Here is a 55,944-nt window from a genome sequence, read left to right on the forward strand (position 1 = left end):
ACATCGCGGCCGAACTTGTCGGTGCCGAGGAAATGCACCGGCTGGCCGTCCATCGAGGCGAAGAAATGCCGGTTCGCCGGTATTAGTCCGAAGAGCTTGTAAGGCGCGCCCTCGGTAAAGAAGCCGAGCAGCCTTGGATGGTCGTAGTCGGGGCCGACCACGGGCTGGAAGGTGACCGGATCGAGGTCGGCCGAATCGGCCAGCGCATAGACCCGCGGCCGCGCGACGAAATTGCCGTCCTTATCGTGGAAGGAGGGCAGTTGCGGCGGCGCGAAGCCGACATCGGTCGCCTTCGGGTCCATCGGCGCCAGGAACTCGGCGAACACGGCCATGACCAGCAGCAGCACCACGAGCCAAAGCCCGGCCATGCCGGTCCAGGAGCGCTTCAGCCGGCGCCAGACCAGCGCGATATAGCTTTCATTGCCGCGCGCCGGTTTGGCGACGATGGGCCCTTCGGCGGGCAGCGGCGGCGGTGATGGATCGCGGGCCAGCATCTAGCTCTCTCCGTATTGGCGGATGCGCGGGTCGAGCAGGACGAGCAGCATGTCGGCGATGATGTTGCCGACGATCAGCGTCGCCGCCAGCACCATCATGAAGGTGGCGGTGACGTAGACATCGCCGACCGCCATCGAGCCGACAACCGCCGGGCCGACGGTCGGCAGCGCGAAGATGATTGCCGTCTCGATCTCGCCGGTGAGCATGTAGGGCAACACCACACCCTGATACATGACGAGCGGATGCAGCGCATTGGGCACGGCATGGCGCATGACGACGGCGCTGCCGGTCAGGCCCTTGGCTCTCGCGGTCTCGACATATTGCGCGTTGAGCGTGTCGAGCAGATTGCCGCGCATGACCCGCATATTGTAGGCGAGGCCGCCGAAAGTGGCGATCGCGACCACCGGCCAGACATGCTTGACCAGGTCGACGAACTTCGCCCACGACCATGGCGCACCGCCATATTGCGGCGAGAAGAATGAGCCGATCTCCGACACGTTGAACTGGAAGACCAGCAGATAGACGATGATCAGCGCCATCAGGAAGCGCGGCACCGTCATGCCGAGGAAGGCGATGGCCGAAAGCGTCGAGTCGATCCAGGTGTATTGCCTTGTCGCCGCCCATATGCCGAAGGTGATGCCCAGCACCGAGGCGAGCAAATGGCAGACCAGCGCCAGGAGCAGCGTGCGCGGCAGGCGCTCGCCCACGACATCGGCGACCGGCTTGTTGTAGTAGAGGCTGTAGCCGAAATCGCCGCGAGTGATGATTCCGCCGATCCAGTTGAGATACTGGACGGGCAGCGGCTTATCGAGGCCGTGTTCGACGCGGTAGGCCTGGGCCTGCGCATCGGCCTCGGCGAAGGAGGCACCGCCCTGGTTGATCAGCTGCGAACGGATGTAGTCGGCATAGTCACCAGGTGGTGCCTGGATGATGGCGAAGGTGACGAGGCTCAGGATTGCGAGGACCGGTATTGCCGACGCTATGCGCATAGCCAAGAATCGCAGCATGGACGGTCGGCTTCCTCATTTCGCCGGACGCTCCCATCGAGGGTCGTTCGGAGGGTTGGTTTGCCCTGGCCGCGCCAGCGGCGCGGCCAGGTCTCTTTTGGTCAGGGGAGGTAAACTTACATCGGACCCTTGTCTCCGGGCTTGCCCGGGAGCTCCTGTGGGAACAATTCGTATTTCGCCTGCTTGTCGGCCGCGACGAAGACGCGTTCGCGGACGATCGAATCCTCGGCCCAGTTGAACATGAAGATCGGCGTGCCCTGCGGAATGTTCGAGAAACGCTTGTTGACGATCAGCGCGCCGGGATATTCCGTCAGGCCGACATTGTAGACATGTTCCGTCGAGATCTTCTGGAACTCTTTCATCAGGCTGGCGCGTTTGTCGTTGTCTTCCGACGCGACGAACTTGTTGACGATGTCGACCAGGTCTTTTTCGAAAGGCATCAGGTCGACCTCGCCGCTTTCCGGCGCGCGGTGGTTCCAACTGGTCTTCGGACCGACAGGCGCGAGCTGCTCGGTGTTCTGCACGACCGAGGTCAGTTCCTGGTCGTTGCGCCGGATCAGCCAGTCGAAGCGGCCGGAGTATTGCGAGGCATCGCGCTGGGTGCCGTTGAGGCCGTTGAGCACGACCCTCAAGCCCAGCTTTTCCATCTGGGCGACAACACCTTCGGCGAGGCTTTTGTCTGTGCCGTAGTCGTTGTTGACCAGCATCACGATCTCGACGTTCTTGCCGCCGGCGGTGCCGGCCGGGAAGTTCACGAAACCGTCGCCGTCGGTATCCTTGAGGCCGGCCTTTGCGAGTTCGGCCTTGGCGCCAGCGAGGTCGAACGGATAGTAGACGGTCGACTTGCGGTCATAGAAGCTGGTGCCCGAGGAGAAGCCGCCGGGATAGATGGCGGTGAACGGCCCTTTGACCAGGGAGTCGCCCAGCGCCTTGCGGTCGAGCGCCATGGTGATGGCCTTGCGGAAATCCTCGTTGCGGTTCAGCTCGCGAACCGCCTGGCTGCGTTCGTCCGGGTTGCCCCAGCCGTTGGCTGAAAAATTCATGCGCAGATTGTAGCCGATGAGGCGTGGACCGAAGGCGAGCCGTGCCGGCGCGTTCGCTTCAGCGGCGCGCTTCAGCGAGGCGACAAAGTTTTCCGGCTGCTCGAGGTTGGAGAAGTCGCCCGAGCCGGCGACCGCCTGGACGTCGCGGTCGGCCCAGGTCGACAGCTTGTACTGCAGTTCGTTGAGGTAGGGCAGCTGGTTTCCCTTTTCATCGACCTTCCAGTAGTAGGGGTTGCGGCGCATGACGATGATGTCGTCCGGCCGGTATTCGACCGGAACCCAGGCGCCCATCACCGGCATGTTCATATATTCCGGCGGGAAGGCGTTCTTGAACTGGTCGTAGGTGTTCTTCGAATATTTCGGATGCTGCGGCTTCAATATGTGCGCCGGGCCGGGACAGAAGGTGCCGTAAGCCATGGCGTAGAGGTACTGTTTCGGAAAGGCGTCCTTGAACGTCCATTCGACAGTGTAGTCGTCGATCTTCTTCAGCGTCGTGCCGACGCCGAAGGTTTCGGGCGTCGCGCCATTGAGCGGCGAGACGTTCGGGTCGACCACCTCGTCATCCCAATAGAACATGACGTCGTCGGCGTTGAAGGCCACGCCATCGGACCATTTCGCGCCCTCGATCAGATGCATGGTCAGCTTGTGGCCGTCCTTCGACCAGTCCCAGCTTTTGGCCAGATTCGGCAGCGGCTCGGTGTCCTTGGCTTCGACCTGGAACAGCGGCGCCGTGCGCGTCAGGCATTCGGAGAGGCCGATATCGATGCCGCCCCAGCCCTGCGTTTGGCCGGCGCCGTAGTTCCAGCCTTCGGGCCGGCCGCCGATGACATGGCGCATGGTGTCGCCATAGACGCCGATGCCGTTGGGCATGTTGGCCGTCTTGAAGACCAGCGGCTCCTTCGGCAACCTGTCCTTGACCGGCGGCAGTTTGCCGGTCTTGACGTATTTTTCGGTCACCCAATCCGGCTCGTGATATTCCGGCAGGGCCTTGAACTCCAGGATGGAGTCGCGCGCCACGTATTTGATCTTGCCCTCGGCCGGAAAGGTCGCCGGCACCGGCGGGACTGTCGGCTCTGAAGCGAAAGCGTTGAGTGCCGGAACAGAGACGCTCAGCGCCAGTCCGGCGGCAATGCCAATGCTGCGTAGGTTTCTCATAGTCTCCTCCCTCATGTTCAGACGTTTTCTGCTGCTCGTCTCTGCTCGGACGGCTCAATGCGATGGACCTGCCTCCCAAGGTCCGCCGCCGCGCCCGGGTTTTTCAGCCGGCCTGTTTGAGCGCGGCTTTTTCGGCGCGCAATTCCTCGATCGAGCGCACGTTTCGCCGCGCAGCACCCGCCCATTCGCGGGTCTTGACCGCGGATTTCGACAGCCGCTCCTTGGCGGCCGGAACGGCATGCGCATATTGCGGCAGCCATTGAGCCTGGGCGACGACCATTTCGTCCACCATCTGCCAGACTTCCTCCGGCGTCGATACCGCACCGACCAGCGGGTCATGCAGCACGGCCAGTTTCAAGAGATCGATGTCGCCTGATACCGCGGCATGGACCGACATGCGCTGGACGTTGATCGAGGACATGCAGGTGGCCGCACAGGCCTCCGGCAGCGTGATGCCGGCGGCCATATTGATGCCGAAACGGTCGACGAAACCGGGCGACTCGATGATGGCATCCTGCGGCAAATTGGTGATCACGCCGTCATTCCTGACGTTGAAGTGGCCACGATAGACGCGGTTGGTCTCCAGCGCCTCCAATATGTGGCTGGCATGTTCGTTGGAGCGCTTGGCCGGATCGATCGGCTTCGACGCCGCTTCGAGGAATTGCGGATACTCCGTCTCGAACCAGTTGCGGGTTTCGGTGGAGTAGCGGAGATAGCCGCCGGTCTCGCCATGGATCCAATCCGACATGTCGATCCAGCGCGTGATCTCGTCGGGGCGCTTGCGGTACCATGGCAGATATTCGGAGAGATGGCCGTTGCTCTCGGTCGAATAGACGCCGAAGCGCTTCAAGACATCGATGCGCAGCTTTTCCTGCTGCGAATAGACCGGATGCGCCTCGAAGGCGGCAACCAGTTCATCCTTGCCGATCTTGCGGCCATTCAGCCGCAAATCGATGAACCAGGTCTGGTGATTGATGCCGGAACAGACATAGTCGAGCTCGTGCCTGGACTTCGCACCAAGCACCTCGGCGATCTGCTCGGCACCATGCTGGACGCCGTGGCAGAGGCCGACCGTGTCGACCTTGCCGTACTCGATCGCCGCCCAGGTGTTCATGGCCATCGGGTTGGCATAGTTGAGGAATTTGGCGTCCGTCGCGGCGACCTCGCGTATGTCCTTGCAGAAGTCGAGGATCACCGGAATGTTGCGCTGGCCATAGAGGATGCCGCCGGCGCAGATCGTGTCGCCGACGCACTGGTCGATGCCATATTTCAACGGAATGCGGATATCGTCGGCATAGGCTTCCAGACCGCCGACCCGCACACAGCTGATGACATAGCGCGCGCCTTCGAGCGCCTTGCGGCGATCGGTTGTCGCCGTCACCCTGGTTGGCAAACCATTCGCCTCGACGACCTTGTCGAGAATAGCCTTGATCATCCCGAGATTGTGTTCGCTGAGGTCGGTCAGCGCGAATTCGATATCCCTGAATTCGGGCACGCACAGGATGTCGGTGAACAGTTTCTTGGTGAATCCGACACTGCCGGCTCCGATGATAGCGATTTTGAAACTCATCAGCCGTACCTCATCCTGTTCCAGTGACAGGCCGGGAATGACAGGGGTGGGGCGCAGCCACATGCCATGGCATGTGTACGGGACAAGCCGGATTCCCGCCTGCCAACCTCCCTGTCCGCTCCTCGCCTGCGGATCTCTCTCGCTTTTCGAGGGGGATTATGCCCTTATTCACGAGCGCGACCAGAGAAGGATTATGCTTTCAAGGGTAATTTTGTGCTACGAGATTTGATCGCCAACGGACAGTCGATGCGCACCATCTCGCTGCCGCGCGGCCGGCAGCGCCTGCATGCCATGCCGACAAGCACCGGCTATGAGGTGCGCGAGGACGAGATCTATGACTGGGACGGACGCAAACGCGGCCAGACGCCGTTCACCGTGCTCCAGCACACGATCAGCGGCACCGGCCGGCTGCGCTACGAGAACCGCAACTATCGCCTGCAAGAGAACGACACGCTGCTGGTGCTGGTGCCGCACAACCACCGCTATTGGCTGGCGAGCGACGAGCGCTGGGAATATTTCTGGATCTCGATGAACGGCGAGGAGGCGCTGCGCATCCATAAGTCGATCCTCAGCATCTCCGGTCCGGTGTTCCGGCTTAAGCCAGCGACGATCGACCACCTTGCCGATTGCAGCCTGCGCCTCATCAAGGGGGCGGCCTCAGCGGGTGCCGCGTCCGCTATTGCCTACGAGGCGGCGATGGCGCTCTATGACGATGTCTTCGGCTCGCATGCCTTTGCCGAAAAACAGAGCGCCATGCAGCCGGTCATCGATCATATCAACGCCAATCTCGACAAACCGCTGCCGGTGGCGGACCTCGTCCAGATCAGTGGCCTCAGCCGGGCCCATTTTTCGCGCTGCTTCGCCGAGAGCGAAGGCCTGCCGCCCGCCGAGTTCGTGCTGCAGCAGCGCTTGCAGCGGGCGGCGAAGCTGTTGACCAAGGCGGACTTCCTGCCGGTGAAGGAAGTCGCCATCCTGAGCGGCTTCGAGGATGCGAATTATTTTTCGAAGGTCTTCCGCCGCCTCTACGGCACCACGCCCAGCCAGTTCCGCACCACCGGCATGTATGCCAGTCTGCGGACCCCGGCCAGGCGCGGCGTCAGGGTGTCGGACGACGAGACCTGATGCCGCTTTTTGCGACCTGTTCTATCAGGCCGCGTGAAGGCTGCCGCCGTCCAGCCACTCGAGATCGGCCGGCGAAAGCGCGATGTCCAGCGCCCGCAGGCTGTCTTCCAACTCGCCCAGCGTGCGCGGCCCGATCAATGGGACCGACGGGAAAGGCTGGTTGAGAACGTAGGCCAGCGCAACATGGATTGGGTTCTTGCGCAGTCGCGCGGCGAGCTCGATGGCGCGGTCGCGGCGGCCGAAATTGCGCTCCGAATACCAGACCCGCACCAGTTCCTCGCTGTCGCGCCTGTCGCGCCCGGCGCGCTCGGTGAAGAAGCCACGGCCCTGGCTCGACCAGGCGAAATTCGGCATCTGCCTGGATGTCAGCCAGGCCTTCCAGTCGTCGGTGGACGAAGCCACACAACCCGCCCAGATCGGCTCCAGCATCTCGGCCAGCGAAAAATTGTTGGAGAGCGCGCCGGGCTTCTGCTTGCCGGCGCGCTCGGCATAGGCAATCGCCTCGTCCATGCGCTGCATCGTCCAGTTCGAGCCGCCGAACGGGCCACGGATGCGCCCGGCCTTCACCTCACGGTCCATGGCATCGACGAACTCGCCGACCGGCACATCCGGATTGTCGCGGTGCATGAAATAGATGTCGACATGGTCGGTCTGCAGGCGGTCGAGCGACTGGGCAAGCTGCTTGCCGATCACGTCGGGATAGCAGAGCGGCGAATGCGCGCCCTTGGCGATGATCACCGACTGCTCGCGCACGCCGCGGTTCTGCAACCACTGGCCAAGCAGCGTCTCGGTGTAGCCGCCGCCGTAGACAAAACCGGTGTCGAAGAGATTGCCGCCGGCCTCGAAGAAGGCATCGAGCAGGATCGAGCCCGAGGAGAAGGTGCGGAAATCCTCGAAGCCGAGCGCCACCACCGACGCCGGCTTGGCCAGGCCCGGAATGGCGCGCTTGCCGATCGCCGTGCCGCCCGACCGCAATGGCCTGCCGGAGATGGTGCTGGTGCGCAGCGGGGCCTTTTCGATCTCGTACTCCAGCCCGACGGCAGCGCGCCATCTGTCGAGCACCCGCAAGGTGCCGAGACTGTCGGCCCAATCCATGCCCGGCCAGGCGAACTCCTGCCGCCCGGCGAGGATGGCCTCGCCGGCGCCGTCGACCTCGAAGGAATAGACATGGCGCTTTTCATCGACGCTGATCGTCTCGCGCGAGCCGTCGGCGCCGATCACGTCGATCCGACCGAGGCCGACATCGCGATTTCCCCCGGCGAACCAGAAGTCCGGCACTTCGATGCGGCCCTTGGTGCCGAGGATACGCAGCACATTGTCCTGGTTCAGCGAGATGCTGCAGGAAACCTCAGCGACGATGCCGCCGGGAAAATGCAGCAGCGCCGAGGCCCATTCGTCGACGCCGGACTGGCCAAGATGAGCGGTGCCAACCACCTTGTCGGGCTCGGCAAAAGGTTGTCCCGATGCTGCCCCGGCAATCAGCCGCGCCATGGAGACGGTATAGCCGCCGACGTCCAGTATGCCGCCGCCGGCGGAATCATTGGCGTAGAGCCGATGCCGCGGCATGAAGCCCGGCATGGCGAAGCCGAAGCTGGACTTGATCATCCTGACCTCGCCGATGACGCCCGACTTGATCAGTTCCACCAGCTTCAGCGTCTGCGGGTGCAGCCGGTACATGAAGGCTTCGCCGAGAAAGGTGCCGGCCTTGCGCGCGGCATGGAACATGGCGTCGGCCTCGAAGGCAGTCAGCGCCAGCGGCTTTTCGCACAGCACGTGCTTGCCCGCTTCCGCGGCCCGGATCGCCCATTGCGCATGGCCAGGATGTGGAACCGCGATGTAGATCGCATCGATGTCGGGATCGGCTAGCAACGCTTCGTAGCCGTCGACGATGCGGGCGCCGGGAAAATTCCCGGCGAGGCTCGGCTTGCTCGGATTGCGCGCGCCGATGGCGACCAGTTTTCCGGTGCGCGAAGCGGCCACGCCGCCGGCGAAGGCCTGGGCGATGCTGCCCGGGCCGAGAATGCCCCAGCGAATGGGCGTGGTTGCGGTCATTGTCATTCTCCTTGAAGGCTGGAAGGGGGCGGCCGGTCAGCGCAGCCGCAGCCCTTTTTCGTCGAACAGGTAGGATTTGCGGATGGAAACGGTGACTTCGGAGGTTGTGGGAACCTTCGCCGCGTCGCGCTGGATCACCACGTCTTCGCCATGGGCCGTTCGGGCGTAGAGGAAGCTCGTGCCGCCGAGATGCTCGACCACGTCGATGGCGACGACAAGGTCGGTGTCGCCTTCCCCGGCGCTGCCGAAATGTTCGGGCCGCACGCCGACGATGACCTTGCTGCCCACTTCTGGCGCGGCGCCGGCCAATGGCTGGGTGATACGGGTCTTCTCCTGGCCCGCCAGTTCGACCACGACGCCACGCGCATCCTGCCCGACGATTTGCGCCTTGATGAAGTTCATCTTCGGCGAGCCGACAAACCCGGCCACGAACAGATTGTCGGGATCGTCATAGAGATCGAGCGGTCGGCCGATCTGCTCGATATGGCCGGCGCGCAGCACGACGATCCGGTCGGCGAGCGTCATCGCTTCGGTCTGGTCGTGCGTGACGTAGATCATGGTGGCGCCGAGCTCCTTGTGCAGGCGCGAGATCTCGACCCGCATCTGGACGCGCAGTTCGGCGTCGAGATTGGAGAGCGGCTCGTCGAACAGGAACACTTGCGGCTCGCGCACGATGGCGCGGCCGATGGCGACGCGCTGACGCTGGCCGCCGGAGAGTTTCCTCGGGCGCCGGTCCATCAATTCGCTGATGCGCAGGATCTCGGCCGCGCGCTTCACCCGCCGGTCGGTGTCGGCCTTGGGGTTGCCGGTCATGCGCAGCCCGAAGGAGAGATTTTGCTCGACGCTCATATGCGGATAGAGCGCGTAGGACTGGAACACCATGGCGATGCCTCGATCGGCCGGCTCGACATCGTTGACCAGTTTGCCGCCGATGGCAATCTCGCCGCCGCTGATGTCCTCGAGCCCGGCGATCATCCTGAGCAGGGTCGACTTGCCGCAGCCGGACGGGCCGACGAAGACGACGAACTCACCGTGCTTGATGTCGATGTTGGCGCCATGGACGACTTCGAAGGCGCCGAAGCGCTTGACCACATTGCTCAGCGTAACGGTTGCCATGCTGCCTCTTACTTGACTGCGCCGGCGGCGATGCCGGCGATGAAATGACGCTGCAGGAGCACGAAGACGATCAGCATCGGCACGGTGAGCATCACGGCGCCCGCCATGATGCCGCCCCACGACACTTTGGTGAGGCCGATCAGGGTGCCGAGCGCCACCGGCGCCGTCATCGAACCGGGCTGGCTGTTGATCAAAAGCGGCCAGAGATAATTGTTCCAGGAGGCGAGGAACAGGATGATGGCGAGTGCGGCCAGCATCGGCCGCGCCAGCGGCAGCGCGACAAAGAGGAAGATGCGCCACTCCTTCACACCTTCAACGCGGGCGGCGTCGAAGAGGTCGTCCGGCATCATCGAAAAACTTTGCCGCATGAACAGCACACCGAGTGAATTGAACAGCGGCGGCACGATCAGCGCCACCCAGGTGTTGGCGAGCTGGAAGTCGCGCGCCACCATGATGAATTGCGGGATCAGCACCACCGCATAGGGCAGCGTGATGGTGCCGAAGATGATGCCGACGACCACGCCTTTGCCGAAGAACTGGTAGCGCGCCAGCGCCCAGCCGGCCATCGACGTCAACAGCACCGACAGGAAGGTGTAGGTCACCGCCACCGAGACGGAGATGCCGATGGCGCCGACGAAATTGGTGTCGCGCTGCAGATTGTTGAAATTGTCGACGAAATTGCCGTGCGGCAAGAGCTCGATGCCGGGGCTGAAGATGCCGTTGTCGGGCATCGTCGAGAACACCACCATCATCCACAGCGGGAACAGCCAGATCAGCGCCAGCGGTGTGAGGAAAAGATGCAGCGCGATGCTGCGCCTCAGGCGGGCGGAGGAGAGCGAACTCATTGCTTTTCCCTCGTCAGCCACAGCTGCACCAGCGTGATCGCGATCGCCAGCGCCGCCATGGTGTAGGCGACGGCCGAGGCATAGCCGAAATTGAGCGACCGGAACCCCTGGCGGTAGAGCAGCAGGCCGAGCGTCTCGGTGCCGCCGCCCGGCCCGCCGCGCTCGGTGATCAGGAAGGGCTCGGTGAACAATTGCATGGTGCCGATGATCGAGAGCACCAGGCAAAACACGATGACCGGCTTCAACAGCGGCAAGGTGATGTGGAAGAACTGCTTGAGCTTGCTGACGCGGTCGAGCGTCGCCGCCTCGTAGACATCCTCGGGGATGGATTGCATGCCGGCCAGAAGGATGATGGCGTTGTAGCCGGCCCAGCGCCAGGTGACAGCGATCATGATCAGCGCCATGGCCGGCGTGACATTGGAGAACCAGTCGATCTTGGGCAGCCCGATGCTGTTCAGGAGCTTGTTGACGATGCCGAAATCGAGGCTGAACATCAGCCGGAACACCGCCGAATAGGCGACCTCACCGACCACCACCGGGGCGAAGAAGGCGAAGCGATAGAGGCCCCTCGCCTTGAGGAGCGGCGAATTCAAAAGCACGGCCATCACCATGGCCAGCGCGATCATCACCGGCACCTGGATGACGAGGATGAGCAGCGTGTTCTTCAGCGCGTTGAAGAAGGCCGGATCGCCGATCAGACGGCCCCAGTTGAAGCCCGGCGCGAAACGCCAGGGCACGGTGCGTGTCGCCTGGAAGGAGATCATGAACGACGAGATGATCGGCCACACCCAGAAGACGGAGAAGATCAGCAGATAAGGCGCCAGGAAACGATAGGCCGTGGCGTTGCGGTTGCGCATCCTGCTCCTCCTCCTTCATATCCGGTGTTTCAGCCAAGCTCGCAGGCGACAGGGTCCGGGCGGCAAGAGTCGTCCCGGACCCCATCCCTGGGAGGTTATGACTTGACCGGCAGTCCGGTCGCCGCGGCGATCTGTTTTGCCGCATCGTCGAGTGCCGCCTTGGCGTCGGGATAGCCGCCGGCCAGATATTTGGTCTGCACCGCGCGGACGATGATTTCGGCATCGCTCTGGAACTGCGTGCCGCGGCTGGGGACGACCTTGGGCAAGGTGCCCAGAATATCCTTCCACACCGCCTGGCCACCCCAATAGGGCAGGCCTTGGCTGACATAAGGATCATCCAGCGCCGAGACCAGCGAAGGGACGAGGCCGAACTCCTTCAGCATGGTGATCTGGCCTTCATTGGTTCCGAGCGTGTATTTCAGATACTCGTAGGCCGCTTCCTTGTTCTTCGAGGCCGAGGTGATGGCCAGCGACGAGCCGCCGAGATTGGCGGCGCGCGGACCGTCGGCGGTTAGGCTCGGCATCAGATAGACGCCCCATTTGCCGTTCTCGCCGGCCGATTCTGTGCGGATGGTGCCTTCATACCAGCCGCCATAGACTTGGGTGGCGACGGTGCCCGCCGTGTTGTTGGTGATCTTGGTGCCCCAGTCGGCGGACGAGACGATGCCGGCGTCCTTCATCTCCTTGACCTTGGTCATGGCGTCGACGCATTTGGGTTCGCTGACCGTGATCGACTGGCCGTCCTCGGCGAAATAGGCGCAGCCCTGCTCGTTGGAGATCATGCGGAAGAATTCACTGTCGCCGTTGAAATCGGCATTGGTCATCGAGACGCCCGGATTGGCCGCCTGGATCTTCTTGCCGGCGGCGATGAAATCGTCCCAGGTCTTGATCGATGCCGGATCGACGCCGGCCTTCTCGTAGAAGTCGCGGCGATAGAAGGCGGCGACGGGCCCGGAATCCCACGGCATGGCATAGGCCTTGTCGCCGACCTCGAGTTCGGTGCGTTTGAAATCGGGGAATTTCTTCTGGTCCTCGGCACTGTAGCCCAGCGTATGCAGGTCGACGAAGCAGTCGGGGAACTGGCTCCAGTAATTCTCGGCTTCGCCATTCTCGATGGTGACGATGTCGGGCAGGCCGACGCCGCCGGCCGCACAGCCGGCGATCGACTTGTCGTAGGTCGGCTGGTTGCCGAGATCCTGAACCGTGACCTTGATGTCGGGATGCAGCTTGTTGAAGCCGGCAACCGTCGCCTTCAGCGACGAAGCGGCGACATTCCAGCTCCAGATGGTGATTTCGCCGGACTGCGCAAAGGCCGGGGCTGAGCCCAGGGCAAGCGCGAGCGCGGCGCAAGTCAGTGTGATGCGCATTGAAATCCTCCCATTTCATTTGCTCTCTCTGCGAGCGTGGCTACACTATTCGGCGCGGAAGGCTTGTCGCCGACAAAGGGAATACGGAATTGGCGGAAAGTAAGATGCCGGAACGGCCGTTTTACCAGCCGGGCGCCAGCAGCGTGGAGGGCCTGCCGCTGCTCCTGCAGATGTTTCACACCGCTCCGCTGGTGATGCTCAAGCCGCACTGGCATGCCCAGGTCGAGGTGAATTTCATCGTGCGCGGCAGCGTGCACTACCGCATGAACGAGCACGAAATCTCACTTTCGGCCGGCGAGATGTGCTTCTTCTGGGGCGGCCTGCCGCACCAGATGGACGATCTCAGCGACGACGCCATCTATGCCGGCGCGCATCTGCCGCTGGTGCATTTCTTCCGGCTGCATCTGCCGGCGGACGTGCGCCACCGGCTGATGACGGGCGCGACGCTGGTGACCAGCGCCACCGACCAATCCGACAACGACAATTTCGCCCGCTGGAACCGCTATGCCCGCTCGGGCGATCCGGCCAAGGCCGAACACGCCGTCAACGAGCTTCTGCTGCGGCTGGAGCGGGTGCGGTTCGAACCCTACAGGCTGGTGCCAGAGACGGCGGCCGGGCAGGAAGCCGGCAGTGCGTTCGACCAGCAATCCTCGCGCAATGTCGGGCGCATGTGCGATTTCATCGCCGAGAATTTCCTCTACGACATCGATTGCATGAACATAGCGGCGGCGGCCGATATCCATCCCAAATACGCCATGAGCCTGTTCAAGAAATCGACCGGCATGACGCTCAACGAATATGTCAACCTTTTGCGGCTGAGCTACGCGCAGGCGCTTCTGATGCATCAGGATGCCAATGTGCTGCGCGTCGCCATGGACTCCGGTTTCGGCTCGCTCAGCGCCTTCAACAAGTCCTTCCGCAAGCTGGCCGGCATGACCCCCTCCGACTTCCGCAAAGGCGTGGCCGGCGCCAGGTAGGGCGACAGCTCGTTGCCCCCGCGGCATCTCCACCGTCGGCTAACGAGGGATCCCGGCGGTTGCAGCGCGGCATGGCGGCGCTAGGACAGAGGCCAAAGGGCAGAAGGAGGCCAGCCCGCGCGCCATTGCGGTTGTGAAAGCGCCTGAGGAGGCCGGCCTTTCCACAGCCTCGCTTTTCCTGCCGGAAATCGCCACCTAGGCGCTGGACAGGCTAAATTCCCGTGCTATAACCCACGCGCTTTCAAGGGGTGCCCCACGGCGCCTTCATGAAATCCGGTTCACGCGTTTTCGTTTGCCGGAACAGGCCCAGATAGCTCAGTTGGTAGAGCAGCGGACTGAAAATCCGCGTGTCGGTGGTTCGAATCCGCCTCTGGGCACCATTTCACTTTCCCATCGCTTCTCACGACGTCTCATCAATCAATACAAATCAATGACTTAGCCTGGTTTGGCGGTTTATGGTGACCCACCGCGTACCGTTGCAACGCATCGGTTTGTGGGTAACGATTTCGGCGTTACCCATTACCCGGGAGGTCCGTTACCCATGTCTCTCTCTGACTTCGCCTGCAAGAACGCTAGGCCCAAAGACAAGCCGTATCGTCTTGCGGATGGCGACGGGCTTTATCTCCTCGTCCGCACCAACGGCTCCAGACTCTGGCAACTGCGGTACCGCTACCTGGAGAAGGAAAATATACTCTCCTTTGGAAAATACCCGCTGGTGTCACTTCTGGACGCGAGAGGAAAGCGCGACGACGCCAAGAGGCTGTTGATCGCCGGCATCAACCCCTCCGCCAAACGCAAAGAGGAGAAGACTGCCGCCATCACGGAAGCGCGCTCCACCTTCGCCTTGATCGCCGAGGAGTATGTCACGCGGATGGAGGAACGGGACGCTGCGGCGGCTACCATCACCAAAACCAAATGGCTCCTGGAAGATCTGGCCGGCCCACTCGCCAAGCGCCCCATTAACGAGATCACTCCGGCCGAAATTTTCCAACTCCTCCAGAAGATCGAAAAGAGTGGTCGAAGAGAGACAGCGCGGCGTTTACGCGGCGTGATAGGCAGCGTCTTCCGTTTGGCCATTGTCACCTTACGGGCAGAAGCCGACCCAACCCTACACCTCCGGGGCGCTCTCCAGCCGCCGAAAGTCAACGGTCGTGCCGCTATCACCGATGAAAAGAAGTTCGGCAAGCTCCTGATGACGGTCGGCGAATACGACGGCTGGCCAACCATCAAAGCCGCCCTCCAGTTTCTTGCCCTCACCTGTGTCCGCCCCGGCGAAGTACGGGGCGCTACGCGCGACGAGTTCGACCGAAAGAAGGCCGTCTGGCATATTCCGCCCGAGCGCATGAAGATGCGCGCCCCGCACGACGTACCACTGTCCAAACAGGCGCTTTCGGTCTTGGAAGAGGTCTGGCATCTCTCGGAGGACGGCGGCCTGGTCTTTCCTTCGATCCGCTCCACAAAACGGCCGCTTTCCGAGAACGCCATGAACGCCGCGCTACGACGTATGGGCTACGGAAAGGACGAAGTGACCGCCCATGGTTTCCGGGTGACCGCCAGCACCATCCTCAACGCCCGCGACTATGATCCAGACGTCATTGAAGCTGTCCTGGCGCATCAGGACAAGAACGCCATCCGGCGGACCTACAACCGAGCGACCTACTGGGAGCAGCGGATCACGCTAATGCAGGAGTGGGGAGATCTGCTAGACGCGTTAAAGGCGAACCATTAGTCTTACGAACATTTCAAGATCGGATCGCTGTTTTCCGTGTTGGCGTTGATCGCTGCCGATATAGGTACTTGAGCCGTTCAACCGTGCGCCTCCAAGGCCGCGATGAGTTTGGTTGCTTCTTTCCGATGCCGCGCAACATCCGCGCGGGTAGCAGCCCGGTTTAACCGGTAGGCCGGCAGATCGCCAGCAATCGCCTTCAGATCGCGCAGAACGGACGCGATGTGCGGCCATGGAAAATCCGTCGGGTCGCCAATGTCCCGGTCGGCGCCAACAATTATTTCCAGTTTTGCCACGATACCCACGAGAGACTGAGCCGCGACGTTGGGAATCGCATCCTGAAGTCGGAGTGCCTCGGTCATCGCAAACACCTCGGCCTCGCGAACCACCGCATATTCCGATCCCTCCTCCGACGCGGCCACCGAAGTTCGACGCGTTTTCTTTTCTCCATCGGTCAATACCGGAATTCCGGGATTGACCATCATTCGCGTCTCCAACCGCTGCTGCACCCGACACAGGACCAGCGACACGTGCCGAGCGCGGTGCCAGTCGGTCCACAGGCTCAAAGCGGGATCATTTGCATTCTGGATGGCAGCCGCCCGAGCGATGGGATCAGAGAACGTGTGTGTGGTCTTTGGCAGCATCGAACACCTCCTAACCAATTCCGGCACGGTCATTCGACTGGTCCGAAAATACATACTATAGTTGATAAACTTAAAGTATGTAAACGGCGAATGTGGCGCATGGATATGCGTCAACTGGTCGGAACGAACTTTGCCCGACTTCGGAGGGAGAAAGGCCTGACGCAGGAGCAGGTGGAAGCCCGGTCGGGCTACAGCCAGCAATACCTAAGCAGTCTGGAACGTGGTCGACGCAATCCTACTGTCATCACCCTTTTCGAACTCTCCCAGGCGTTGGGTGTCAGCCACGTCGAATTAGTAAAGCCGGATGAAGGCAGCTAGCGCTGTCTAGCGTGTCGGCTATGAATCGCCCGCGACTGGCCGCTCCCGAGCGCGCGCCCAAGCAGCGCCATAGCGAACGGCACAGCATGCGTCGCTTCCGGCTCATCTTGGTTGATCGCACTGGAGCTGTGCGATCCTGAAAACCGGCTTGGTGCACTCATTCCGAACAGCGGCTTCGCGCCTCATGTAGGTCGTTAGAACTACGCTGACCGACCTCCAAAAACAGACCTTGCCTGGGAAATGTCCGAGCGCAGCTGACTATTTTCGGCGACTGGGTTCGAATCCCACTCCCTCCGCCAGAAGTTTTGATATCATGTTGATTAAGCTATGAAATTGTTCATCGCCTTATTCTGTTCCTAACTCCATTCCTAACTTTCCCGGCTGATGGTTGATCGTCGCCGCAGGGATTGTCCTCCCCGGAGCATCATCAAATCCGGTCTTCTTCGGCCGGCTCGTAAGACGGCCAATGACCTCTTTGTGCATAGCCGGCGATTTATATTGACAGACCCGGTGGCAGCGTCGGCCCGATGGCATAAGGCGCTTGGCTGACAATTAGCTTCATCTAATATACTATTGTCCCGAAAAGCCGAGGGGTGGTCATGAGAGAACCACGAAGATGGATCGCGCTGGCGGCTAGTCCTATCTGGCGACGCGGATGCCCACGACTGGTACACCGGCAAAAAAGGACCCGGTTACGCAAGCTGATTGCTGCGACAGCAAGGATTGCCATGCGATAGACCGTCGCGATGTCAGGGAGACGAAAGACGGCTATTACGTCAAGCTGCCTCGCCCCGCATACATGAATGAGCCACAGGAGCCGGAGTGGTTTATCCCTAGAGAGCGTGCCCTGGCCTCTGCCGATGACCGCTACCATCTCTGTGAGCATCTAATGACGTTCTATCGCACGATCATTCCCCACATGAAGTTCAATGCCTACCAGAGATACGCATGGCGGTGTTTCTTCGTGCCCAAGGGCACGAGTTCAATCGAGAAAAGCCGATAGAAAGTCTCCCCTGAGGGCAGATCGAAGCGCTAGTAAGCAGAGCTAAAAAGATCCAACCGACAGCGGCCCGATATAGACCGACCCAGCGCCAGGGCGCATTGTTCGCTCTTGAGGGACTGGGAGCGTTGTAACGATGGTCTACACAGTGATTTGGTACGGTAAGCAGGGCGTAGTTGAAAAGACGCCCTTCGATGCCGAGAGAGATGCCAGGGATCATGCTCAGGCGTCGTTTGCTGCTCGACAGCACAATGACGGCGTCGTGGCGGTTGAAGTTCGCAAACCGGACGGGGCAGTTGCCTTTAGCCAAGCGGGTGCCAGCCGCGGTGGACAAGACGGCGGCGGCTGAGAGGTTCGCATTACCATGCCGGGTGGTACCGCTTCTCTTCGCCTTCGGCGGCGATCAAAGGCGTATGTTGACGTAGTGATCGCCGCATCTTACGCGACCTTCTCTCAAAGTGACGCGTTCCAATGACGATTTACGCCGCACTTACAACTTCCGAGCTGAGAGGATCTGGAACATTACCCGCAACCGCTCGTTCAAATAGTGGCAGGGGCCAGCGGAATTGGTAATCGGCCGGCACGCGAAGGGGCTTGCAAATGGCTAGAAGAGCACAGGCCTCCAGTTCGATTTGGCTTACTCGCCCAAGGATCAGTCCACGCGAGCCGCACTTTTAGGGCACTCCCTAAAATGCTGATCATCTATCCTCAGCCCAACTCCCCGGAAGCGACAAAAAAGGCCCTCTGGCTGGATCTTATCGACCCCGACACGGCCGAGGTTAAAGAGGTCGAGGGGCTGGCCGGCGTTGCGCTGCCCAGCCGGAAAAATCTCAGCAAGATCGAAAGTTCCAGCCGACTAAAAGCCCGCGATGGCGTTCTTACCATGAGCGTTCCGATAGTCACTCAAGTCGAAGGCGGCCCGCCGCTGGTTGCTCCCCTCGGCTTCGTGCTGTCGCGCGACCGCTTGATCACCGTTCGCTTCTCGGCTTTGCCGGCCTTTGTCGCGGTTGCTGGGCGCTTCACCGATTCGGGCGAGCCGCCGAGTTCGAGTCTTGAGGTGTTCCTCGATCTCTGCGATGAGCTTGTCGACCGCCTCGCCGACGGCCTTGAGCAGGCAGCGACTGACCTGCGCACCCTCTCTGCAACCGCCTTTCACGTCCCGGATAGTCAAGGCCGCAAGGCCATCCGCTCAAACAATGTCATTCGAGCGCAGCTCCACCATGTCGGCAGGTTCGGTGACGCCCTCTCGGAAAAGCGCGATGCGTTGCTTGCCCTTGGACGCGCCATCGATTTCGCATGCGGGATGACCGCAGGCTGGGGCGATGGAGAACTCGCGTCGCGAATGAACGGCCTTAAGCTCGACGTAGCGTCGCTCGACAATTACGAGGTTCATCTCTCCGACAAGGTGCAGTTCCTCCTCGATGCCATGGTTGGATTGATTGGCATTGCGCAAAACGACATCTTCAAAATCCTCACCATCGTCTCGATCGTCGGCATTCCTCCTACCCTGGCGGCAAGCATATACGGTATGAATTTCAAGCACATGCCCGAATACGACTGGGCCTTCGGCTATCCCTATGGTTTGGGGATGATCGCTCTCAGCGCAATTATTCCGCTAGCGTGGTTCAAATGGCGGGGTTGGTTCTAGGAGTCGTCGTCCATTCATGCGGAGGGAGTGGCTAATCGAGCGAAGCGATCCGTTGCCAACCGCCTTGCGTTCCACCACGCACCGCGCGATGGTTACTGCAGGGAGTGGTAAACAGATCGCAATGAGCCGCCAATCATTTGTCCAAGAGCTTGAAGGTGCCGCCGATCGCAACGCGGAGATGTCGCCATCGAATCTTAAGGTCCTACTGCGCCGGGCGGCGCTGATGCTCCGGAATGCCGGCGACGGCGTGGACCTCGAGCCGAAAATCGAGGAAATCCTGGATGGGTTGGCCGCAGAGATGGGCGTTTCGAAGGCGGAATTGATCCGAACAGTCGTAACCGAATGGCTGATCGCTAACGCTTATTTGCCCGTCTTTACAATCGATGAAGGCTCTACAACCGTTGGAAACGGATAGGATCTAGCCGCAGCCCGCGCTTTTTCCTTAGCGTCCTTATAGTCGCTCTCCCATGGCAAGGTGTCAAAGTTTGGCTGGTAGCCACCTTCGCGATAATGATGCTCAGCGACGTAGGTGCCTTTCGCCCCTTCCAGCACACAGGCCCACGGCGGATTTCCCGGGCATCTGTAAAGGCCCACTGCTGCCATAAGCGTTCTCTCCGTGAAACGCACCTACTCTGACTTATGGTCCCACCGATGCTTGCTAGCGTCGCCCTCCGTTCTAATGAAGACGCCCACAGCGCCTGTCGGACTTTCGAAGCAAATCGGACATCCCGATCCGCGATTAGCAGGACGGCGGCGGCTGAGAGGTTCGCACTACCATGCCGGGTTGGTACCGCTTCTCTTCGCCCTCGGCGTGATCGTCTCGATCCTAGCCTTTGCGCCATCTTCAGCATTTGCGAGGCGCTGGCAGGCCCTGCGACTAGCTAGGTGACTATGCGCAGGGTGCTCTGGCATTTTGTGAAGACTTGCCAGAGGAGATGATATGCAAATGGCCCGAACGAAAAGGCTCATGAAGGCAAGCGAGATCCCCGCGTTCGTAGACAGGGTGATTAAGGCTGGCTGCGATATCTGTGCCATCGGCAATAGAGTGTACGTGCTCGGTGACGTAGAGGAGATGGCCGCGGCAGCGGATGATCTCGCGCGCATAGGCGAGGAGTTTGGCGATCGCGATTTCTTGCTGCCCGAAATCGTTGCCCACTTGAAAACGCTTGGCCGATATATCGATCCCGAATCGCCGATCGAGACTTGGCAGAGCTACCGCGGCAATCAGAAGCTACAATAGCCATATCAGACGACGGCCGGATACTGGCCGGAAGCCCTGTTGACTTCTTTTGAATAACCGCAAAAGACGCCATCAACGGAATCTGCTGAGCCGAAACATGACGCCACGTAACGACTCAGCTATGCCTACGGCGCAGCGGACCTGAAAAGGACCGTCCGGCCGGCGCCGTTCAGGCAACCTCCAGAGAGGGCGTCGGCCTTTTTCCTCTGGTCGAATCGTCAGGCGCGCCGTTGCGGGGCCGAAGCTTGCGCGCGATGTTTTCGCTGATTTCGGCTGTGACTCAGTTTGGCGTAACCCTCCCGACGCGGACGCATAACGCTTGGCAGACCAGATGCGCCATCGGTGAGTCAAGAACCATCCTTTCGGAACCGGTAAACCCGGTCGGGTGACGGTGCCAATGTCGCATCGATCCTGCGGCAACGGCCGACAAGTTGCCCCGTCGGAGCGCTTGCCAGCTTGTTCTTGAGAGAACTCCGGCATTGCTCAAGCGATGAAAAAACCACAGGGGTATCGATTGGTTTGCAGACAAAGGGCTCGCTTGAGCTGCACGAAAGCAAAATCATCACTGCCGCAGTTGCCGGGTCCATCGTTTATGCTCCCGATATTGGGCGACCATCAACGCCGAGCAATCAACCTCCAGCACTTCAGTCCGGCTGCTTCAAAAAGCCCGTCCCAGGTCGACCCGGGACGGGTATGAAAGTGCGCCAGAGAGCGCTATCGAATTATTTGCAATCAGCCAGGAGCTTCAACGCTTTGTCGGCGTCGCCCTTAGTCGCGTAGGTTTTTTTGCCGGCATCCATCAACTTCGTGCCGTCCGGCTTTTTCGTAACGACTTCACACTTCTTCGTGGCGGCATCCTTTGCCACCCAGTATTCCGTGGCAGCGAAAGCGGGCAGACTGCAAACGGTTACGATTGCAGCGGCAACGGCTACTTTGCGAAACATCCTCATTCCTCCATTAAGCGAACTTGTCCCTCCAGTCCCAAGTTCCTGAACGACTTTGACGCCATCGTGGCGATAAGTTTACAAAACCGTATGGAACTGGGCCGCAGAGCCTGCCGTGGCCGATAAGAGCGCCCGGCAGGCTCCTGACCAGTGCAGGCGAACGAGCACCCCCATCTCTTGCGCAACGTGGGCAGGCAGCTGGATTTTTGTTTAGTCCTGATCGTCACGCTTCGGCATCGAAGGTAGTCGCGATTGTTTTGGTCGCAGTCGCTACGAGACCGGCAACGGCTCGACGCATAGCCACGCCCTCGCAAGTGAAGTGACCGTGCCGGTGTAAGCCGTGCGCTGCCCCTCTTGGCGCCCCGCCGCCGGCCCCGTGAAATCGGCAGACACGATGCCCGCGTTTAGCCGGAGCCTTGATGGTGATCTTCAAGCCATGCGGCATGATTGGCGTACTGGTAGAGGTAGCGGCGCCAGACGTGGTGGTGCGGCCGGCAACCATGCAGCGAAGGCGACTGAAATAGCTTTCCACCATGTTGGTGTGCTTGCCGGCGTGCCGATATCGTGTGGTGCGGCCTGCCGAGCCGTCGGACCGGCTCGTCTGCGCATGTCTCCAGTTATGCTGGATGAGGTCGGCACTGCCTTGCGCGCTGAAATGGTGCTGCGCTAGGACTGGGTAGCAGGCGGAAACTTGAGGCCGATCGAGCGCAAAGTGTGGCCTGTGAACGCCGAGCTCTTCGCCTCCTTCATCGCTTGCGCAGTCGCGCTAAGAGGCCGCGAAATCCGAACGGCAGCCGAACCGTCTGGATATCAATATGATCTGACCCAAATGCGCTCCGTTGCAGGAAATCCTCTAGTCCCTTCCGATCAAATGTCTGCTGGGTTTCAGGGCCAATGAACTGCAACCATCTCATGGAAGAGCAATCCGTCGCATAGATCGACATTGCTCCGCCGGGGCGTAGAACCCTGCGGGCCTCCGCTAGCGCTGTTCCGTCTGGGGAACAGAAATAGATCACGTTGACGGCTAGAACTTTGTCAACGGATGCGCTTTCCAGCGACAGGCACTCGAAGGTGCCCTGGATTAGCTTCAGTCTTCCTCGTTGAATTGCCGCTCGGTTTCGCGTCTGGGCCTGACGGAACATTGTAGGCGACCGGTCTACCCCGGTAATCCTGCCGCTCCGCGCGAGCTGCGACATTTTCCTGAGCGCTAAGCCAGGCCCAAATCCTATTTCGAGCACGTCATCGTGTTCCGCGATGTCCAACAGTTCGATGGCTCGTTTGTTGGGCAAGAGATTTATCTGGCCCATTACCGCCCCGGTCAAACGTCCGAACGTGCCTTCCGGCATGGAAAACTGTTGGGAGATGAAGTCATGCAGGCCTAGGGCGCCCATGCCTTCAATTGTTTTCTCAATTAGCTCAGGCTGCAGGAGCGACATGCGAGGGGCTAGGAGTAAGTCAGGCACTACTGGCGTTAAGGGCGCCTCCTGGGCAATGTCATCGTACATTCGGTTTTTGCTGCTTCTGGTTAGCAACCGGCAAAATCTGTCACTGGCCTTCAATAATCGAAGCCACAGCTTGCGGGTATTTCGTTTGGCGGGTCTCGTGAGGAATTGCGCCAATGTGGCCTTTTTTCATTCACTCGATCCAAGATTCTGGCTTAGTGGAAGCTTAGGCCAGACACATCTCCACCGCGACTTACGGATTCGTATTGTTGGGAAGCCGCTGAAAGCGCACGTTTCCGGTCTTCCCATGACGCCCATATGACGCTCTCACAGCATACTCACCACGAAAAAGCCCGCCACAATGAGGTGGTGGGCTTAGGAAAATACTGTAACGGGTCATGCCTCGCCGTCGATGCCTTAAACGTACCTATGACCGTTGCGCGCCCATTCGTCCCAGCCTTGGCTGCATGCTTCGTGCCAGCCCAGGCTATATTCCGAATTGCAAGTGTCCAGTTCCACGTCTTCGCCCAAGCCAAGCGCTTCGGTAGTAGTCCAACCAAGCGACCATTCATCGTCGGTGTTATCCCCTTCCCTGTCGTCGGTGCCAATAACTTCCACGGCGCCGGCCAACCACGGCTCAAGATCCGGGTCAGGTTCTACCAGGTCCAGCAGGTAGCCGATGACCCACAAACCGCGATTCAAGCAGGCTGCGCTGTTTTGGTTCCTTGCATTTTAGCTAAATTAGTTTGTGAGTGGTTATGAAATTGCCGCAGGGGCTCATGACCACAAACCTAATCCTCACAGGTATCGCGGCATTCTCAATTCTCGTTCCGCTCTACTTCATCCTCAAATGAACAGGACAACAGGGGAATCACAGATTCCGGGTTTCGATCTAGAATCGGCCCATGGACACGATCTTTGATGATCTCACCAAAGCCCTCAGAGCGCGTAGGCATTGGAATGGCGATCGCGGGCTGAACGGCAAGCAAGTTTTCATTCGCATATTAGAGACCGCTTGACGAAGCCACCAACGGCGCCAGAATCATCGCATGGCGATGGGCATCAAGGTCGGCGACGAGGTTGCGATCACAGCGATCGTGCGGAAGCGCGTGACCGAAGATCGGGTCAGCGTCTCGATCCCGCACTATGGGTTTCCACACTCGATAGTGGACCGGACATCGACTCTGAAGAAAGGCCAGCCGATAGAACTCACCGGCAATGTCCTCCGGGTCGACGCTGGCGTGGTCGCCGCTGTAGACGGCCCGGCCGCCGCACAGCTCTGGGTGACAAAGGGGGACGGCAACCGGGCCTTCCGGGAATGGAGATACCCAGCCCCTCAAATATGCACAAAGGCTAATGGAAGGGCAATCTGCACGTTCCGTTCAGGTCGGCTTGTCGACGAGTGGCTTCTTTTTCGTCGGCGGCACATAGCTTGTCACCAGCTTCACGGCTGCAATGTCGACCGTTACCGGCGGGGACAGATTCACAGTAACTGTATTCTCGCCAGCACGAGGCCAGCGGAAAGGGTGAAGGCATGCCGGCGACAGAGCGTCGTATTCAGCCTGTGTCAGTTTGGGGACGCGCTAGACGCCCGCCTTCGAAGTCCGGCTTAGATTCAGCCGCCCATCATCTCCAGAGGCTCGATGAACTTCAGACGCATGCACACACTCGCAAAACGCGACTCAATCAGCGTGTGCTAATTTCCGGAACATTTTACACGAATTGAAAGTTCTAGCATGCGTCGAAAATCAGGACGACCTTTTAGGAGGGGTCATTCGAATGGTTACGCCACAACAAATCCGCAGTGCGCGCACGCTGTTGGGGTGGACACAAAAGGAACTGTCAGAGGCCGCGGGAGTATCTGTCACTTGCGTGGCGAATCTTGACCGTGGAGCAACAACCGGCCCTCACGGAAGGACCGTTTCCGCGCTTCAGCAGGCGCTTGAGGCGGGCGGCGTAGAGTTTATTGGCGAAACGACGATCATTGGACGGGGCGTTAGGCTTCGAACTTGACCCCAAGCGGCGTTGTGACTGTCCCGTCGTCGCTGGCACATCCGCAGTTCGACGACGTAAACGCAATGGACCAGTCGGGCGGAGGAAAGCAACGGCTCGGCGTTCAATGGCGTACAAGGAGACCATAAGCCTCGTCCGACAAGAGTGCCCCTTCGAGGCTGGGCGGCGATTGAAGCCTGATTTAGACCCGTCGCCCCATTCACGGCAGCGACGAGCGTCCCAGGGGTAACGGTCGCGGAGCTTGCCGACGCGGGTCAGCCTCGGTCACATCAGAAACTATAAGCGGCCCCTAATGTTCATCTCAGACCGTCAACGCTTCTTAGGCGTCGGCGGAATGATCTCCTCGACCTGCTCCGTCGTGGGTCTATAGGCGGACAGTTCGAGCTGTCCCGACAATCTGAAGGCGGGTAGCCTGCCATGCGACGAACGGGATATAGCGACCTCGTCAAGGCCTAGCCGTTAGATAAGACCGGTCATGCGGATGAGATGCAGAGCCTGATGCCGATTGCGTTGACGTATTCACCGTCGTTGGCGGACAAATCCCAGCCAAAGAATGCGATCCAACAGAACAATAGGGCAGCGAAACGCATTAGCGAATTTTAGGTCCTCGCTAATTCATTAATCGTTAAAACACGAACGGCCCACCTTTTAGAGGGCCGAGCCGTCGCCGAAGTCCCTTGCGGTCAGCACACCTTGTCGATTTCACCGAGACACCTCGCCGTCTTCACGACGAACCCTAAACAAAGAGTTGGACAACCATGACTGTAGCCGCCGCTCCCATCACCGCTGTCGCAAGCCACCCGATTAGCCGCATCCACCGAGGCACAGTCGCCTCACCCATTATGTCGCTTCTGGCCGTCATTAGCATCATGACAGCCATGACGGGCGCGGCGACGACGCCGTTGACCACGGCGCTCCAGTAGAGCGCCTTGATCGGATTGATAGGCGTGAAATTCAGGCATGCTCCAACTAGGGTAGCGATCGCGATGGTCGCATAGAAAGCCTTGGCTTGCAGCGGTTCACGCTCCAGGCCCACCGGCCACTTGCGGGCCTCGCCCAATGCATACCCGGCGGAGCCGGCCAGGACCGGAATTGCCAGCAGTCCCGTTCCGATGACGCCGAGGGCGAAGATGGCGAAAGCGAAGACGCCTGCGACTGGCCGAAGAGCTTCGGCGGCCTGGCTGGTAGACTGAATGTCCGTGGTTCCGTTGGCGTGGAGTGTCGCGCCGGCCGTGATCATGATGGCGAGGGCGACGATATTCGAAAATGCCATTCCAACGTAGGTATCCAGACGGATGCGCTCGATCGCGCTCTCGGCCTGTTCGGGCGCCTTTTTCAGGGGTTTTCGTCGCGGCTTGGCCTTCTGGTCCTCGACCTCCTGTGAAGCCTGCCAGAAAAACAGGTATGGGCTGATGGTGGTGCCGAAAATAGCGACCACTGCTGTCCAGAACGAAGCATCGAGCGAGAGCTTGGGAATGAACAAGCCTTTTGCCACCTCGCTCCAGGGCACATGAACAAACAGCACCGTGCCGAAATAAGCGAATAGGGAAAGCGTAAGCCACTTCAACACAGAAACATAGCGGCTGTATTTTAGGAAAATTTGAAGTACGACGGAGATAGTGCCGAACAGCACCACATAGAGGAGCGCTGGGCCGCCGATGATGAGCTTCAGCGCATCACCCATCGCGCCAAGATCGGCACCGATGTTGATGATGTTGGCGAGGATCAGCAGGACGACGACCGATTGCAGTAACCAATTCGGATAGTACTTCCGCATATTACCAGCGATGCCGCTGCCGGTGGTTCGGCCAATGCGGGCACTGATTTCCTGGACGACCGACATCAATGGATAGGAAAACAGCATGGTCCAGGTGAGCCCGAACCCGAATTGAGCCCCCGTCTGCGAATAGGTGGCGATACCACTCGGATCGTCGTCAGAAGCGCCCGTGATCAGGCCAGGTCCAAGAACCCCAAGCAGTCGCGGCTTGGATGGCCCAACAACTGGATTTGTAGCCTTCGCGCCCACGATGAAACCCCGCCCGATTAGAAAACCATCTGCTAACGTTCGGAATCGCTAAAAGGTCCAATTTTCAAAATCGGCCGTAATAATATTTGCTGAAGGCGAGAGCCGACCCCGCGCAGATGAATGGGCCAATCAGGGTCGCTAATGGATGGCCCGGAAGCAATCTCTTGACAACCAAGGCGGCTATGGTGCCGGTCAGAGAAATCGCCAGCCCCACGCCTGTCAGGAAAATAATCTTCTGGAGGTTTGAGTCACGGCTCACTTCGCGCCCTCCCTTCAATAATGTCGCCTATCCCTCGCACCCGTTTGCCGGGGTATGTCCAATGCCGAAACAAGATCCTGAGACTTACGTTCCTCATCCACCCCGAAGCCCCCTCAATGTCGTGCCAGTATGCGGTCGCTGATTTCGGCTGTGACTCAGTTTGGCGTAACCCTCCCGACGCGGACGCATAACCTTTGGCAGACCAGATGCGCCATCGGTGAGTCAAGAACCATCCTTTCGGAACCGGTAAACCCGGTCGGGTGACGGTGCCAATGTCGCATCGATCCTGCGGCAACGGCCGACAAGTTGCCCCGTCGGAGCGCTTGCCAGCTTGTTCTTGAGAGAACTCCGGCATTGCTCAAGCGATGAAAAAACCACAGGGGTATCGATTGGTTTGCAGACAAAGGGCTCGCTTGAGCTGCACGAAAGCAAAATCATCACTTCCGCAGTTGCCGGGTCCATCGTTTATGCTCCCGATATTGGGCGACCATCAACGCCGAGCAATCAACCTCCAGCACTTCAGTCCGGCTGCTTCAAAAAGCCCGTCCCAGGTCGACCCGGAACGGGTATGAAGAAAGCAATTGTTGCGGCGGCAGTTTTCGGTCTTCTAGGTGCGAGTTCACAAGCCCAAGCGATCGGGCGCCTTTCGGGTGGCGCAGCCGGCGTGGGACGATCCAGCCGGTGACGAGGCAAACATCCGCTGGGCACGCGGCCTGTGGAATGCGGTCAGACCATTTTCAACCGGCGGCGTTTATGCCAACAATCTCGGTGATGAGTGTGACGAGCCCGTGCGTGATGCCTACTGCGCTAACTACGCGCGCCTTGCCGCTATCGAGAAGCAATACGAGCCGACCAATTTCTTTCGATTGAATCAGAATATCAGGCCTGGATAAATCGAAAATCCGTGGGGGAACCGTGCGCAGTCGCTGGACGATCCTTGCTGTCCTGTTTGCCGCGCGCGCCTGGCCGACATCCATGCGACCCCAGGTACATTTCTGTTCATACCACCGGGGCAGCCGCACAATATCACCAATGTCAGCGAGAAGCCGGCGCGGGTGCTGATGACCGTCTCTCCGCCCGGGCATGAGCACTATTTTGAAGAGCTTGCCAGGCTCGTGGCACACGGCTCTCCAGATCCGAAGGCGCTTTCTGACCTACGCGGCCGTTACGCAGGACGTCGGTGTTGGAGTGCCGACGATGAACAGCCTCGTGTCGGCGCTGCGCTTCTTCTTCACCCACACGATCGACCGCCCCGATCTGGCGCGCATGCAAGTGCGTTTGGCGCATCCGCGCAAACTGCCCGTGGCTCATACGCGACGAGGTGGCCCGGCTCCTCAACGCCACCACCTGCCTCAAACACCAGGCCGCGCTGTCGGTCGCTTTGGCGCCCGCCTGCGCGTGGCGGAGGTCTCGACCCTGAAGGTCGCCGACGTCGACAGCGAGCGCATGCTGCTACGTGTCGAGCGCGGCAAGGGCGGGCGATACCGGAACTCTATGCTGTCGCAAGACCTGCTCTTGTTGCTGCGCAAGTTCGTCACAAAACTAATGGCGGCGCGCCGGCGCATGCGGCTATCGGATACGTTGGCCGGCGACACAATGGGTCAAGCCCGGCATCATCGGGGGTGAAGCACTTGCGCGGCAAGGAAGACCTTCGCCATGCCTCACTGCAGGACTTCCGCGAAGAGCAATGAGTAAGCTTCGCCGAAGCTCGCGCAACAACACTTCTTCTTCGAATGCGATGCGACTGCGGCCAATTCGGCGGCCTCGGGGCACCCCACGGGAAGGCCTTGTTCGCTACAAACGCGGCCATATACCGCCTTCAACAACGATAGATCGCCGGGGTACGCGACGCCGCTTCTTCGAAAGCATGGCCGTTTGGCTCGCCCGAACGATCTTTCTGCTCCCTTTTGCTCGCGCCATCGTGGCGGCGACCGACGCCGTTCGCGGGCGTTACAGGCGGTTCCATGGAGCAACTACACGTGGTCGCTGGGTACTTCCGAACGATCCAGTCGGCGCCCCACTGCCCCGCTGTTGCGGGTTTTTCAGGTAGCCGGCAAAGATCGAGAGCTTCTTTTCATAACCTATGCGCACCATGGATTCGCAGCTGTCGCATCTGAAGCGTCCGATTGTGCGGAGCCAGGAACCAAACCTTACGATAGGGTGCGAACAGGCCGGACAGAGAATCTCCATCGGCACATCGCTCAGTTCACCGCACAAAGCCATTTCTGTCGCTCTCCCGGATTTCCTGTATGGCATGCGTCCAGCTCCACCGCCGTGGCTGGCGGCGGAGCGAGGGCACGGGCACAGGTCAATCATAGACCTTCACAATTTTGCGCGTTCCCGGGTCGACCAGAACTGTGTGTTTGTCGACCACCACATAACGATATTTGACGTTGGGAACCTCGTGCAGTTCGACCGTGTCCGGCAGAGCCGTGCCGACGTTCAGTTCCACCCCAGGAATCTTGACTGAAGCCAGCGGTTGCTTCTTCACGTATTCGCGCACAACGGTGTCCTGCTCAGGTGTGATGACTACTTCCTCAGCCGCAACTGCGCCAACGCCGGCAAACAGGACGAGCGCCGCGGCGGCGCTGGTTAGGTGCATTCTCATACTCTTCTCCTCTTGTAATCTGGCGGCAGCAGGATCCCCTGCCCGCCGCTGTCCGAACTTACGGCCAGCCGCATGGTTCCTGTGCACGGACTTCGGTCGCACACCGATCGGACCAAAGTCCCATCCCCAAAACGGAAAGATCTTACCAAAAGGCGCGGAATGCTCGCGCGATGCTAAGTTGATACTTTAGAGGGAACTTAAGTCAGGAAAGACGCTTACTGGCGAGTGAGCACACACGGCGTTCAAATCTTCGCCAAAGCGGTCTCACAGGACCATCTATCCGATGATCCGTTGGTGGGGACCCATATTGCAAACAGGATCTTAAAGGCGGCTGACAACGCCAAGACGGCGGCGACGTCAGAGCGGGCAGAGGCGATAGAAGAGAAGAAAATTCCGAGCATCGGAGTTGGAGCATACAAAGACGACGTATTGCACCATGAAATTGCCAACTCTCTAACCGGCATGGTCCTTTGCAGCGTACCGCAGTGACTTTTTCCCCGTCCTTTTACTCCTTGCTATCTATACGCTGTTTGCATTCGGTGCGGCTCTGTTCGTTCTTCTCGTACGGATCACGCACACTGCCTAGAATACCTGGCGGGGACTAGCCGAGCCTGGCCGGCCGCTTGAGTAAGCCGGGCGACGCGGCGAACCTTACTCTGTCGTCTCCCCTTATCAGACAATGGATTTTATATCCCTATGATGGACTGCCGGGAGGACAAGCTGGTTGGCGCTATCCGCATCGCTACTGTCGACGATCCTCCACTGTTTCGCGAAGGCGTGACGCGCAGCCTGTCGGAGATCGGAGGCTTCGAGATCGTCGGCGAGGGCGCGACAGTGCTGGCTATTCCGGTTCTGGCCGGCTCCGTCGGGTATGCATTGGGCGAGGCCCGCAAGTGGCCGGTGGGCCTGGAGCGTGAACCGCTGCAAGCCAAGGCTTTCTATGCGACCATCGCGATCGCTGCCCTAGTTGGAGCATGCCTGAATTTCACGCCTATCAATCCGATCAAGGCGCTCTACTGGAGTGCCGTGGTCAACGGCGTCGTCGCCGCGCCCGTCGTGGCTGTCATGATGCTGATGACGGCCAGAAGCGACATAATGGGTGAGACGCCTGTGCCTATGTGGATGCGGCTAATTGGATGGCTTGCGACAGCGGTGATGGGAGCGGCGGCAACGCTGATGGTTGTCCAACTCTTTGTTTAGCGTTCGTCCTGAAGACGGCGAGGTATCTCGGTGAAATCGACAAGGTGTGCTGACCGCAGGGACTTACCCGACGGCTCACCCCTAAAATGGCCTCCTCAGGGGGGTATAGTTCCTCGGTAACGTTAGCGCACCTTTTGCCCGCCGGCCGTAGCCGGCGGGCGAAGCCGTATGGTCCTTTGCGGATCGCAGGAGGTCGCCGCCGACTACTGCGGTTGCTTTTCGTTCTCGGCGGCGCGGAAACCCGACGCAGTTGCATCAGACTCGCAGATATAGGCGCCCTTTTTGGTGTTCCCGTAGTTCCTACTCCCGGCGAAGTGGAAAATTTTCGACTTCAGGTTCACCCAAACCACAGTGCCGGCCGGGCAACGGGCCTTCGCCTGCCCTTCGGTCGCGAACTGGTTGGCACCTGTCGGTGTGGCGGTCGCGGCCGGCGCTGGCGCATTCTTAGTCCGAGTTGTGGTGGTGGTCGGTGCCGTCGTTGTGGTTGGCGCAGGTTTCGAAGGCGTCACGGTCGTAGTGTTCTGGGCCGGGGGAATCACTTCGGTTCCGGCGCGGCAGGCGGCGACGAAATCCTTCTTGGTTTCGCCAGATCCCTTGATCGCATCTTTGTTGGCTGCGTACTCGGCATCGCAGGCCTTTGCCGTTTTTACGTTCCCTGTGGTTGCCGTCGACGCCGGGGCCGCTTTCTTGGTGGGAGCAGCGGTTGTAGCCGGTGCTACGCCGGTAGGGATGACCTCGGTACCCGCGCGACATGCTGCAATGAAATCCGCCTTCTTCTCACCAGAACCCTGAATGGCGGGTTTGTTAGCGGCGTATTCGGCATTGCATTCCTTGGCGGTCTTGGTGGCAGCCATGCCTGCACTCGGCGCAAGCGCCAGAATGGCCGCAGCAACAGCGAGTGAAAACATAGGGGCAAACCGAAATCGCATCGCAAACTCTCCCTTCCAAGCAAGCGGCAGCCGCTCGCGGGACGTTATAGACGCGTGCACTGGGTCTAGCGACTTACGGATTCGTAAATTACGAAAAACGACTGCGTCGGGCTCCATCTGAGTTAAAGTCGACACGTTGGGGCAACCGGAAGGCCGCGCCGGCATGAGTGATCTGCGATGTTCAAAAACAGCCACCCGGGCTCGGAAAATGCTCTATCTGCCGGAGATGCGGTCGGCCCGGAATGGCAGAAGCAGGAACTCTGGCCTGACTTGCCTTGGCTAACGCAGCCCCGTCGCCTTCTTCGCGGCAGGGGTGGCCTTCGCCGCCGCACCGCTCTTCGGGTGATGCGTGTGGGTCATGACCGTCTTAAGTTGGCCCTTGATCTTGGCGTGCAACTTGGCCTTGTCGACGCCTGCGGGGTAAATGCCCTTATCGATGCTAGTCGCCATGCGCTCCAGCAGATCGGTGTCGTGTTCGTCGCGGTAGGGTTTTAGGTCGAGGTCTGCCGGTACTTTGGTAAGCCGTTCATCGTCCATCGTCTTCACGTACTTCTGCATGAAGCGGTCATAGTCACGCCAGGAGATGCCGGCCGCCCGCACTGCGGCTTCTTCCGCCCGAGTGGCGATTTGGTGCGCGTGCAGATAGTGCAGGTCCAATTGGTCGATCAAAGACTTCTCGACCTCCTCGTGCAACAATAGGAAACGGTCGGTGTTGATCTTGCGGCCCTTATATTCCCATTCGCGGGGCATATGCCGGTCGATATAGATCGTCTTCCCATCCTTCGAATAGCCGGCGAGATAGGGGATGTCGTGCTTGCGGTCGAGTGTCTCGACCTTGCGCGCCACAGCATCCAGCGCCCGATCCATCATCAGGCTCGACACGTACCAGTTGGGCAAGCGCAGCTTTTTGTGCGGCGCGGTCGGATGGCAATAGTCGAACGCCATGGGTATTCCCCCTGCAAAAGCGTTCGAATGATAATTGCACGTCATTCCATGTCGCGCAATTCGCATGCGCCTCACCGAGCAGTTCGATAGCGAGACGGCACACGGGCGTTTCGCATTGCAGATGCACGGCGCAATGGCCGAGTACTTCCTTGATTTGAACCGCGAACGAACGATGGAAGGACTGAAGGCTGCTTTGGCTCGCGGGCGTAAAGGCGGTCGCAGGAAAAAGCTTAGTGTCGAAGATGTCGAGGCTGCCACCGCACTGTTGAAGGCTGGTACCATTCCTGTCGCCGATGTTGCCAAACGGATGGGAGTTTCACGAACAACGTTTTATTCTTACTTCCCGTCCGCAAGATTGCGGCAGCGGCAGCAAATTGTACCCGTGGTCGGCTAATTCGGCATCTCCGCTGTAGCTTCGCTGGCCCCGCTAAAGTGCCTACCAGCCTAGCGATCGACAATCCAACAAACAGATTCGAACCCTATGCGAATACGCCATCCTTGCAGCCTCAATCGGCCTGGCAATATAGAGTTGGCCTAGAGCATTTCACCCTTCAACCGCCTCGATAGTTCGAGCGCAACGACTGCCAATGATCTTGCTCGGTTTCCTTGCTCTCGTCGGCATCCATTATCAGGTCTGTAAGAAGCTCCACAAGCGCACAGATGAGGGGGCCAGGAGGCCAGTGAACTGGAGCGTTCGCGATCTTTCGGAAGATCCGGAGTCCACCGCAACACGTTCACCAATTTCGAAACGGGCAAGTCTGGAGGCGAGCAGGACATCCTAGCTAAGCCTCAAAACGCACTCGAAGCGGCCGGCGTCGAGTTTATTCCCGAGAATGGCGGCGGCGCCGGGTGAGGCTGAGGTGAACTTGGATCGAAGAAATTCAGGTCTCGCAAAGTGCTGCACCTGAAATTGATTCGGGCCGGGGACATGCCGACCCCGGCCCGTTGGTATGAAAAAGTTTATGACATCTAAGACGATATCGAAGAGAATCTGAGGGCGCAAGCGGCCTGGAACATTTCGACGAGTGCTAGGTTAAGACGTCATCCTTTTGGTTGGCGGCAGGACCAGACTGTGATTTCGATACCCAACCCCGTTGCGGGTCGCTAAACCGGCTTCACTTGCCTGACCGAGAATGCCTTCGCGGGACGGATGTTCGACGCGATCAACGGGATGCTGCTGGACATGCTCGCCGCCATCGCCCGCAAGGACTACGACGACCGACGCCGCAGGCAGGCTCTGGGCATCGCTAAGGCGAAGGCTGAGGGGCGCATGAAGGGCCGGCCAGAGGACGCCGAACGCAATGGACATGCTGCTGAAGGGCCAGAGCTGGAACACCATTTGTGAGGGCCACCAACTGCTCACGGTCAACGCTTGCCAAGCTGGCTAAACGCCTTGCGCCTGCCCTCGATACTGTAGGCGACCGCTAAGGCGGACTAATCTGAAGCCCCGCGCAGGGCGACGTGATCCCGATGGAACCAGCGAGGCGGATCGCGATTGTTCCTATCTGCCGCCAACTGTGGCCCCTCCGAACAAGGTCGAGATAGATGGAGATCAAGGCACCCAACCCTGCCGGTGGCGTTCTCCGAGGCTTGCGTAGCGAGGGTATGTGGCCGATATTCATTCTGCTTGTGGCAGGCGGGCTTGTCCTCGGATTTGGTCTACTCGCGGAAGAAGTTGTTGAGGGCGACACGACGGGTTTTGATCGGGCGGTACTTATGGCGTTTCGCAGCGCTGGGGACCCTACTAATCCCATTGGCCCGCCTTGGCTGGAAGAAATGGGACGGGATGTGACCTCCCTCGGAAGCTTCGCGTTCCTGGCCTTCGTGTCAGTAGCTGCAGTAGGCTACCTGCTCATCACACGGAAGCGATGGTATGCCGCCTTGGTAGCCATCGCAGTGGCCGGTGGCGAGGCCATTAGCACCCTCCTTAAGGTCGCGTTCGACCGGCCGAGGCCAGATGTCATCCATTCCGCGAGGGTCTTCACGGCGAGCTTTCCAAGCGGACACGCCATGCTTTCCGCGGTCACGTTCCTCACGCTCGGAGCCCTACTCGCCAAAGCGACCCCTGATCATCGTGTCAAAGCCTACTTCGTATCGATCGCCTTGTTCTTGACGATCATGGTGGGACTGAGCCGGGTCTATCTCGGCGTACATTACCCGACCGATGTCCTCGCAGGTTGGTGCGTTGGTTCCGCTTGGGCAATTCTGTGCTGGTCCGTCATCAGATGGGCCGAGCAAAGACGAGGTCGATAGCTTGGCGATCACGCCGGCCCGTGCCGCCGCATCACGCCCCATTCGTGCCAGATCACCACCATCACCACAGCGTCAAAGACGGTCAGCACCAATAGGCCCGCAGAGTGGGTGTAGGACCAGCGATAGACTTGGTAGACATGAACGCTCCAAGCGCCACGAGCGAGGCAGGATAGGACCACAGCCTGCCTCGCAAGAGCCCGACTACCAAGGCCAACTAAATGAGACCGTGGCTGAGTAGGTAGAAGGCGTAGAACTCCTTGTTGGCGATTGAAAAATGGCTTGCTGCCTGCGACAGATGGCCGGCTATGAAATCCTTCGGATCTTCGATCAGTTCATCTTGGGTGAAGGCATTGACCCACGAGGCAATAGTGTCGGTGGTAACGAGATAAAGCAGGATGCCGCCGAGGCATTCAATTAGGGCATGGGCTCCTTTAGCCATACGCTGACCTCAAAGATTTGATGGATGCGGCGTTCGTCGACTGCTCTCATAAATGCACCTCGCGAGTGACAACAACAAGCAAGACAGAATGGATGCAACTCTTACCCACTGGATCAACGCCGCAGCCGGGCTTCACCCCGTGCTTGATGAGGCAATGATTGGCGTCTCACAAATTGGCGTTCCGTTGATGGTGCTGGCTGTGGCTCTGCAATGGTGGGCGAAGGCCGACCGCTACCACGTTCGACACGCAGCCTTGTCGGCCGGGCTTCCGTTCTCGATGGGTCTCGCGATCAACCAGTTCATACTGTTGTTCGTGCACCGAGTACGGCCCTACGATGCCGGGGTGACGCACTTGTTGATTTCGCCCAGCGCCGACTGGTCATTCCCCTCAGACCATGCGACTGCGACCGTAGCGATTGTTGCGGCGTTCGCCATGCAAGGCCTACCCCGCCGAACAATTGCTCTTGCGGTTCTGGCATTTCTGGTCTGCTGGTCGAGAATTTACACCGGCACCCACTACCTTAGTGACGTCGTCGGCGGTGCGGTCACTGGCGTTGTAGCTGCAGTGGTGGTGCGATTGGCCTATCGAAAGAATTCAAGATTGGACAAGCTCATGACCGGGATTCTTTAGAGAGGCTCCAGCAACGTTATGCGGGCTTGCGTTCTCGATGGGTCTCGCGATCAACCAGTTGATAAAAATTTAGAAAAATGCGTTCCTTCGTTTCGAACGCGCCGTCAAAGAAACCCAATATCAGCAATGACTCGCTAAGATAGCCCAGGGCCATGAGACGCTGATCCACGCCGGCGAACAAAATACGACCGTCTTCATCGACACTATAAATCAAACCGAGCGCATTCCGCAAGGCATCCGCCGCCATCGACTGTTCTCCCCGGTTGAAGTGAGCCATCCCCTTGGCAGCCAAAAGGCCACTCAGGTAGGTCTTGGGAAGGAGATCGGAAGAGCTTGCGAGCTGCTCTTCCACCAGGATCAGGTAGTCGTAATTGCGGCCAGAAGCACAATAAAATGGCGCGAGTGACAGCGCAACGTCACACTGCAATTCGACCAATGGAGTGTTCGCGGCGGCAAAACGTGCATCTTCAAGCGTCTTCCCAAGGCGCTCAGATCGATACCCTTCTGCCTGCATCAAGTTCCAACACATCTGCGACCCGCTTATGTAGCTCCTGGCGCTTAGCGCGCAGCAGCCAGGCCTTCGTCAAAACTTCCTTCGTGCGCCATGCACCACCCCGTGAACGCACGAGCTCCCAGCTAAGCCGGATCTATGTGTGCGGGACGACCCTGGACGACGCGTCCACTCTGTGTAGCGGGCCAAAGGTGCCGTCGGTCTATGTTTAGATCCAGGCATCGGCCACCTGGACGCCGCCCTTCACCTTCGGCGTCTTTTCCCCGGCTTGACCCATTGTGTCGCCCGCCGCTTCATGCCCTTCGGCGCCGGCCCAGCATGCTCCTGCACGCGCTTCCAAAACCGTTCTCGGATCGCCTGGCTGGAGTTGATGAAGGCCGAACCGACATAGCGGCCTGTCGCTCGATCGGGCGTAAGGGCGCAGGCAGGCTTGCCGGCTTCACGCTCGACGCCAAGCAACTTGTATTCGTCGACCGAGTAGCATCTCGCCTTCAGCCAGTTCGTCGACGGGCCGCTGCGGTATTTGCTGTCGCGTCGCTTGAATACCATGCCCTCTAGGCCGGCCTGATCGAGGAGGTGGAAGATGGGCTTCGCTTCGCCCGGCAGCGGTCGCTCCTTCACGTGCGAGCGGGTTGCTGGTGGCCGCACCGGACCATCAGGCGTTCGCTACCCACGGAAGATTTGTCTGAACGACATTACCTAGTCTCAATAGGGCAAGCCCATGTGACTCTCCTGCATAATGGGCTAGACAGTCTCACATGAATGGTCCCTTGACATTCCAGCAGGCAGTCTCACATAATGGTCTCACACGAACGCCGATGGAGATCTATTCACATGTCCACGTCAGCATTAGTCGGCTACGCCCGCACCTCCACCACCGACCAGAAGGCAGGCCTTGAGGCCCAGCTCCGCGACCTTGAGCAAGCCGGATGCACCAAGGTTTTCCGTGAGGAGATTTCCTCGGTCGCGATTGATCGGCCACAGCTTGCCGCCGTCCTCGAATGGGTGCGCGAGGGTGACACATTAATTGTTACTAAGCTTGACCGATTAGCTCGCTCTGTGGCCGACCTTGTGTCGATCACCAAGGCCTTGAAGGCAAAGGGGGCTGGTCTTCGCATCCTGGCAATGAACCTCGACACAGCCACTCCTACGGGAAAGCTAATGTTGAACTTGCTGGGTTCAATCGCTGAGTTCGAACGCGAGCTAATGCTTGAGAGGCAGCGCGAGGGGATCGCGAAGGCGAAGGCTGACGGCAAGTACGAGGGGCGGCAACCCACCGCCCGCGCGAAGGCAAAGGACGTGATGATGATGCGGGCGGAGGGTAAATCTGTTAGCGATACAGTTGCGGCATTGGGGATCAGCCGGGCAAGCGTTTTTCGGATCCTGGCAGAACACGCGAGGCGCCCGGTATAAGTTAAACGGCAAGGCGCTCACGCGATGACCGCCGGATTTCCGAGTGCAGATTTGTTGCCAGCGGCAAGGGCCGAACCGGTCATCATCGCAAGGCCATCGCGCCTAGGGCCGCGAGCAGGACGTCCCTTTTCGGTCGGCATCAAGAGTAAGCAACCGTTCTCACCCGAAATCCAAGGACACGAGAAGGCATGCAATAAGACCAGGTCTGTCCTCGCGCAGCGCGAGCGAGAGTCGCGCATTGTTTCTTTCGGCAGCAGCCTTTGCGATCGCCAGTCCTAAGCCGCTTCCTTCGGCCTCCTGGGGCCTGGCGCGGAAGAATCGCTCGAAGACACGCCCAATCTCGTCCTCTTGAATGCCAGGACCCGTGTCTCGGACCTCAATTCTTGCTTCTTGCCCGGTTACCTCCACAGCCACGTCGACGGTCCCTCCCAGCGGCGTGTAAAGCACGGCATTCTCGACCAGATTGCCAAGGATGATCTCGAAGTCGGCAAGCGCACCGATCGCGATGGCCGGATGCCGACTGGTGAGGCCAAGATCGATCGAACGGCTCTCGGCAAGTGGGGTCAGGCGCGCCACAATGTCGACAGCAAGCTGCACCAAGTCGATGGGCCCCGGTGTGGGTGCAGGTTCGCGAGCGTCATAGCGCGCGAGGCGCAAAAGTTTGCTTACGAGGTCAGTGGCTCTGCCGATGCCTGCCTCGAGCTCGGCCAAACGGCCGGCAAATCGACCATCACGGTCGCAGTGCCGAAGGTTGTCTATCTGAATCTGTAGCGCCGAGAGCGGCGTGCGCAGTTCATGGGCCGCATCCGAAACAAACCGCCGCTGTTGCTCTAGCAATGCACGAAGCCGCGCGAGCAGTAGATTGATCGAACTCACGAAGGGAATAACTTCATAAGGAACGTCGTCGATCGGAACAGGGTCGTCGGAGGCGGCGTCTCGGGAGGCTACCGCTACGGCCATGCGATTGAGTCGGGTCATGATCCGATCGATGATCCAGCTCAGCGTTAGCAATGACAATGGAATCAAAACAGCGACGGGGAGCGCCGACTGGAGCGCTGCATCAGTCGCGAGCTCCTGTCTGACGCTCATCTCCTGGGAAACCTGAACGGTTCGTTTCGGCGTCGCCAGTGTGTAGACGCGCCAATTGTTCGTGTCGGTCGAGATATTGGCGAAGCCGGTTGCCGGTTCTCGGCGAATATCAATGGAGGGGTGCGACTGTCGCAGCAGATGGCCGGACGCGTCCCAAACCTGAATGACAAAATCGTCTTCCGGATCGTGCGGCACTCCACCATCTGGGTCGACCACCGGCGAGGGAGGTACGTCCCCGATATAGCGCGCGATTTGCCGAAGCTGATTGTCGAGGAAGTCGGATGCTTCGTTCTTAGCGAGGAGGTAGGACGCCGTCGCAGCGCAGACGCCGATGATCGCCATCAACCCGGCGAGCCAGATGAAGGCTGTGCGTCGCAGCGAAATCGCGCCCTTCACTTGGGGATCATCCATCCTGCACCGCGTACGTTGCGAATGATGGGCTTGTCGAACTTGCGCCGCACGTAGTGGATGAGCACGTCGATGGCGTTGCTTTCCACCTCCTCGCCCCAACCATAGAGCTTCTCTTCAAGCTGACCGCGCGACAGAATGGTTCCAGGGCGTTCCATCAGCGCATGCATCAGCGCAAATTCGCGCGCCGGCAGCACCTGGCTCACGCCGCGATATGTAACCTCATGGCTCGACATATCGAGCTCAACCTCGCTCGTGCTGAGGACCGAGATCGCCTGCCCGCCACGCCGACGCAAAACCGCCCGCATCCGTGCAAGCAGTTCCTTTACTTCGAACGGCTTCACCAGATAGTCGTCCGCTCCTAGATCGAGCCCCGTGACGCGATCGTCGAGTTCGTCACGCGCGGTGATCACCAGGATCGGCCTCGTGTCGCCGGCAGTCCGCAGCGAACGGAGGATCTGCAATCCTGAGCGGCCAGGCAGGCCGAGATCGAGCAGCACAAGACCGTGCCCGCCAACGGCGACGGCCTCGCCCCCAAGTTGCCCGTCGCGCACCCAGTCAACGGAAATGCCGGCATCTTCAAGAGCTTGAACCAGACCCCTACCAAGCATCGCATCATCTTCAATCAGGAGAATACGCATGACACCTTACTATTCCGAGCGTCATCAGTGCGAAAGTCGGGTTGGAGCCAGCGAGTGTCGCGTGGCAGCCTAAGTCCCTCCTAATTTTCTGAGCGCCATATGCCCATCACTGGCGCGAAGAGGAGTCTTAATCATGACCGTTCACCCTCGGACCGTCGCCGCATTGGCTGCGCTGCTGATATTGTCATCGGGCGCATTTCTTTCCGCCTCGGCGCAGGAGAAACTCGTTGCGCCTGAAAAGAACCCCCCTGGCGACATTCCGGATAACCAAGTCTTCGTTACCTACAACTCCCCTGACGGGTTCAGCCTGAAGGTGCCTGAGGGATGGTCGCGAGCGGCGATCGACCATGGCGTTAAGTTCTTCGACAAATACGATGAGATAGACGCAACACTTGGAACGGCGAGCGCGGCTCCGACGGTCGCGTCAGCCCGGGCTAGTGAGGTTCCAGACCTCATGAAAGCTGGGCACGCCGTCAAAGTCATAGCGGTCAAGGACGTGAAACTCGCGGCGGGAACTGCCGTTCGTATCAGCTATCTGTCGAATTCCGCGCCTAATCCGGTCACCAACAAGCAAATCCGCGTCGAGCACGAGCGCTTCATTGTGTTCAAGGGCGGCAAGGCCCTCACCCTCGATATGGCCGCACCGGCCGGCGCCGACAATGTCGACCAGTGGCAGCTGATCTCCAACTCGCTGCAATGGAAATGAATGCATGCCCGTGCTGGAGGCAACCGAGCTCTACCGCTTCTTTCATACCGGCGACGACGAGGTCGTGGCTCTGCGCGGGGTCGGCATCACGCTTGATGCCGGGGAATTCGTCGCATTGCGCGGCCCTTCGGGCAGCGGCAAGTCGACGTTGCTTGCCTGTCTAGCGGGAATCGACGAGCCCGATGGCGGCTCGGTGTCGGTCTTCGGCGAGCGCATGACCCGGCGAACCGAACCGGAGCGGGCTCGCTTGAGGGCCCGCCATTTCGGCATGCTCATGCAGTCCGGCAATCTCTTCGAGCATCTGACGGTTCAGGCCAACATCCGTCTCCAGATGCAGATCTCCGGTCGCGACCGGCCGGACAAAGTCGATGGCCTTCTCGGCAGCCTGGGCATCGAAAGCCTCGCCGGCGAGTTGCCCAACCACCTTTCAGGCGGTGAGGCCGCGCGCGCTAGTCTGGCCGTCGTACTCGGACCAAGGCCAGCGATCTTGCTCTGCGACGAGCCGACCGCCGAGGTCGATGCAGCAACGGAACAGCGCGTAGTCGATCGTTTCATAGAGGTTTGTCGCGGCGGCACGGCCGTCCTCGTCGTCACACACAGCAGCGCGCTGGCCACGCGGGCTGACCGAATTATCGACATCCGGGATGGACGCATTGTCGATGGCTAAGATTTTGGTCATGGCCGCCGATCTATGGCGCAGCTTTCAGCGCGAGCGCAGCGTCGTTTCGGCTGTCCGAGGCTGCTCCTTCAGGATAAACGCCGGAGAAACAGTCGCAATCATTGGCCCTTCGGGCTGCGGTAAGACAACACTTTTGAACCTGATCGCCGGACTGGACCGCCCGAGCTCAGGCCGAATCGAATGGCCGGGGCTCGGCCCGCCTGACGCGCTGCGCCCGGGACGGATCGGTGTCGTCTTCCAATCGGCGAACCTAATACCTGCGCTCACTGCCGTCGAGAACGTCAAGTTGCCGGTCCTTCTCGGTCATGGCACCAAAGCCGAGGCGCGCGCTCTGGCTGCACTGGCCACTTTCGGGGTGGAAGCCCTGGCAGCAAAGCTGCCGGAGTATCTTTCCGGCGGCCAAGCCGAGCGGATTGCGGTAGCCCGCGCCATTGTGACCAATCCGCAATTGATTGTCGCCGACGAGCCGACGGGGCAACTCGATGAGGCCGCAGGCTCGATGCTGGTCGACCGGCTCCTTGCCTGGGGACGGCAGTCGGGGAGCGCCATCGTCATTGCCACGCATGATGAGCGTGTGGCTGCAAAGATGGACCATGTCTGGCGGATGCTTCATGGCAAATTCGAGTGCATGGGCGCGAGGTAAGAATGTATCGACAATGGCTGATCGGACTGATCCGAACCCGTTCCGGTCGCCTCGTCGGTACCATCGGTGGGGTGGCATTGACAGTTGCGTTCATCGCCTGCCTTGGCGCCTTTCTGCAATCCAGCGCGGCCGAGATGACCGTGCGGTCGATTGCCCAAGTGCCCGTCGACTGGCAGGTCCAGTTGTTGTCCGGAGCGGATCCCGCCGCCGTTGAGATTGCGATCCGCTCCGCCGCGCCGGTTAGCACATTGCAGACGGTGGGCTATGCCGATGTGGCCGGTTTCGAGGCGAACACGGGGGGCACGGTGCAGACGACAGGCAGTGGCACGGTCCTTGGGATCGAACCAAGCTATTTTAGCCAACTCCCGGCCCAGGCCCGGCTCTTGCTTGGGTCGGACGATGGTGTCCTGATCGCTCAGCAAACCGCCGCCAATCTGCATGTCACCGTCGGCGACCAGGTCATCATCCACCGCCACGAGGCGTCCGACAACCGGGTGACGATCGCTGGCGTCGTCGACCTGCAGAACGCGGACGCGGTCTTCCAGGCGATCGGCGTACCGGCTGGTGCCTCCCCGCAAGCGCCGCCCGACAACGTTGTGTTCTTGCCCATGCCGCAGTGGGAGCTGGCGTTCGAGCCCCAGCGCGCGAGCCGACCGGATAGCGCTCGTATCGAGTTCCACGTCAAGCTCGATCATCACGGCCTTCCGTCCGACCCGGTCGAAGCGAGCACAGCGGCGACCGTACGCGGCCACAATTTCGAAGCCCGGGTCGCCGGTGCGGCGTTGCTCTCGAACAATCTGGCCGCCCGACTCGACGCAGTGCGCGAGGATGCGCTGTACGCCCGACTGGTTTTCCTGTTCCTCGGTATCCCGGGGATAATCCTCGCCGTCCTGCTCACCCTTGCCGTGGCGGGCGCCGGGGGGGATAAGCGCCGCCGCGACCAAGCGCTGCTGCGGCTGCGGGGAGCAACAATCGATGCCGTTCTTCGCCTGGCTGCGGCCGAGGCGGCGGCCGCTGGCGTCGGCGGCGCGACGCTTGGTGTTCTCCTCGGCGCGCTCGCCACCCACCTCATCTTTGGAGTGGCGCTTCTCAGCAGTGCAGCTGTCGCCTTGCTGAGCGTGGCAGCCGGCATCGCGCTTTCGTTCGCAGCGATCCTGATCCCTGCCTGGCGCGACGATCGCGGCTCGACCGTTGTCGCCGCCCGGCGATCGATCGGTGCGCGCCGGACGCCGCTCTGGATGCGGGTCTATCTCGATTTGGTGCTTCTGGCTTTGGGTGCGGCGTTCTTCTGGCGTTCGACAGCGAGCGGATATCAGGTCGTTCTCGCGCCCGAGGGCGTGGCAGGGGCGTCGATCGACTATACAGCCTTTCTCGCTCCCATGCTCCTCTGGATCGGCTTGGCCCTGTTTGGCGTGCGGCTTGTCGAGGCCGCCCTTCAGTACGGCCAGCCGGCCATCGCCCGAGGTCTGCGTCCTTTCACCGGTCCTCTCGCGGATGTGGTGGCTGCGACATTTGGACGGCAGGGACGGCGACTGACCGCGGGCATTGGTTTGGCGGCTCTCGCCTTTGCCTTCGCTGCCTCAACCGCGATCTTCAACGCGACCTATCAAGCCCAGGCCCGGGTCGACGCCGAGCTAACGAATGGCGCGGATGTCACCGTCACTGGCACAACCGCCGAGCCCGCATCCCAAGTGCTAGATCGTCTTTCCAAACTGCCCGGGGTGGTGGCTGTACAGCCGATGCAACATCGATACGCTTACGTCGGGACTGACCTTCAGGATCTCTATGGCATCGATGCCGTGCACTTCGCATCGGCCACCGCCATGTCCGACGCCTATTTCGCGAATCGCGACGCCAAGGCCGCACTCGCCGATCTGGCACGAACGTCCGATGGCGTGCTCGTTTCGCAGGAAACCGTCAACGACTATCAACTCAGTCGCGGCGACGGCATCAATTTGCGCCTGCAAAGCGCCGTCGACCACCAATACCACGGAGTGCCCTTTCACATCCTGGGCGTGGTGCGCGAATTCCCGACCGCCCCCAAGGATTCATTTTTGGTCGCCAATGCAACCTACATTGCCCAGCAGACCGGTTCCGCGGCAAGTGAAATTGTCCTGATCCAATCGGTCGGCGATCCGACCCGCGTTGCACGGGCTGCCCAACGCGTGACCACGGATCTACCTGCGCTCAAGGTGCGCCAGATCGGGGATGCCGCGGCATTGATAGGATCGAGCCTGACAGCGGTCGACCTCGCCGGTTTGACCCGGCTAGAGCTGATCTTCGCGTTGCTCATGCTTGCCGCCTCCGCTGGACTTGTCCTCGGGCTGGGGCTGGCCGACCGGGAATGCTCCTTCGCCGTCCTCGTCGCGCTCGGCGCCAAGCCGCGGCAGCTCGGAGCGTTCGTTTGGAGCGAAGCTGCCTTGGTGGTCGGCGGCGGAATGCTCTTGGGCCTCTCGGTCGGTGCCGTCATAGCCTATGTGCTTGTCAAGCTGCTGACCGGCGTGTTCGACCCGCCACCGGAGACGCTTTCGCTGCCTTGGGGCTATCTCTTTGCCCTCGTCGTCACCGCAATCGGCGCAGCTCTGCTCGCCGCTACAGGCGAGGCGGTGCGCAGCACGAGGCACGTCATTGAGAAGCTGAGAGGCGAGTAAGCACGACCGGCGGCCGGCGCTGCCATTGCAAAATTGCTGCGACTGGGGGCTGAAACCGTGGAAGGAAAAGTAGAATGAGAAGACAGTCCCTTATGGCCGCGATGCTGATGCTGGCAGCGATGAGCGTCGCCTTCGCCGCCTAAACTTCAGGCGCGATCACCGGGATCAGTAAGAATGCCGATACGATTACTCTATCGGACGGCAAGACCTATACCCTGCCCGAGGGGATCGAGGATACTAACGTCCGAGTGGGGGTGAAGGTCCCGCTAACCTATTCGATTAGGGGCGGCAAAGCGGTCGTTTCGCACCTGGCCTTGCAGAAGTGAGCCGTTGGTGTCCGGGACGCCATCGTCCGCCGCTTGCAGGCGCGCCTTGCGGCTAATCGAACACGTATCGGCTCCATGTGGGCACCGGCTCTAATTCTCAGCTAATCGAACGTGCGTATTGATTGCGGGCCATGCTATGCGGCGATGATGACCATGTGTCGCCGCGGCCGCAGGCACACTTGATCAGCCAAGAGGGCGGCCGAAGTTCCGCCCTCGTTCGTCGTCAGAAAATTTGCAGGAATCCCTTGATGAGACAGATTTTTCTCGCCATCGCGCTCGTTGTTGCTCCGGTGGCAGCCTTCACAGGCTTCGAACTGTATGCAAACAATGCACCTGCCAAAACGGCTAGCCTCGGTGATCTGTCATCGTTCAAGGCCATCATCGCCGACGTTCAGGCCCTCGCCGCCAAGGGTGATTTGGCTGCTGCCTCTAAACGCATTACCGACTACGAAACGGCCTGGGACCAGGCCGAGACCGCGATTCGTCCGCTGAACCAGGACCAATGGAACAACATCGACGCTGCATCGGACGCTGCGCTCAAAGCCGTTCGCCAATCCAGCCCCTCGCCTGACAAGGTCAACAAGACGCTCGCCGCCCTTATGGCGGTTCTGAACAATCCGGCCTAGCCCGCTCGGTGGGGCCACCGCGGCGGCACCATCACACGCCCTTCGGGCCGCTCACCAAGAACTGCGACACGTTCCCCACCCACTCAAAGGATATTAATGATGCCCGCTACGACCGGTACCGTCAAAGCTGTCGTCTACAATCGCGTTCCCGCCGTTACGCCCGATTTCTGGCTGATCAAGCTGATGGCCGTCACCATGGGCGAAACGGCGGCCGATTATCTCAACGTGGAGATGGGCCTGGGGTTGACAGCGACATCGCTGATCATGTCGGCCATTCTGGTAGGCGCATTGATCTGGCAATTTGCACAAAAGAAATATGTTCCGGCCGCCTATTGGCTCTCGGTGGTGCTGATCAGCATCGTCGGCACGTTGATAACTGACAATTTGGTCGACAACTTTCATGTTCCGCTTATGGATACCACCATCGCTTTCTCGGTCGCTCTGGTGCTGACGTTCACACTGTGGTTCCAGGCGGAGCGCACGCTTTCAATCCACTCCATATTCACCAACCGGCGCGAGGCATTCTATTGGCTCGCCATCCTGTTCACCTTTGCGCTCGGGACGGCGGCAGGTGATCTGGTCGCCGAGAAGTTCGCACTTGGATATCTGGCGACTGGTATCCTGTTCGGGATGATCATCTGCTCGCTCAGCATTGGTTATTTCTTTCTTGGGCTCGATCCGATCCTCGCCTTCTGGCTCGTCTACATCCTGACCAGGCCTCTGGGTGCCTCCTTCGGCGACCTGTTGTCTCAGCCCAGGCAATACGGTGGCTTCGGCCTCGGGACAATCGTGACAAGCGCGATCTTTCTGGCATCTATCGTCGCGATCGTGATCTATATGAGCGTGCGGCACGAAGGAGAGGAATTGATCGCCGTTGATGAGGAGGAGGCACTAGGCAAAAAGCCGGCCGCCGCCGGCCAACGGCCCTGAAGAGGTCCAGTGTTGGGACTGGCGTCGCATCTCCAAAACTTGTCGGCCAGGTCAGTAGGTGTCGACGTCGGCGGTGTTCCGGGTACTCCTGGCACGCTTGGGCCGCCGGGTACTTCTGGCACCCTGGGTACAACTCGCATTGCGGGAGCCGTCAACCACATGTCGAGCGCGCAGTTGTTGCGGATGAAGAAGCGTTGTGCGGATGTGCTTGGCAACCAAGACGCAGATGATAGCGACCTGCGGCAACCTCGCCTGCTGATTGCGGGTCGCTAAACCGGCTTCACTTGCCTGAGCGTCCGACGCTCTAAGGCTTCCACCGGCGAATTTGCAATTGCGGAACAGTCCCACCCACGACACGTTCTGCCCACCCCGCTGCCTGAAGATCGGGCAGTAGCTTGCCCATCCTTATCAGTGCCACCGTGAGGGTATTTTCCGGGCGAAGCTTTAATGCGTATTTAAAGGCCTCGGCGTCGACATCGTAACAGGTGACGTCGAGCGGCTACCCCGGTAAAAAGAGAACCCCTTAGCTCGTTGTAGGTCTTCGGGGCCAGTTCATTCTAGGCGCCTGGCGAGCTTTGCGAGCGTGGAGCGTGAGCAGTTTGTCGCCCTCAGGATGGTGTTCCAACTCTGTCCCTTCCGAAGCATGGCTATGATGGCGTCGTTGCGTTCGGTGTCCTCTGGCCGGCCCCTCATGCGCCCCTCGGCCTTCGCCGTTGCGATTCCCTGAGCCTGCCTGCGACGCCGGTCGTCGTAGTCCTTACGGGCAATGGCGGCGAGCATGTCGAGCAACATGCCATTGATCGCGTCGAACATCCGCCCGGTGAAGGCGTCCTCGGTCTTCAGCATCATGTACGAAGTCGGCAAGTCCAGAGCGACGACCTTGACCTCCCGGTCCTTGATCTCGCGCTTGAGCTGGTCCCAGTCCTTGTCCGAGAGGCGGCTCAAGCGGTCGACCTGTTCCGTTAGGAGGATATCGCCGGGCCTGCTGTCCCTGAGCAGCCGGAATAGCTCTGGCCTGTGCAGCGAAGCCCCGCTCTCGTTCTCCTCGTAGCTTGCAGCGATGGTCAGTCCTCGCTCTCGGCAGAACGCTTCAAGGTCGCCCCGTGCCCGTCCTGCGTCCTGCTCCCTTGTCGAGGCCCTAAGGTAGGCTCGGATGAGTGTCATGATATGCGCCCCCGGTTCGGTTTGAGTGGTTTACTAATAAACGGTTCGTTTTGACAAGTCAAAGAGCATTTATCGAACCACCCCAGACCCGGTTCGAAAAGGGCACACCTTAGAGAACCTTGGACTAACTCGGCGGTGTTTCTGCTATTCGAACGCGTTTTGTTCCTTTCGGCGCTCCGGGTTTGCCGACCTCTCGCACTGCATCGAAGGAATGCATCTGCAATCTTTGCATGGGGTTGATTCTTAGTTTTGCTGGTGGCCCCCTCCTGCAACGCATCGCATTCTACAAGCGATCAGGATTCGTTTTTACCAACTCCATGACTTTCGTGGTCGATGGGGTCCAAATGGACGTGGAGATGGCGCTGCCCATCGAGGGCTTATAGTCGGTGCTCATTTCCGATGACTTTTGTTGTCTGCCGAAGGCAAGACCATCTACGGCAATTGGAGCGGAGGATCCGAAGCTCTGGGCCATTCCAACTGACTGCAATCAAAGCGGTCGGAGTTTCAGCAAAAAATCAGCAACCGTTCAGGACAAGAAGGCCGCGATAGGACCATCCTTATTCCAACAACCCAGGGGTGCTCTAAGCACAACGTCGGAGATTGGTCATGTATACCAAGGCAGAAGTGCCGTCCCCATCCGCCGAACTGGCAAGAGAGGAACTGCTACGCTTCCTTTCCACGGGGTTCGCGGGCTCCTGTCTGGGCGAGAGCAACGAGATGTTGACCTACCTTGAGACGACAGCGTCCAGTGACAAGCCAGGCGCTCCCGCCCTGAGCGGTCAAGGCCGCAACTGCACTTTCGCAGCCTCTTTTCAGCCTGGAGACTGTTTCCAGCTTGATTTTCTACCATGATGCCGCTCCGATGATGGCCGCGCGATCAAGCGCGTCTATGGGGCAAGGACTTGGCGCTACAGATTGGCAGCGCGATTCTCGACATTGAGCGGGGCACTCTCCGGCGCAATGGCGAGATCGTGTCGATACGACCCAAGACCTTGGAGTTGCTGACCTACCTCGCACGAAATCCCGGTCGGGTGCTTAGCAAGGTAGAATTGCTGGAAGCCGTGTGGCGGGGGATCATCGTCTCCGAGGATTCGCTCACCCAGTCGGTGCGCGACGCCCGAAAATCCATCGGCGATGAAGCGCAGGTCCTGATCAGAACGGTGCCTCGCCGCGGCTACCTGCTCCAGGTGCCCGAGACCGGGGCTGTTCCGACGCCATACGCGGAGGCTTTGAGAGCGGAGCCGATGGTGGCAGTGCTGCCGTTCCGCGTCGATGCCAGCAACACCGTTGGCAAGGCGCTGTTCGACGGTGCAGTCGAAGAGATCACCAATGCCCTTTCCTGTTTCAAGACGGTCGCGGTGTTGGCGCGCTATTCTGCCTTCGCATTGGCGCAAAATTCTGGCGCAGAGCTTCGCGCCACCGCCCAGGGTCTAGGGGTCGATTATATCGCCGAGGGCTACGTCGAGGGCGGAGGCGCCGACTATACCGCCCGCATAGAGTTGTCCGAGACCACGTCGGGCCGGCGCGCCTGGGGGCAGAGCTTCAGCTTCACCAAGGGTGAAATCTTTGCGTTCCAGACGTTGGTGGCGCAAAGGATCGCCACCGCACTGGTCGCCAACATAGAAAATGCTGTGATGCGTCGGGGATCGGTCGCGCCGCTAACCGCCAACGTCGATGCTTATCTCCACTTCCTTCGTGGGAAGGAACTGCTCCGCAGCTATGGAGAGGGTGTCAACGAAGCGGCACGGGACCATTTTCTCAAAACAATCGAACTCGATCCAACTGCAGGGCTCGCCCACGCCTATCTCGCACTTGCTGATGTGATCATCGGCGGCTACGGCGATGCGCCACGCGCAGTGCTTGACCAGGCGCGCGACCGGGCGTTGCATGCAATCGCCCTCACCCCCGACGAAGCGCGCTGCCACCGCATGTTGGCGCTTACGCTGCTTTATCGCGGGCGTGATGAATACGACTCGGTCGAGGAGCATTTCACACGCGCGCTTGATCTCAATCCCTACGACGCCGACGCGCTTGCCCAGACCGGCTATCTTCGGGCACTGCGCGGTGATGCCAAGGCCGGACTGGACCTGCTCGACAAGGCAGTTCTGCTCAACCCAATTCATCCGACCTGGTATTATCACGACCGCGGCGAAGCCTTGCTGATCGCCGGGCGTCACCGGGATGCTGCCGCGTCTTTCGCATGCCTTCCGCGCAAGAGCGCCGGGCAATGGGCTCGACTTGCGGTGTGCTACGCCGCTACGGGCGACGGCGACAAAGCGCTCGCTTGCGTCAGGCACGGTCACGCGCTGGTACCCGATCTCACGATCGCGCAGATCGTCGATGAATGCAGGATGGAGCGGGCGGAAGACCGCGAGCAACTGCGTCAGGGTCTGTTGGTTGCCGGCTGGGACACAGGCATTTAAGCGCTCTACAACGTCAAGCGGTCCCTTCCAGGAATCGATGGCCGCAACGAGATCTCCGCAACGCAGTTCGACCGGACAGGTGAGTGGGGCAAGCGCTTCCTTGGCTGCGTCGAGCGACGGTTAGGATATGTCGATGCCGATATAGCGTGCGACTTTGCTGCCTGCCAGGGCGGCTGCCGAACCGGGAGCTGTACCGCATGCGAGATCAGCAACGACGAAGCCATTTGAGGCCTCACCGAGTAGAACTTGGCGCAGCGCTCCATAGACTTCCCTGTGGGCCATGTAGTTTGCCGCCACCACTTTCTGGTAGGTGGCAAGACCCTTCGCGAACGCCAGCAAGATAACCATGAGCCAAATGCGGCGCACCCAGACTTTCCGCGATCGAGCCACTGTAGCGGCGGCGTAAGCACTGTAGATGCGCCGGCCGTCCTCTAGCGATCGGCGTTCGGATAGACCTTTTTCGGCCTGCGTCTCGGCTTCAAAATGCCTTTCCCCTGCCATGCACGCAATCGACGAAGAGGTGGACAGCCTCTATCGAACGATCCATTACGATCCGGGCCTGCCCGACAGAGTTCTTTCCGGCGGAATTTGGCTCAGCAGCCGCTGTTGTCTTTGTGACCGTCTGGCATTGTCGTGTCGCAAAGCTTGGCTTCGGCCAACTGTTTTGCGTCCAAATTCATCGCACCGGTGAGATCGGTTTTGTTCAAATCTGCGCCTTTAAATTTCACATATTCCAGATGGGCGTCCCGAAGATTGGTGCCGATCAGTACCGCACCCGTCAAGTCGGCGCCATGAAGGGATGCATAAGACATGTTCGCGTTCGACAGATCTGCCTTGGAGAAGTTGGCGTTCGTCAAGACGACGCCGGATAGATCGGCCCCAGCCAATTCTGCACCATTGAAATTGGCAAAGCCTAGGTTGGCACCTTTCAGATGGGCGCCCTTCAGGTTTGCGTCGGTCAGGATCGCTCCAGGCAGATAAACGTCCGCCAACATCGCGCCGGACAAATCGCAGTTTTGGCATGTCTTTTTCGTCGTGAGCAGGTCAACTGAACTCTGGTCGAAGGCGTTGGCGTCGGTCAGGGCACTGGCGAAAAGTACCCAAATGCAGCCGAATTGTACAATTTTGAAGTCCACGGGCCTTCTCCTTTTGAGCGGAGAGACGCTAGATAATGTGGGACACAAATAAACGCTGGCAATAACAGCCTCTGCTCTATTCCGGGCTTTGTCCATGCCTTCGACGCGCGAGCTTCCCAGCGCTCCGGACCACAAGGACGGACGATCGCGCGTTTGATGGTCAACCTACCAATTCCGGTCCCCTCGGACGTGGCCGATTGGACTGGATCGATCGCATCAGAGATCGAGGACCAAGTCGGCCTGAGGGTGAGAACAGCAGATCAGCACGTTGCCAACCGGAGGCGGTTCGATTGGATCAGGGCGGTAGGCAACTGTCCCAGCCACAATACCGGTTTCGCAAGCGCTCCATACACCCGTACGGCACGAGCATCGCGTTGGAATATCGCACGCTTCGGCAAGTTCTAGGAAGCTGTGATACGTCGAACCCCCTATGGACGCTTAAGCCACTTCGGGCGAACGACAGGTCCCGCACACTGCCCGCCGTGCCTGGCGAATTGAGTAGGGCTACCGTCAAGGGCGCTCACTTTGGAGACATTAAGGTTTTGCTCACTGGGTCGGCGACGCGCTGAGCTCAAGCGGCTGTCAGGAAGGCTGGCAACAAGGCCAAGCCAACGGGGAAAGTCGACATTGAATCAACAGCTGACTCAAACTGCCTCGATCAGGCTTAGCAAAGATTGGGTATCGCGCACATCGCAAAATACATATGCCATCGCCGATAGAGTCCCTTCCTGCTCAGCGTTGGACAATGTTGCGCAGGCATCCGAGATGAAGAAAACCTTGTAATTCATCATCATCGCGTCTCTTGCAGTGGACTCGCAGCAGACCTGCGATAGCGTTCCGGAGATGATCAGCGTGTCGACCCCGCGTTCCTGCAAGCGCTCATGTAGATCCGATGAGCCTGGAACGAAGGCGCCGAATCGACGCTTGATAACAAGCATATCCTCTTGTGCCACTTCCAATTCCGGCCAGAGGGCGTGACCGGCGTTTCCGGCAGTGAATGCCTCCACAAGCCGCGCCCGACGCTCGGATCCGCAGAAATGCTCAAAAAATACAGGCCAAGCCTGCACCGCCTCGGCATCGGCCGTATGCTGCGTATAGACTACAATGTGCGCGAGCCAAATGCACTTCCGCCACCTGGCCGAGTTCCATGAAGCCGTTTTGCAGATCAACGACAATGTGCGCCGTGTGACGCGGACTCAGGCTGTCGAATACCGCGATTCCGCCACGGTTGCGTACAACTCGTTCGCGAACCTCGTTCCTTATTTTGGCGTCATGCATGGGGGCGTGCCTGATTGTAGGGATAACCGCCTACACGGCACTTCTGGCCCTTAGGTCCGGTCGGCATCGCGTGGCTCTTCGCAACCCTCGGTGATCACAATGTCGGTAACTGCCTTGCCATCAAGAACCTATTCTCTCTTCGGCGGAAGGTAACCCTTGGGGCGATTTTGCATCCTGCCAATACCAGCGAAACATCCGAACGAAGGACGCGTACGGGCGTCGCTGCGGACGCCGTCTTTCCTATTTGCTTTGCCGCCTTGCTGAGAATTTTATGATCGTTGCTTCGGGTTCCGGCTCCAGCGGATCGTGCCACGGTCCTTCGTGATAGAGAACCTGCCGCAAACCACGTTGATCGACCTTCTGGCCGCCGTTCGGGCAGGGATAGGAGTTGTCCTCTTCTCGTGCCGGCTCGGCGCCGTGGCGCTTGCCCGGGATAGGCGGCCCGAGGTCCGAAAGCTTTGTCATGCCGCAGGAATTAGCCGATGGACTCGGCGTGCTGGCGCCCTGTCGTTAGGGTGCAGTTGCCGGCTTTTCAGGTAGCTCGCAAAAATAGACAGCTTCTGTTCGTAGCCTATGCGCACCATCACGTTGCACCCGACACATCTGAAGCTTCCGATTGTGCGGAGCCATGAACCAAACCTCACTGTAGGATGTGAACAGGCCGGACAGTTGAATTCCATCAGCACGTCGCTCAGTTCGTCGGCTAAAGCCATTCGTCGTTCTCCCAAACCGGTGCCCCACCGGCCCGACTCAAGCAAGAAGGTCAGAATATGTTCCACGGCGGGACTTCGGGCCGACGGTGAGCGGACTTAGGTCCTACTTTCAGCCAAACGCTGGAGGGAAGGGAACTGTCCGGGGAGTTGGAAATTGTACCCAAAATCCAGGATCGCGAGGTTTAACGTGTTCAAACATAACGAATTGCTCATGATCGAGGGCGCCTTGGCGGCGATCTTGCCTGTCGCATTTGGTCTGCTCCTCTCATGGGCTTTGTGATCGAGTCGTCCTATCCGGAGCCTGCGAAGCCGGATGGCCTGAAGACCGAACGCTCAGCCGTCAAAGGGAAAAAACCGTTCATTCACTGGAAGGGGGCAACGCCAGTGCGGCCGCCTGCGACCGCCGCTTTCTGGCTACCACTAGGAATTTCTGAATCGAGCTGGGACACCAACTCGCCTGAATATCGTCCCAACAGGCTCGATCAACGTTTCGCAAAGCCTTGGCAGCAGCCACCCGGGTCGCGGCAAATACCCATAGCCGATGACGCGTTCGACCACAAACCCGTTGGAAACGAGCATCTGGCGATATGCCTGGATGCTCAACGTACTGCGAACGACGCGCCCCTGAAATCGGTTGAGACCGCGGCAGACCAGCCCCATTGGTGAGGTTGTGTTCATGTGGATGTTCGAAACCAGCAGCCCACCGTCGTTCAAATGCTCGTGAATGGCCGACAGTGCGTCCCGCCTAAGAGTGCCTTCGGCGTTCAAGAAGAAGCGAAAAGCCGTAACGACGTCGAACCTTCTGGAAAGGGGGGCAACCGTCAGATCTGCTTTCACCAGTTTGACGTTGCTCGGGACCCGCGCGCAAGCAAGCATGGATTGAGAGACGTCGACGCCAACGACCTCACCAAACAACGGGCCTGCAACCGTTGTCACGCGGCCTGTGCCGCAGGCGAAGTCGAGGCAACTGCGAACCGGCCCGCCAAGAGGGCTGAGAATGCCTTCCACCAGGGGGCGTTCGATACGTGACCACAGGCGGCATAGTAGCCGGAACGGAAGGTTGTGGTGTAATCGGTACCGTAGCCTGGGGTCTGATGGCTCGATCGGTAATCGCTATAAGCGCTCTCCTCGAATGACCGCCCGGCCAACACATCATCACTATAACCAACCATTACGACAGACTCCATTCTGGAGCTTGATAATAAAATTCACACGTCCTGATTGATCCTCATGCGTTCACATGACGCAACCTTTACAAAAAGTTATAGAACGGGGCAGAGTTTCGATTCTACCGAGAGGCGCGGTCAATTCAGTCCGCCCTTTCGGATTTTGTTGCTTGGAACGTCAGACCTTGGCTTGAGGCAGCGAAGGGAACTAGCCGGGCCACCCGTTTGAGGAAGGTGGCGACGAGCAAATCCTACTCGCCCGTTGTCGCCTTTCAATAGAATGTACGATTTTACCGATCTGTAGTGCCGGGTTGCGGTCCCGAGATCCCATCGACCTAAAACTGCTTACCCGCGCGTATCATGGCCCGAGCGATGGCAAGCTGTGTTTCCGTTCTGGCGTTCTCTTTCTGGATCATAATTGTCCGCGAAACCGCTTTAGTGACCGCAGAATTCTCGGCCAAGAGATCGACGAAGAAATCGGCGCGATCTGCAAGTTCATGATGCCGGGATTGCGCTAGTGGAGCGCTGGGAACCGAGATTGGTAATCCACGTTTTTTCCGAAGGTCATGCCTAAATGACCCTACGACGGAGGAAACAATGAACATCAAGATGCTCACAATGGGCGCGATGGCGCTTGCGATGATGACCGGGTCGGCTCTTGCCGCTGGCAACACATCTGCACTCGACGATCCGGCAAAGATGTCGCCGTTCTTCACCGATGCCGGCATGAAAACTTTGAAGTCGGCAGCCGATTTCAAGGCCGCATGGACGGCTATGAAACCCGATGAACAGAAAGCGGTGTTGAAAGATTGCGGCGATGCCACGCTCAACAAGTCGCACGCAGATTTCTGCGCCATGGCAAAGATGATGGGCGGGTGAATCTAGGCCGTACTGTCGAAGGCGGGCCCTTAAGGTCCGCCTTCGTGTAACTGCGGCTCGTGCCGGGCCTGCGATCCCTCAGCTAGAAAGGCTTGCCAGCGCGTATCATGGTCCTTGCAATGGCAAGTTGAGCCTCCGTTCTCGCATTCTCTTTCTGGGTCATGTTGTCGGCGGCAATGAGCCGCTTCAGTGACCGCAGCACCTCGCCGCGCGTCCAGGTCCTGCAGACCATGCAGGTCGATCAGCTCCTCACCAAAGCCATCAGCTACGGCACAACGCCGTCGCTGGCGCGGAACAGGGCAAGGTGCTGAAAGTCGATGTCGCCAACGAGGTCACTGCCAAATCGCTGCAATATGTCATCGACCATGCGCCCGGGCGGCTGGTGACATGGATGGGCGGTGTGTCGTCGATCGAGGAGAAGATCATCGCCCGTCTGTCGGTCGAACCTGCCTCCGCAGTGGCCGCTGCCTCGACGTTGGTAGTCGTCCCGCCTCCGGCAGAACCGGCTCCGGCACCCGCCGCGGCCGCGTAGACAGCATGCATTTGAAGGGCATCGGGGCGAATGCAAATGAAGGAAGTGCCTAGTCGGCTGCGGGATCTCGATCCGGAAACGATCCTCTGGCTCGATCGCCTCGATAGCAAGCAGCGCGAAGCCCTGATCTGGGCAGGCCGGCTCAACCCCGAGCAGCGC

General features: G+C 59.7%; 59 protein-coding genes, 1 tRNA gene and 4 pseudogenes (2 of these 64 running past the window's edge). 33 read left to right on the forward strand and 31 right to left on the reverse strand.

All coding sequences use genetic code 11. The annotated features are described in order from the left end of the window. The 4 genes from JG747_RS31490 to melA form a co-directional block, all read right to left on the reverse strand. On the reverse strand, positions 1-494 hold the beginning of the coding sequence (locus tag JG747_RS31490) for an ABC transporter permease (RefSeq protein ID WP_019860413.1). The gene continues 646 nt to the left of window position 1, outside the view; the window shows 494 of its 1,140 coding nt (coding positions 1-494); the start codon lies at positions 492-494; the stop codon falls past the left edge of the window. Next, entirely contained in the window at positions 495-1,502 is a 1,008-nt protein-coding gene (locus tag JG747_RS31495) for an ABC transporter permease (protein WP_019860414.1), read from the reverse strand. It abuts the gene before it with no gap. A 116-nt stretch (positions 1,503-1,618) separates the two neighbouring features. Continuing rightward, positions 1,619-3,700 (reverse strand): ABC transporter substrate-binding protein, encoded by a 2,082-nt coding sequence (locus JG747_RS31500; protein WP_019860415.1) that lies wholly within the window; start codon positions 3,698-3,700, stop codon positions 1,619-1,621. A gap of 103 nt (positions 3,701-3,803) precedes the next feature. Further along, entirely contained in the window at positions 3,804-5,270 is a 1,467-nt protein-coding gene (gene melA / locus JG747_RS31505) for an alpha-glucosidase/alpha-galactosidase (RefSeq protein WP_202360799.1), read from the reverse strand. Between the two features lie 66 nt (positions 5,271-5,336). Here melA and JG747_RS31510 point away from each other — a divergent pair, with 66 nt between their 5' ends. Beyond that, entirely contained in the window at positions 5,337-6,392 is a 1,056-nt protein-coding gene (locus JG747_RS31510) for an AraC family transcriptional regulator (RefSeq protein WP_202360800.1), read from the forward strand. A gap of 24 nt (positions 6,393-6,416) precedes the next feature. Here JG747_RS31510 and JG747_RS31515 read toward each other — a convergent pair whose 3' ends face one another. From JG747_RS31515 to JG747_RS31535, 5 genes are all read right to left on the reverse strand, one after another. Then, the gene (locus JG747_RS31515; RefSeq protein ID WP_202360801.1) at positions 6,417-8,444 is read right to left on the reverse strand and encodes an aldo/keto reductase; all 2,028 of its coding nucleotides are present in this window, start codon (positions 8,442-8,444) and stop codon (positions 6,417-6,419) included. 36 nt (positions 8,445-8,480) lie between these two features. Then, complete coding sequence (locus JG747_RS31520) at positions 8,481-9,560, reverse strand: ABC transporter ATP-binding protein (protein ID WP_019860420.1); 1,080 nt, start codon at positions 9,558-9,560, stop codon at positions 8,481-8,483. A gap of 8 nt (positions 9,561-9,568) precedes the next feature. Next, positions 9,569-10,405 carry a carbohydrate ABC transporter permease gene (locus JG747_RS31525; RefSeq protein ID WP_019860421.1) on the reverse strand — a complete coding sequence of 279 codons (837 nt, stop codon included), beginning with the start codon at positions 10,403-10,405 and terminating at the stop codon, positions 9,569-9,571. After that, positions 10,402-11,262 carry a carbohydrate ABC transporter permease gene (locus JG747_RS31530; protein ID WP_038644534.1) on the reverse strand — a complete coding sequence of 287 codons (861 nt, stop codon included), beginning with the start codon at positions 11,260-11,262 and terminating at the stop codon, positions 10,402-10,404. Before JG747_RS31530 ends, JG747_RS31525 begins: the two co-directional genes overlap by 4 nt. Positions 11,263-11,357: 95 nt before the next feature. Then, positions 11,358-12,629, reverse strand: a complete 1,272-nt coding sequence (locus tag JG747_RS31535) for an ABC transporter substrate-binding protein (protein WP_038644532.1) — start codon at positions 12,627-12,629, stop codon at positions 11,358-11,360. Between the two features lie 104 nt (positions 12,630-12,733). On the opposite strand from JG747_RS31535, the gene JG747_RS31540 reads away from it, so the two are divergent. The 3 genes from JG747_RS31540 (at position 12,734) to JG747_RS31550 (ending at position 15,335) form a co-directional block, all read left to right on the forward strand. Beyond that, positions 12,734-13,606, forward strand: a complete 873-nt coding sequence (locus tag JG747_RS31540) for a helix-turn-helix domain-containing protein (RefSeq protein ID WP_064980434.1) — start codon at positions 12,734-12,736, stop codon at positions 13,604-13,606. A 304-nt stretch (positions 13,607-13,910) separates the two neighbouring features. Beyond that, a tRNA-Phe gene (locus tag JG747_RS31545) sits at positions 13,911-13,986 on the forward strand. A 161-nt stretch (positions 13,987-14,147) separates the two neighbouring features. Beyond that, a complete protein-coding gene (locus JG747_RS31550; protein WP_202360802.1) occupies positions 14,148-15,335 on the forward strand; it encodes a tyrosine-type recombinase/integrase in 1,188 nt (395 codons plus the stop codon). 77 nt (positions 15,336-15,412) lie between these two features. Here JG747_RS31550 and JG747_RS31555 read toward each other — a convergent pair whose 3' ends face one another. Beyond that, the gene (locus JG747_RS31555) at positions 15,413-15,976 is read right to left on the reverse strand and encodes a hypothetical protein (protein WP_244748287.1); all 564 of its coding nucleotides are present in this window, start codon (positions 15,974-15,976) and stop codon (positions 15,413-15,415) included. 99 nt (positions 15,977-16,075) lie between these two features. On the opposite strand from JG747_RS31555, the gene JG747_RS31560 reads away from it, so the two are divergent. The 5 genes from JG747_RS31560 (at position 16,076) to JG747_RS31580 (ending at position 20,182) form a co-directional block, all read left to right on the forward strand. Next, positions 16,076-16,294: a helix-turn-helix domain-containing protein gene (locus tag JG747_RS31560; protein ID WP_202360803.1), complete on the forward strand. Its 219-nt coding sequence runs from the start codon at positions 16,076-16,078 to the stop codon at positions 16,292-16,294. A 1,136-nt stretch (positions 16,295-17,430) separates the two neighbouring features. Beyond that, positions 17,431-17,643, forward strand: coding sequence for a hypothetical protein (locus JG747_RS31565; protein WP_202360804.1), 213 nt, complete (start codon positions 17,431-17,433; stop codon positions 17,641-17,643). A gap of 342 nt (positions 17,644-17,985) precedes the next feature. Then, positions 17,986-18,942: a magnesium transporter CorA family protein gene (locus tag JG747_RS31570; protein ID WP_202360805.1), complete on the forward strand. Its 957-nt coding sequence runs from the start codon at positions 17,986-17,988 to the stop codon at positions 18,940-18,942. Positions 18,943-18,994: 52 nt separating this feature from the next. After that, positions 18,995-19,357: a ribbon-helix-helix protein, CopG family gene (locus JG747_RS31575; protein ID WP_342216759.1), complete on the forward strand. Its 363-nt coding sequence runs from the start codon at positions 18,995-18,997 to the stop codon at positions 19,355-19,357. 552 nt (positions 19,358-19,909) lie between these two features. Next, on the forward strand, positions 19,910-20,182 hold the full coding sequence (locus tag JG747_RS31580) for a hypothetical protein (protein WP_244748289.1): 273 nt from the start codon (positions 19,910-19,912) through the stop codon (positions 20,180-20,182). Between the two features lie 722 nt (positions 20,183-20,904). Here JG747_RS31580 and JG747_RS31585 read toward each other — a convergent pair. From JG747_RS31585 to JG747_RS31600, 4 genes and pseudogenes are all read right to left on the reverse strand, one after another. After that, the gene (locus JG747_RS31585) at positions 20,905-21,126 is read right to left on the reverse strand and encodes a hypothetical protein (protein ID WP_044551197.1); all 222 of its coding nucleotides are present in this window, start codon (positions 21,124-21,126) and stop codon (positions 20,905-20,907) included. A gap of 416 nt (positions 21,127-21,542) precedes the next feature. Beyond that, a pseudogene (locus tag JG747_RS31590) lies at positions 21,543-21,682 on the reverse strand (transposase); the annotation flags it as partial. Between the two features lie 190 nt (positions 21,683-21,872). Beyond that, complete coding sequence (locus JG747_RS31595) at positions 21,873-22,631, reverse strand: class I SAM-dependent methyltransferase (RefSeq protein ID WP_202360807.1); 759 nt, start codon at positions 22,629-22,631, stop codon at positions 21,873-21,875. Between the two features lie 354 nt (positions 22,632-22,985). Then, positions 22,986-23,270, reverse strand: a complete 285-nt coding sequence (locus JG747_RS31600; RefSeq protein WP_202360808.1) for a hypothetical protein — start codon at positions 23,268-23,270, stop codon at positions 22,986-22,988. Positions 23,271-24,347: 1,077 nt separating this feature from the next. Between JG747_RS31600 and JG747_RS31605 the strand changes: the two genes are divergently transcribed. Next, complete coding sequence (locus tag JG747_RS31605; RefSeq protein ID WP_202356190.1) at positions 24,348-24,581, forward strand: helix-turn-helix domain-containing protein; 234 nt, start codon at positions 24,348-24,350, stop codon at positions 24,579-24,581. 736 nt (positions 24,582-25,317) lie between these two features. On the opposite strand, the gene JG747_RS31610 is transcribed toward JG747_RS31605, so the two are convergent. Together JG747_RS31610 and JG747_RS31615 are read right to left on the reverse strand one after the other, a co-directional pair. Then, positions 25,318-26,607, reverse strand: a complete 1,290-nt coding sequence (locus tag JG747_RS31610; RefSeq protein WP_244748291.1) for an NRAMP family divalent metal transporter — start codon at positions 26,605-26,607, stop codon at positions 25,318-25,320. Between the two features lie 64 nt (positions 26,608-26,671). Next, on the reverse strand, positions 26,672-26,866 hold the full coding sequence (locus JG747_RS31615) for a hypothetical protein (protein ID WP_202360809.1): 195 nt from the start codon (positions 26,864-26,866) through the stop codon (positions 26,672-26,674). 650 nt (positions 26,867-27,516) lie between these two features. Here JG747_RS31615 and JG747_RS31620 point away from each other — a divergent pair. The 3 genes and pseudogenes from JG747_RS31620 to JG747_RS31625 all read left to right on the forward strand — a co-directional run bounded on the left by JG747_RS31620 (position 27,517) and on the right by JG747_RS31625 (position 28,492). Beyond that, positions 27,517-27,759: a BBE domain-containing protein gene (locus JG747_RS31620; protein WP_244748293.1), complete on the forward strand. Its 243-nt coding sequence runs from the start codon at positions 27,517-27,519 to the stop codon at positions 27,757-27,759. 78 nt (positions 27,760-27,837) lie between these two features. Next, a pseudogene (locus JG747_RS37205) lies at positions 27,838-28,035 on the forward strand (cupin domain-containing protein); the annotation flags it as partial. 28 nt (positions 28,036-28,063) lie between these two features. Further along, positions 28,064-28,492 carry a hypothetical protein gene (locus tag JG747_RS31625; protein ID WP_244748294.1) on the forward strand — a complete coding sequence of 143 codons (429 nt, stop codon included), beginning with the start codon at positions 28,064-28,066 and terminating at the stop codon, positions 28,490-28,492. Between the two features lie 682 nt (positions 28,493-29,174). Here JG747_RS31625 and JG747_RS31630 read toward each other — a convergent pair. Further along, positions 29,175-29,474, reverse strand: coding sequence for a DUF1236 domain-containing protein (locus JG747_RS31630; RefSeq protein WP_202360810.1), 300 nt, complete (start codon positions 29,472-29,474; stop codon positions 29,175-29,177). 225 nt (positions 29,475-29,699) lie between these two features. On the opposite strand from JG747_RS31630, the gene JG747_RS31635 reads away from it, so the two are divergent. Together JG747_RS31635 and JG747_RS31640 are read left to right on the forward strand one after the other, a co-directional pair. After that, a complete protein-coding gene (locus JG747_RS31635; RefSeq protein ID WP_202360811.1) occupies positions 29,700-29,963 on the forward strand; it encodes a hypothetical protein in 264 nt (87 codons plus the stop codon). A 207-nt stretch (positions 29,964-30,170) separates the two neighbouring features. Further along, positions 30,171-30,674, forward strand: a complete 504-nt coding sequence (locus tag JG747_RS31640; protein WP_202360812.1) for a divalent metal cation transporter — start codon at positions 30,171-30,173, stop codon at positions 30,672-30,674. 203 nt (positions 30,675-30,877) lie between these two features. On the opposite strand, the gene JG747_RS31645 is transcribed toward JG747_RS31640, so the two are convergent. Further along, a complete protein-coding gene (locus tag JG747_RS31645; protein ID WP_202360813.1) occupies positions 30,878-31,528 on the reverse strand; it encodes a hypothetical protein in 651 nt (216 codons plus the stop codon). Between the two features lie 354 nt (positions 31,529-31,882). After that, positions 31,883-32,548: a hypothetical protein gene (locus JG747_RS31650; RefSeq protein ID WP_202360814.1), complete on the reverse strand. Its 666-nt coding sequence runs from the start codon at positions 32,546-32,548 to the stop codon at positions 31,883-31,885. 70 nt (positions 32,549-32,618) lie between these two features. Between JG747_RS31650 and JG747_RS31655 the strand changes: the two are divergent. The 3 genes and pseudogenes from JG747_RS31655 to JG747_RS31665 form a co-directional block, all read left to right on the forward strand. Continuing rightward, positions 32,619-32,942, forward strand: a pseudogene (locus JG747_RS31655) (helix-turn-helix domain-containing protein); the annotation flags it as partial. A gap of 756 nt (positions 32,943-33,698) precedes the next feature. Next, entirely contained in the window at positions 33,699-33,893 is a 195-nt protein-coding gene (locus JG747_RS31660) for a hypothetical protein (protein ID WP_342216760.1), read from the forward strand. Between the two features lie 200 nt (positions 33,894-34,093). Then, complete coding sequence (locus JG747_RS31665; protein ID WP_202360815.1) at positions 34,094-34,801, forward strand: phosphatase PAP2 family protein; 708 nt, start codon at positions 34,094-34,096, stop codon at positions 34,799-34,801. A gap of 214 nt (positions 34,802-35,015) precedes the next feature. On the opposite strand, the gene JG747_RS37695 is transcribed toward JG747_RS31665, so the two are convergent. After that, complete coding sequence (locus tag JG747_RS37695) at positions 35,016-35,240, reverse strand: DUF2127 domain-containing protein (RefSeq protein WP_342216761.1); 225 nt, start codon at positions 35,238-35,240, stop codon at positions 35,016-35,018. Between the two features lie 88 nt (positions 35,241-35,328). Here JG747_RS37695 and JG747_RS31675 point away from each other — a divergent pair, with 88 nt between their 5' ends. Next, complete coding sequence (locus JG747_RS31675) at positions 35,329-35,871, forward strand: phosphatase PAP2 family protein (RefSeq protein ID WP_202360816.1); 543 nt, start codon at positions 35,329-35,331, stop codon at positions 35,869-35,871. A 16-nt stretch (positions 35,872-35,887) separates the two neighbouring features. Here JG747_RS31675 and JG747_RS31680 read toward each other — a convergent pair whose 3' ends face one another. Both JG747_RS31680 and JG747_RS31685 read right to left on the reverse strand, forming a co-directional pair. Next, the gene (locus JG747_RS31680) at positions 35,888-36,388 is read right to left on the reverse strand and encodes a hypothetical protein (protein WP_202360817.1); all 501 of its coding nucleotides are present in this window, start codon (positions 36,386-36,388) and stop codon (positions 35,888-35,890) included. Positions 36,389-36,625: 237 nt separating this feature from the next. Next, entirely contained in the window at positions 36,626-37,003 is a 378-nt protein-coding gene (locus tag JG747_RS31685; RefSeq protein WP_244748296.1) for a hypothetical protein, read from the reverse strand. Positions 37,004-37,216: 213 nt separating this feature from the next. Here JG747_RS31685 and JG747_RS31690 point away from each other — a divergent pair, with 213 nt between their 5' ends. Next, complete coding sequence (locus tag JG747_RS31690; RefSeq protein WP_202360818.1) at positions 37,217-37,795, forward strand: recombinase family protein; 579 nt, start codon at positions 37,217-37,219, stop codon at positions 37,793-37,795. A 159-nt stretch (positions 37,796-37,954) separates the two neighbouring features. Here JG747_RS31690 and JG747_RS31695 read toward each other — a convergent pair whose 3' ends face one another. After that, complete coding sequence (locus JG747_RS31695) at positions 37,955-39,295, reverse strand: ATP-binding protein (RefSeq protein ID WP_244748297.1); 1,341 nt, start codon at positions 39,293-39,295, stop codon at positions 37,955-37,957. After that, positions 39,277-39,933 carry a response regulator gene (locus JG747_RS31700; protein ID WP_202360819.1) on the reverse strand — a complete coding sequence of 219 codons (657 nt, stop codon included), beginning with the start codon at positions 39,931-39,933 and terminating at the stop codon, positions 39,277-39,279. Before JG747_RS31700 ends, JG747_RS31695 begins: the two co-directional genes overlap by 19 nt. 133 nt (positions 39,934-40,066) lie before the next feature. Between JG747_RS31700 and JG747_RS31705 the strand changes: the two genes are divergently transcribed. The 7 genes from JG747_RS31705 (at position 40,067) to JG747_RS31735 (ending at position 46,494) form a co-directional block, all read left to right on the forward strand. Continuing rightward, positions 40,067-40,639, forward strand: a complete 573-nt coding sequence (locus JG747_RS31705) for a hypothetical protein (protein ID WP_202360820.1) — start codon at positions 40,067-40,069, stop codon at positions 40,637-40,639. A 4-nt stretch (positions 40,640-40,643) separates the two neighbouring features. Then, complete coding sequence (locus JG747_RS31710; protein WP_202360821.1) at positions 40,644-41,306, forward strand: ABC transporter ATP-binding protein; 663 nt, start codon at positions 40,644-40,646, stop codon at positions 41,304-41,306. Next, entirely contained in the window at positions 41,299-41,961 is a 663-nt protein-coding gene (locus JG747_RS31715; protein WP_202360822.1) for an ABC transporter ATP-binding protein, read from the forward strand. The genes JG747_RS31710 and JG747_RS31715 overlap by 8 nt, the downstream gene beginning before the upstream one ends. Positions 41,962-41,963: 2 nt before the next feature. Continuing rightward, positions 41,964-44,612, forward strand: a complete 2,649-nt coding sequence (locus JG747_RS31720) for an ABC transporter permease (protein ID WP_202360823.1) — start codon at positions 41,964-41,966, stop codon at positions 44,610-44,612. A 185-nt stretch (positions 44,613-44,797) separates the two neighbouring features. Further along, entirely contained in the window at positions 44,798-44,938 is a 141-nt protein-coding gene (locus JG747_RS37210; protein ID WP_244748449.1) for a DUF1344 domain-containing protein, read from the forward strand. 248 nt (positions 44,939-45,186) lie between these two features. Next, positions 45,187-45,564 carry a hypothetical protein gene (locus JG747_RS31730; protein WP_202360824.1) on the forward strand — a complete coding sequence of 126 codons (378 nt, stop codon included), beginning with the start codon at positions 45,187-45,189 and terminating at the stop codon, positions 45,562-45,564. 99 nt (positions 45,565-45,663) lie between these two features. Continuing rightward, positions 45,664-46,494, forward strand: coding sequence for a COG4705 family protein (locus JG747_RS31735; RefSeq protein ID WP_202360825.1), 831 nt, complete (start codon positions 45,664-45,666; stop codon positions 46,492-46,494). 552 nt (positions 46,495-47,046) lie between these two features. Here the strand turns inward: JG747_RS31735 and JG747_RS31740 are convergent. Then, entirely contained in the window at positions 47,047-47,658 is a 612-nt protein-coding gene (locus JG747_RS31740) for a recombinase family protein (RefSeq protein ID WP_202360826.1), read from the reverse strand. A gap of 606 nt (positions 47,659-48,264) precedes the next feature. Here JG747_RS31740 and JG747_RS31745 point away from each other — a divergent pair. After that, positions 48,265-48,510: a hypothetical protein gene (locus JG747_RS31745; RefSeq protein WP_202360827.1), complete on the forward strand. Its 246-nt coding sequence runs from the start codon at positions 48,265-48,267 to the stop codon at positions 48,508-48,510. Positions 48,511-48,560: 50 nt separating this feature from the next. Further along, positions 48,561-50,081, forward strand: coding sequence for a winged helix-turn-helix domain-containing protein (locus tag JG747_RS31750; RefSeq protein WP_202360828.1), 1,521 nt, complete (start codon positions 48,561-48,563; stop codon positions 50,079-50,081). Between the two features lie 120 nt (positions 50,082-50,201). Here JG747_RS31750 and JG747_RS31755 read toward each other — a convergent pair whose 3' ends face one another. The 6 genes and pseudogenes from JG747_RS31755 to JG747_RS37895 all read right to left on the reverse strand — a co-directional run bounded on the left by JG747_RS31755 (position 50,202) and on the right by JG747_RS37895 (position 54,913). Beyond that, a complete protein-coding gene (locus tag JG747_RS31755; protein WP_202360829.1) occupies positions 50,202-50,582 on the reverse strand; it encodes a hypothetical protein in 381 nt (126 codons plus the stop codon). Positions 50,583-50,674: 92 nt separating this feature from the next. Further along, positions 50,675-51,217 (reverse strand): pentapeptide repeat-containing protein, encoded by a 543-nt coding sequence (locus JG747_RS31760; RefSeq protein WP_202360830.1) that lies wholly within the window; start codon positions 51,215-51,217, stop codon positions 50,675-50,677. Between the two features lie 216 nt (positions 51,218-51,433). Continuing rightward, positions 51,434-51,704, reverse strand: a pseudogene (locus JG747_RS37215) (2Fe-2S iron-sulfur cluster-binding protein); the annotation flags it as partial. A gap of 157 nt (positions 51,705-51,861) precedes the next feature. After that, entirely contained in the window at positions 51,862-52,284 is a 423-nt protein-coding gene (locus tag JG747_RS31765) for a cysteine hydrolase (RefSeq protein ID WP_244748450.1), read from the reverse strand. A 1,344-nt stretch (positions 52,285-53,628) separates the two neighbouring features. Beyond that, on the reverse strand, positions 53,629-54,216 hold the full coding sequence (locus tag JG747_RS31770; protein WP_244748300.1) for a class I SAM-dependent DNA methyltransferase: 588 nt from the start codon (positions 54,214-54,216) through the stop codon (positions 53,629-53,631). 493 nt (positions 54,217-54,709) lie between these two features. Next, complete coding sequence (locus tag JG747_RS37895; RefSeq protein WP_446720622.1) at positions 54,710-54,913, reverse strand: hypothetical protein; 204 nt, start codon at positions 54,911-54,913, stop codon at positions 54,710-54,712. Between the two features lie 58 nt (positions 54,914-54,971). Between JG747_RS37895 and JG747_RS31775 the strand changes: the two genes are divergently transcribed. The 4 genes from JG747_RS31775 to JG747_RS31785 form a co-directional block, all read left to right on the forward strand. Further along, on the forward strand, positions 54,972-55,253 hold the full coding sequence (locus JG747_RS31775; protein ID WP_202360832.1) for a hypothetical protein: 282 nt from the start codon (positions 54,972-54,974) through the stop codon (positions 55,251-55,253). A gap of 176 nt (positions 55,254-55,429) precedes the next feature. Next, positions 55,430-55,564 (forward strand): hypothetical protein, encoded by a 135-nt coding sequence (locus tag JG747_RS37605; protein WP_274609678.1) that lies wholly within the window; start codon positions 55,430-55,432, stop codon positions 55,562-55,564. Beyond that, positions 55,558-55,785, forward strand: coding sequence for a hypothetical protein (locus JG747_RS31780; protein ID WP_202360833.1), 228 nt, complete (start codon positions 55,558-55,560; stop codon positions 55,783-55,785). The genes JG747_RS37605 and JG747_RS31780 overlap by 7 nt, the downstream gene beginning before the upstream one ends. 30 nt (positions 55,786-55,815) lie before the next feature. Further along, positions 55,816-55,944, forward strand: partial view of a hypothetical protein gene (locus JG747_RS31785; RefSeq protein ID WP_202360834.1) — the beginning only. The gene runs 183 nt beyond the window's last position; 129 of the gene's 312 nt are visible here — the first part of the coding sequence; the start codon lies at positions 55,816-55,818; its stop codon lies off the right edge, out of view.

It is taken from the genome of Mesorhizobium sp. 131-3-5 (assembly GCF_016756575.1).
GTDB classification, from domain to species: domain Bacteria; phylum Pseudomonadota; class Alphaproteobacteria; order Rhizobiales; family Rhizobiaceae; genus Mesorhizobium; species Mesorhizobium jarvisii.

Coding starts and splice junctions, on each gene's coding strand:
- JG747_RS31495 (WP_019860414.1), bottom strand. CDS start 1,502: ATGCTGCGATTCTTGGCTATGCGCATAGCGTCGGCAATACCGGTCCTC.
- JG747_RS31500 (WP_019860415.1), bottom strand. CDS start 3,700: ATGAGAAACCTACGCAGCATTGGCATTGCCGCCGGACTGGCGCTGAGC.
- melA (WP_202360799.1), bottom strand. CDS start 5,270: ATGAGTTTCAAAATCGCTATCATCGGAGCCGGCAGTGTCGGATTCACC.
- JG747_RS31510 (WP_202360800.1), top strand. CDS start 5,337: ATGGCATGTGTACGGGACAAGCCGGATTCCCGCCTGCCAACCTCCCTG.
- JG747_RS31515 (WP_202360801.1), bottom strand. CDS start 8,444: ATGACCGCAACCACGCCCATTCGCTGGGGCATTCTCGGCCCGGGCAGC.
- JG747_RS31520 (WP_019860420.1), bottom strand. CDS start 9,560: ATGGCAACCGTTACGCTGAGCAATGTGGTCAAGCGCTTCGGCGCCTTC.
- JG747_RS31525 (WP_019860421.1), bottom strand. CDS start 10,405: ATGAGTTCGCTCTCCTCCGCCCGCCTGAGGCGCAGCATCGCGCTGCAT.
- JG747_RS31530 (WP_038644534.1), bottom strand. CDS start 11,262: ATGCGCAACCGCAACGCCACGGCCTATCGTTTCCTGGCGCCTTATCTG.
- JG747_RS31535 (WP_038644532.1), bottom strand. CDS start 12,629: ATGCGCATCACACTGACTTGCGCCGCGCTCGCGCTTGCCCTGGGCTCA.
- JG747_RS31540 (WP_064980434.1), top strand. CDS start 12,734: ATGCCGGAACGGCCGTTTTACCAGCCGGGCGCCAGCAGCGTGGAGGGC.
- JG747_RS31550 (WP_202360802.1), top strand. CDS start 14,148: ATGTCTCTCTCTGACTTCGCCTGCAAGAACGCTAGGCCCAAAGACAAG.
- JG747_RS31555 (WP_244748287.1), bottom strand. CDS start 15,976: ATGCTGCCAAAGACCACACACACGTTCTCTGATCCCATCGCTCGGGCG.
- JG747_RS31560 (WP_202360803.1), top strand. CDS start 16,076: ATGGATATGCGTCAACTGGTCGGAACGAACTTTGCCCGACTTCGGAGG.
- JG747_RS31565 (WP_202360804.1), top strand. CDS start 17,431: ATGGTCTACACAGTGATTTGGTACGGTAAGCAGGGCGTAGTTGAAAAG.
- JG747_RS31570 (WP_202360805.1), top strand. CDS start 17,986: ATGCTGATCATCTATCCTCAGCCCAACTCCCCGGAAGCGACAAAAAAG.
- JG747_RS31580 (WP_244748289.1), top strand. CDS start 19,910: ATGAAGGCAAGCGAGATCCCCGCGTTCGTAGACAGGGTGATTAAGGCT.
- JG747_RS31585 (WP_044551197.1), bottom strand. CDS start 21,126: ATGTTTCGCAAAGTAGCCGTTGCCGCTGCAATCGTAACCGTTTGCAGT.
- JG747_RS31595 (WP_202360807.1), bottom strand. CDS start 22,631: ATGTACGATGACATTGCCCAGGAGGCGCCCTTAACGCCAGTAGTGCCT.
- JG747_RS31605 (WP_202356190.1), top strand. CDS start 24,348: ATGGTTACGCCACAACAAATCCGCAGTGCGCGCACGCTGTTGGGGTGG.
- JG747_RS31625 (WP_244748294.1), top strand. CDS start 28,064: ATGAACAGCCTCGTGTCGGCGCTGCGCTTCTTCTTCACCCACACGATC.
- JG747_RS31630 (WP_202360810.1), bottom strand. CDS start 29,474: ATGAGAATGCACCTAACCAGCGCCGCCGCGGCGCTCGTCCTGTTTGCC.
- JG747_RS31640 (WP_202360812.1), top strand. CDS start 30,171: ATGATGGACTGCCGGGAGGACAAGCTGGTTGGCGCTATCCGCATCGCT.
- JG747_RS31645 (WP_202360813.1), bottom strand. CDS start 31,528: ATGGCTGCCACCAAGACCGCCAAGGAATGCAATGCCGAATACGCCGCT.
- JG747_RS31650 (WP_202360814.1), bottom strand. CDS start 32,548: ATGGCGTTCGACTATTGCCATCCGACCGCGCCGCACAAAAAGCTGCGC.
- JG747_RS31660 (WP_342216760.1), top strand. CDS start 33,699: ATGTTCGACGCGATCAACGGGATGCTGCTGGACATGCTCGCCGCCATC.
- JG747_RS31665 (WP_202360815.1), top strand. CDS start 34,094: ATGGAGATCAAGGCACCCAACCCTGCCGGTGGCGTTCTCCGAGGCTTG.
- JG747_RS37695 (WP_342216761.1), bottom strand. CDS start 35,240: ATGGCTAAAGGAGCCCATGCCCTAATTGAATGCCTCGGCGGCATCCTG.
- JG747_RS31675 (WP_202360816.1), top strand. CDS start 35,329: ATGGATGCAACTCTTACCCACTGGATCAACGCCGCAGCCGGGCTTCAC.
- JG747_RS31690 (WP_202360818.1), top strand. CDS start 37,217: ATGTCCACGTCAGCATTAGTCGGCTACGCCCGCACCTCCACCACCGAC.
- JG747_RS31695 (WP_244748297.1), bottom strand. CDS start 39,295: ATGGATGATCCCCAAGTGAAGGGCGCGATTTCGCTGCGACGCACAGCC.
- JG747_RS31700 (WP_202360819.1), bottom strand. CDS start 39,933: ATGCGTATTCTCCTGATTGAAGATGATGCGATGCTTGGTAGGGGTCTG.
- JG747_RS31705 (WP_202360820.1), top strand. CDS start 40,067: ATGACCGTTCACCCTCGGACCGTCGCCGCATTGGCTGCGCTGCTGATA.
- JG747_RS31710 (WP_202360821.1), top strand. CDS start 40,644: ATGCCCGTGCTGGAGGCAACCGAGCTCTACCGCTTCTTTCATACCGGC.
- JG747_RS31715 (WP_202360822.1), top strand. CDS start 41,299: ATGGCTAAGATTTTGGTCATGGCCGCCGATCTATGGCGCAGCTTTCAG.
- JG747_RS31720 (WP_202360823.1), top strand. CDS start 41,964: ATGTATCGACAATGGCTGATCGGACTGATCCGAACCCGTTCCGGTCGC.
- JG747_RS31730 (WP_202360824.1), top strand. CDS start 45,187: ATGAGACAGATTTTTCTCGCCATCGCGCTCGTTGTTGCTCCGGTGGCA.
- JG747_RS31735 (WP_202360825.1), top strand. CDS start 45,664: ATGCCCGCTACGACCGGTACCGTCAAAGCTGTCGTCTACAATCGCGTT.
- JG747_RS31740 (WP_202360826.1), bottom strand. CDS start 47,658: ATGACACTCATCCGAGCCTACCTTAGGGCCTCGACAAGGGAGCAGGAC.
- JG747_RS31745 (WP_202360827.1), top strand. CDS start 48,265: ATGTATACCAAGGCAGAAGTGCCGTCCCCATCCGCCGAACTGGCAAGA.
- JG747_RS31755 (WP_202360829.1), bottom strand. CDS start 50,582: ATGGCAGGGGAAAGGCATTTTGAAGCCGAGACGCAGGCCGAAAAAGGT.
- JG747_RS31775 (WP_202360832.1), top strand. CDS start 54,972: ATGAACATCAAGATGCTCACAATGGGCGCGATGGCGCTTGCGATGATG.
- JG747_RS37605 (WP_274609678.1), top strand. CDS start 55,430: ATGAGCCGCTTCAGTGACCGCAGCACCTCGCCGCGCGTCCAGGTCCTG.